The organism is Scytonema hofmannii PCC 7110, from assembly GCF_000346485.2.
Taxonomy (GTDB): Bacteria; Cyanobacteriota; Cyanobacteriia; order Cyanobacteriales; family Nostocaceae; genus Scytonema; species Scytonema hofmannii.
Map to the genome: position 1 here is coordinate 4,484,436 of NZ_KQ976354.1, position 53,951 is coordinate 4,538,386.

69 protein-coding genes, 2 tRNA genes and 2 rRNA genes (2 of these 73 cut by a window edge) are annotated in these 53,951 nt (G+C 42.9%); 48 read left to right on the forward strand and 25 right to left on the reverse strand.

Translation table 11 applies throughout. From position 1 onward, the window contains the following. From WA1_RS18415 to WA1_RS18425, 3 genes are all read left to right on the forward strand, one after another. Positions 1-49 (forward strand): 23S ribosomal RNA (locus WA1_RS18415); it begins 2,819 nt to the left of the window's first position. Positions 50-248: 199 nt separating this feature from the next. Then, positions 249-366, forward strand: a 5S ribosomal RNA gene (rrf, locus tag WA1_RS18420). Positions 367-858: 492 nt separating this feature from the next. Beyond that, the gene (locus tag WA1_RS18425; protein ID WP_026135380.1) at positions 859-1,770 is read left to right on the forward strand and encodes a hypothetical protein; all 912 of its coding nucleotides are present in this window, start codon (positions 859-861) and stop codon (positions 1,768-1,770) included. A gap of 2 nt (positions 1,771-1,772) precedes the next feature. Here the strand turns inward: WA1_RS18425 and nadA are convergent, their stop codons facing one another. Continuing rightward, a complete protein-coding gene (gene nadA / locus WA1_RS18430; RefSeq protein WP_017750067.1) occupies positions 1,773-2,747 on the reverse strand; it encodes a quinolinate synthase NadA in 975 nt (324 codons plus the stop codon). A gap of 152 nt (positions 2,748-2,899) precedes the next feature. Here nadA and WA1_RS18435 point away from each other — a divergent pair, with 152 nt between their 5' ends. The 6 genes from WA1_RS18435 (at position 2,900) to WA1_RS18460 (ending at position 5,930) form a co-directional block, all read left to right on the forward strand. Next, a complete protein-coding gene (locus WA1_RS18435) occupies positions 2,900-3,829 on the forward strand; it encodes a TIGR04168 family protein (protein WP_017750066.1) in 930 nt (309 codons plus the stop codon). A 72-nt stretch (positions 3,830-3,901) separates the two neighbouring features. Beyond that, positions 3,902-3,986 (forward strand) — tRNA-Ser (locus tag WA1_RS18440). A gap of 220 nt (positions 3,987-4,206) precedes the next feature. Then, positions 4,207-4,566, forward strand: coding sequence for a type II toxin-antitoxin system prevent-host-death family antitoxin (locus WA1_RS18445; protein WP_017750065.1), 360 nt, complete (start codon positions 4,207-4,209; stop codon positions 4,564-4,566). After that, positions 4,563-4,880 (forward strand): type II toxin-antitoxin system RelE/ParE family toxin, encoded by a 318-nt coding sequence (locus WA1_RS18450; RefSeq protein ID WP_017750064.1) that lies wholly within the window; start codon positions 4,563-4,565, stop codon positions 4,878-4,880. The genes WA1_RS18445 and WA1_RS18450 overlap by 4 nt, the downstream gene beginning before the upstream one ends. Positions 4,881-5,211: 331 nt before the next feature. Next, complete coding sequence (locus WA1_RS18455; protein WP_017750063.1) at positions 5,212-5,481, forward strand: DUF2783 domain-containing protein; 270 nt, start codon at positions 5,212-5,214, stop codon at positions 5,479-5,481. Further along, the gene (locus tag WA1_RS18460) at positions 5,478-5,930 is read left to right on the forward strand and encodes a type II toxin-antitoxin system VapC family toxin (RefSeq protein ID WP_017750062.1); all 453 of its coding nucleotides are present in this window, start codon (positions 5,478-5,480) and stop codon (positions 5,928-5,930) included. The genes WA1_RS18455 and WA1_RS18460 overlap by 4 nt, the downstream gene beginning before the upstream one ends. A gap of 350 nt (positions 5,931-6,280) precedes the next feature. On the opposite strand, the gene WA1_RS18465 is transcribed toward WA1_RS18460, so the two are convergent. Continuing rightward, on the reverse strand, positions 6,281-6,823 hold the full coding sequence (locus tag WA1_RS18465) for a helix-turn-helix domain-containing protein (RefSeq protein ID WP_017750061.1): 543 nt from the start codon (positions 6,821-6,823) through the stop codon (positions 6,281-6,283). Between the two features lie 977 nt (positions 6,824-7,800). Between WA1_RS18465 and WA1_RS18470 the strand changes: the two genes are divergently transcribed. Beyond that, positions 7,801-9,978, forward strand: coding sequence for a DEAD/DEAH box helicase (locus WA1_RS18470; protein ID WP_017750059.1), 2,178 nt, complete (start codon positions 7,801-7,803; stop codon positions 9,976-9,978). A 161-nt stretch (positions 9,979-10,139) separates the two neighbouring features. Here WA1_RS18470 and WA1_RS18475 read toward each other — a convergent pair whose 3' ends face one another. Both WA1_RS18475 and WA1_RS18480 read right to left on the reverse strand, forming a co-directional pair. Next, a complete protein-coding gene (locus WA1_RS18475) occupies positions 10,140-11,048 on the reverse strand; it encodes a S1 RNA-binding domain-containing protein (RefSeq protein ID WP_017750058.1) in 909 nt (302 codons plus the stop codon). Positions 11,049-11,189: 141 nt separating this feature from the next. Next, entirely contained in the window at positions 11,190-11,933 is a 744-nt protein-coding gene (locus WA1_RS18480) for a dienelactone hydrolase family protein (protein ID WP_017750057.1), read from the reverse strand. A 201-nt stretch (positions 11,934-12,134) separates the two neighbouring features. Between WA1_RS18480 and WA1_RS18485 the strand changes: the two genes are divergently transcribed. The 3 genes from WA1_RS18485 to WA1_RS18495 all read left to right on the forward strand — a co-directional run bounded on the left by WA1_RS18485 (position 12,135) and on the right by WA1_RS18495 (position 14,114). After that, complete coding sequence (locus tag WA1_RS18485) at positions 12,135-13,121, forward strand: GntR family transcriptional regulator (protein ID WP_017750056.1); 987 nt, start codon at positions 12,135-12,137, stop codon at positions 13,119-13,121. Positions 13,122-13,314: 193 nt separating this feature from the next. Beyond that, positions 13,315-13,668, forward strand: a complete 354-nt coding sequence (locus WA1_RS18490; RefSeq protein ID WP_017750055.1) for a hypothetical protein — start codon at positions 13,315-13,317, stop codon at positions 13,666-13,668. A gap of 20 nt (positions 13,669-13,688) precedes the next feature. Continuing rightward, a complete protein-coding gene (locus WA1_RS18495) occupies positions 13,689-14,114 on the forward strand; it encodes a type II toxin-antitoxin system VapC family toxin (RefSeq protein ID WP_017750054.1) in 426 nt (141 codons plus the stop codon). Positions 14,115-14,207: 93 nt separating this feature from the next. Here the strand turns inward: WA1_RS18495 and WA1_RS57030 are convergent, their stop codons facing one another. From WA1_RS57030 to WA1_RS58140, 3 genes are read right to left on the reverse strand one after another with little or no spacing between them, the layout of a single operon-like run. Continuing rightward, positions 14,208-14,351 (reverse strand): hypothetical protein, encoded by a 144-nt coding sequence (locus tag WA1_RS57030; protein WP_158516651.1) that lies wholly within the window; start codon positions 14,349-14,351, stop codon positions 14,208-14,210. Then, the gene (locus tag WA1_RS18500; RefSeq protein WP_017750053.1) at positions 14,329-16,401 is read right to left on the reverse strand and encodes an AAA family ATPase; all 2,073 of its coding nucleotides are present in this window, start codon (positions 16,399-16,401) and stop codon (positions 14,329-14,331) included. The genes WA1_RS57030 and WA1_RS18500 overlap by 23 nt, the downstream gene beginning before the upstream one ends. Beyond that, entirely contained in the window at positions 16,398-16,571 is a 174-nt protein-coding gene (locus WA1_RS58140; protein WP_017750052.1) for a hypothetical protein, read from the reverse strand. Before WA1_RS58140 ends, WA1_RS18500 begins: the two co-directional genes overlap by 4 nt. A gap of 136 nt (positions 16,572-16,707) precedes the next feature. Here WA1_RS58140 and WA1_RS18505 point away from each other — a divergent pair, with 136 nt between their 5' ends. Further along, positions 16,708-17,016, forward strand: a complete 309-nt coding sequence (locus tag WA1_RS18505) for a type II toxin-antitoxin system RelE/ParE family toxin (protein ID WP_026135379.1) — start codon at positions 16,708-16,710, stop codon at positions 17,014-17,016. After that, the gene (locus tag WA1_RS18510) at positions 16,991-17,302 is read left to right on the forward strand and encodes a helix-turn-helix domain-containing transcriptional regulator (protein WP_026135378.1); all 312 of its coding nucleotides are present in this window, start codon (positions 16,991-16,993) and stop codon (positions 17,300-17,302) included. The genes WA1_RS18505 and WA1_RS18510 overlap by 26 nt, the downstream gene beginning before the upstream one ends. 224 nt (positions 17,303-17,526) lie before the next feature. Here the strand turns inward: WA1_RS18510 and WA1_RS18515 are convergent, their stop codons facing one another. The 6 genes from WA1_RS18515 to argF all read right to left on the reverse strand — a co-directional run bounded on the left by WA1_RS18515 (position 17,527) and on the right by argF (position 22,641). Next, positions 17,527-17,994 carry a type II toxin-antitoxin system VapC family toxin gene (locus tag WA1_RS18515; RefSeq protein ID WP_017750049.1) on the reverse strand — a complete coding sequence of 156 codons (468 nt, stop codon included), beginning with the start codon at positions 17,992-17,994 and terminating at the stop codon, positions 17,527-17,529. Beyond that, positions 17,988-18,275, reverse strand: a complete 288-nt coding sequence (locus WA1_RS18520; protein WP_017750048.1) for an antitoxin family protein — start codon at positions 18,273-18,275, stop codon at positions 17,988-17,990. Before WA1_RS18520 ends, WA1_RS18515 begins: the two co-directional genes overlap by 7 nt. A 94-nt stretch (positions 18,276-18,369) precedes the next feature. Continuing rightward, entirely contained in the window at positions 18,370-19,287 is a 918-nt protein-coding gene (locus WA1_RS18525; protein ID WP_017750047.1) for an SMI1/KNR4 family protein, read from the reverse strand. 9 nt (positions 19,288-19,296) lie between these two features. After that, positions 19,297-20,814, reverse strand: coding sequence for a DNA phosphorothioation system restriction enzyme (locus tag WA1_RS18530; protein ID WP_026135377.1), 1,518 nt, complete (start codon positions 20,812-20,814; stop codon positions 19,297-19,299). Positions 20,815-20,906: 92 nt separating this feature from the next. Beyond that, entirely contained in the window at positions 20,907-21,512 is a 606-nt protein-coding gene (gene lexA / locus WA1_RS18535; protein WP_017750045.1) for a transcriptional repressor LexA, read from the reverse strand. A gap of 202 nt (positions 21,513-21,714) precedes the next feature. Further along, a complete protein-coding gene (gene argF, locus WA1_RS18540; RefSeq protein ID WP_017750044.1) occupies positions 21,715-22,641 on the reverse strand; it encodes an ornithine carbamoyltransferase in 927 nt (308 codons plus the stop codon). Positions 22,642-22,827: 186 nt separating this feature from the next. Between argF and WA1_RS18545 the strand changes: the two genes are divergently transcribed. The 5 genes from WA1_RS18545 (at position 22,828) to WA1_RS18565 (ending at position 26,792) form a co-directional block, all read left to right on the forward strand. Continuing rightward, positions 22,828-22,899, forward strand: a tRNA-Thr gene (locus WA1_RS18545). A gap of 175 nt (positions 22,900-23,074) precedes the next feature. After that, positions 23,075-24,154, forward strand: coding sequence for a site-specific integrase (locus tag WA1_RS18550; RefSeq protein ID WP_017750043.1), 1,080 nt, complete (start codon positions 23,075-23,077; stop codon positions 24,152-24,154). 212 nt (positions 24,155-24,366) lie between these two features. Beyond that, positions 24,367-24,519, forward strand: a complete 153-nt coding sequence (locus WA1_RS57035; RefSeq protein WP_158516652.1) for a hypothetical protein — start codon at positions 24,367-24,369, stop codon at positions 24,517-24,519. 10 nt (positions 24,520-24,529) lie between these two features. Beyond that, positions 24,530-25,195, forward strand: coding sequence for an IS607 family transposase (locus tag WA1_RS18560; RefSeq protein ID WP_272819170.1), 666 nt, complete (start codon positions 24,530-24,532; stop codon positions 25,193-25,195). A gap of 61 nt (positions 25,196-25,256) precedes the next feature. Continuing rightward, the gene (locus tag WA1_RS18565) at positions 25,257-26,792 is read left to right on the forward strand and encodes an IS200/IS605 family accessory protein TnpB-related protein (protein ID WP_017750186.1); all 1,536 of its coding nucleotides are present in this window, start codon (positions 25,257-25,259) and stop codon (positions 26,790-26,792) included. Positions 26,793-27,106: 314 nt separating this feature from the next. On the opposite strand, the gene WA1_RS18570 is transcribed toward WA1_RS18565, so the two are convergent. After that, entirely contained in the window at positions 27,107-27,409 is a 303-nt protein-coding gene (locus WA1_RS18570; protein WP_017742077.1) for a hypothetical protein, read from the reverse strand. 152 nt (positions 27,410-27,561) lie between these two features. Here WA1_RS18570 and WA1_RS18575 point away from each other — a divergent pair, with 152 nt between their 5' ends. From WA1_RS18575 to WA1_RS18615, 11 genes are all read left to right on the forward strand, one after another. Next, positions 27,562-27,780: a hypothetical protein gene (locus WA1_RS18575; protein ID WP_017742076.1), complete on the forward strand. Its 219-nt coding sequence runs from the start codon at positions 27,562-27,564 to the stop codon at positions 27,778-27,780. A 121-nt stretch (positions 27,781-27,901) separates the two neighbouring features. Then, the gene (locus tag WA1_RS18580; protein ID WP_148662710.1) at positions 27,902-28,441 is read left to right on the forward strand and encodes a hypothetical protein; all 540 of its coding nucleotides are present in this window, start codon (positions 27,902-27,904) and stop codon (positions 28,439-28,441) included. Continuing rightward, a complete protein-coding gene (locus WA1_RS18585; protein WP_017742074.1) occupies positions 28,435-29,184 on the forward strand; it encodes a helix-turn-helix domain-containing protein in 750 nt (249 codons plus the stop codon). Before WA1_RS18580 ends, WA1_RS18585 begins: the two co-directional genes overlap by 7 nt. 104 nt (positions 29,185-29,288) lie before the next feature. Continuing rightward, positions 29,289-29,597 (forward strand): hypothetical protein, encoded by a 309-nt coding sequence (locus tag WA1_RS18590; protein WP_148662711.1) that lies wholly within the window; start codon positions 29,289-29,291, stop codon positions 29,595-29,597. Between the two features lie 138 nt (positions 29,598-29,735). Continuing rightward, entirely contained in the window at positions 29,736-29,888 is a 153-nt protein-coding gene (locus tag WA1_RS57040) for a hypothetical protein (RefSeq protein WP_017742072.1), read from the forward strand. Further along, the gene (locus WA1_RS18595) at positions 29,885-30,142 is read left to right on the forward strand and encodes a hypothetical protein (RefSeq protein ID WP_017742071.1); all 258 of its coding nucleotides are present in this window, start codon (positions 29,885-29,887) and stop codon (positions 30,140-30,142) included. Before WA1_RS57040 ends, WA1_RS18595 begins: the two co-directional genes overlap by 4 nt. Before the next feature lie 17 nt (positions 30,143-30,159). Next, positions 30,160-30,864, forward strand: a complete 705-nt coding sequence (locus tag WA1_RS18600; RefSeq protein ID WP_017742070.1) for a hypothetical protein — start codon at positions 30,160-30,162, stop codon at positions 30,862-30,864. Beyond that, a complete protein-coding gene (locus tag WA1_RS57045) occupies positions 30,861-31,034 on the forward strand; it encodes a hypothetical protein (protein ID WP_017742069.1) in 174 nt (57 codons plus the stop codon). The genes WA1_RS18600 and WA1_RS57045 overlap by 4 nt, the downstream gene beginning before the upstream one ends. Before the next feature lie 282 nt (positions 31,035-31,316). Beyond that, entirely contained in the window at positions 31,317-32,957 is a 1,641-nt protein-coding gene (locus tag WA1_RS18605) for a hypothetical protein (protein WP_017742068.1), read from the forward strand. Position 32,958: 1 nt separating this feature from the next. After that, positions 32,959-33,693 (forward strand): PDDEXK family nuclease, encoded by a 735-nt coding sequence (locus WA1_RS18610; RefSeq protein ID WP_017742067.1) that lies wholly within the window; start codon positions 32,959-32,961, stop codon positions 33,691-33,693. Between the two features lie 77 nt (positions 33,694-33,770). After that, positions 33,771-34,322 carry a hypothetical protein gene (locus WA1_RS18615; protein WP_017742066.1) on the forward strand — a complete coding sequence of 184 codons (552 nt, stop codon included), beginning with the start codon at positions 33,771-33,773 and terminating at the stop codon, positions 34,320-34,322. 69 nt (positions 34,323-34,391) lie between these two features. Here the strand turns inward: WA1_RS18615 and WA1_RS52885 are convergent, their stop codons facing one another. After that, the gene (locus tag WA1_RS52885; RefSeq protein WP_017742065.1) at positions 34,392-35,612 is read right to left on the reverse strand and encodes a glycoside hydrolase family protein; all 1,221 of its coding nucleotides are present in this window, start codon (positions 35,610-35,612) and stop codon (positions 34,392-34,394) included. Further along, positions 35,612-36,067 carry a hypothetical protein gene (locus WA1_RS18625; RefSeq protein WP_017742064.1) on the reverse strand — a complete coding sequence of 152 codons (456 nt, stop codon included), beginning with the start codon at positions 36,065-36,067 and terminating at the stop codon, positions 35,612-35,614. Before WA1_RS18625 ends, WA1_RS52885 begins: the two co-directional genes overlap by 1 nt. A gap of 274 nt (positions 36,068-36,341) precedes the next feature. On the opposite strand from WA1_RS18625, the gene WA1_RS18630 reads away from it, so the two are divergent. Next, entirely contained in the window at positions 36,342-36,656 is a 315-nt protein-coding gene (locus WA1_RS18630) for a helix-turn-helix domain-containing protein (protein WP_017742063.1), read from the forward strand. Positions 36,657-36,720: 64 nt separating this feature from the next. Here WA1_RS18630 and WA1_RS18635 read toward each other — a convergent pair whose 3' ends face one another. The 5 genes from WA1_RS18635 to WA1_RS18655 all read right to left on the reverse strand — a co-directional run bounded on the left by WA1_RS18635 (position 36,721) and on the right by WA1_RS18655 (position 40,862). Further along, positions 36,721-37,410, reverse strand: coding sequence for an HAD hydrolase-like protein (locus tag WA1_RS18635; RefSeq protein ID WP_017742062.1), 690 nt, complete (start codon positions 37,408-37,410; stop codon positions 36,721-36,723). 228 nt (positions 37,411-37,638) lie between these two features. Then, on the reverse strand, positions 37,639-37,971 hold the full coding sequence (locus WA1_RS18640) for a hypothetical protein (RefSeq protein ID WP_017742061.1): 333 nt from the start codon (positions 37,969-37,971) through the stop codon (positions 37,639-37,641). A gap of 55 nt (positions 37,972-38,026) precedes the next feature. Continuing rightward, a complete protein-coding gene (locus tag WA1_RS18645) occupies positions 38,027-39,145 on the reverse strand; it encodes a hypothetical protein (RefSeq protein WP_017742060.1) in 1,119 nt (372 codons plus the stop codon). A gap of 8 nt (positions 39,146-39,153) precedes the next feature. Next, positions 39,154-39,525: an ASCH domain-containing protein gene (locus WA1_RS18650; RefSeq protein WP_017742059.1), complete on the reverse strand. Its 372-nt coding sequence runs from the start codon at positions 39,523-39,525 to the stop codon at positions 39,154-39,156. A gap of 11 nt (positions 39,526-39,536) precedes the next feature. Then, positions 39,537-40,862, reverse strand: a complete 1,326-nt coding sequence (locus tag WA1_RS18655; RefSeq protein WP_017742058.1) for a hypothetical protein — start codon at positions 40,860-40,862, stop codon at positions 39,537-39,539. Between the two features lie 197 nt (positions 40,863-41,059). Here WA1_RS18655 and WA1_RS18660 point away from each other — a divergent pair, with 197 nt between their 5' ends. Together WA1_RS18660 and WA1_RS18665 are read left to right on the forward strand one after the other, a co-directional pair. Then, positions 41,060-41,320 carry a CopG family ribbon-helix-helix protein gene (locus WA1_RS18660; RefSeq protein WP_017742057.1) on the forward strand — a complete coding sequence of 87 codons (261 nt, stop codon included), beginning with the start codon at positions 41,060-41,062 and terminating at the stop codon, positions 41,318-41,320. Between the two features lie 115 nt (positions 41,321-41,435). Next, positions 41,436-41,753, forward strand: a complete 318-nt coding sequence (locus WA1_RS18665; RefSeq protein WP_158516653.1) for a hypothetical protein — start codon at positions 41,436-41,438, stop codon at positions 41,751-41,753. 30 nt (positions 41,754-41,783) lie between these two features. On the opposite strand, the gene WA1_RS18670 is transcribed toward WA1_RS18665, so the two are convergent. Both WA1_RS18670 and WA1_RS59920 read right to left on the reverse strand, forming a co-directional pair. Then, positions 41,784-42,071 carry a hypothetical protein gene (locus WA1_RS18670; protein WP_148662713.1) on the reverse strand — a complete coding sequence of 96 codons (288 nt, stop codon included), beginning with the start codon at positions 42,069-42,071 and terminating at the stop codon, positions 41,784-41,786. A gap of 88 nt (positions 42,072-42,159) precedes the next feature. Next, on the reverse strand, positions 42,160-42,759 hold the full coding sequence (locus WA1_RS59920; protein ID WP_017742054.1) for a helix-turn-helix transcriptional regulator: 600 nt from the start codon (positions 42,757-42,759) through the stop codon (positions 42,160-42,162). 198 nt (positions 42,760-42,957) lie between these two features. Between WA1_RS59920 and WA1_RS18680 the strand changes: the two genes are divergently transcribed. Beyond that, positions 42,958-43,317 (forward strand): hypothetical protein, encoded by a 360-nt coding sequence (locus WA1_RS18680; RefSeq protein WP_017742053.1) that lies wholly within the window; start codon positions 42,958-42,960, stop codon positions 43,315-43,317. A gap of 396 nt (positions 43,318-43,713) precedes the next feature. Next, entirely contained in the window at positions 43,714-45,039 is a 1,326-nt protein-coding gene (iscB, locus tag WA1_RS18685) for an RNA-guided endonuclease IscB (RefSeq protein WP_017742052.1), read from the forward strand. A gap of 175 nt (positions 45,040-45,214) precedes the next feature. Here iscB and WA1_RS18690 read toward each other — a convergent pair whose 3' ends face one another. Then, positions 45,215-45,619 carry a hypothetical protein gene (locus tag WA1_RS18690; protein WP_017742051.1) on the reverse strand — a complete coding sequence of 135 codons (405 nt, stop codon included), beginning with the start codon at positions 45,617-45,619 and terminating at the stop codon, positions 45,215-45,217. A 131-nt stretch (positions 45,620-45,750) separates the two neighbouring features. Between WA1_RS18690 and WA1_RS18695 the strand changes: the two genes are divergently transcribed. The 6 genes from WA1_RS18695 to WA1_RS18715 all read left to right on the forward strand — a co-directional run bounded on the left by WA1_RS18695 (position 45,751) and on the right by WA1_RS18715 (position 47,987). Continuing rightward, entirely contained in the window at positions 45,751-46,044 is a 294-nt protein-coding gene (locus tag WA1_RS18695) for a hypothetical protein (RefSeq protein ID WP_017742050.1), read from the forward strand. Continuing rightward, entirely contained in the window at positions 46,031-46,477 is a 447-nt protein-coding gene (locus WA1_RS18700) for a hypothetical protein (protein WP_272819171.1), read from the forward strand. Before WA1_RS18695 ends, WA1_RS18700 begins: the two co-directional genes overlap by 14 nt. Before the next feature lie 169 nt (positions 46,478-46,646). After that, positions 46,647-47,009: a hypothetical protein gene (locus tag WA1_RS18705; protein WP_017742048.1), complete on the forward strand. Its 363-nt coding sequence runs from the start codon at positions 46,647-46,649 to the stop codon at positions 47,007-47,009. A gap of 121 nt (positions 47,010-47,130) precedes the next feature. Next, complete coding sequence (locus tag WA1_RS18710) at positions 47,131-47,382, forward strand: hypothetical protein (protein ID WP_017742047.1); 252 nt, start codon at positions 47,131-47,133, stop codon at positions 47,380-47,382. Next, complete coding sequence (locus WA1_RS57050) at positions 47,379-47,543, forward strand: hypothetical protein (RefSeq protein WP_017742046.1); 165 nt, start codon at positions 47,379-47,381, stop codon at positions 47,541-47,543. The genes WA1_RS18710 and WA1_RS57050 overlap by 4 nt, the downstream gene beginning before the upstream one ends. 234 nt (positions 47,544-47,777) lie before the next feature. Then, the gene (locus tag WA1_RS18715) at positions 47,778-47,987 is read left to right on the forward strand and encodes a hypothetical protein (protein WP_017742045.1); all 210 of its coding nucleotides are present in this window, start codon (positions 47,778-47,780) and stop codon (positions 47,985-47,987) included. On the opposite strand, the gene WA1_RS18720 is transcribed toward WA1_RS18715, so the two are convergent. Next, complete coding sequence (locus WA1_RS18720; protein ID WP_158516654.1) at positions 47,971-48,315, reverse strand: helix-turn-helix domain-containing protein; 345 nt, start codon at positions 48,313-48,315, stop codon at positions 47,971-47,973. The two genes, WA1_RS18715 and WA1_RS18720, sit on opposite strands and share 17 nt — an antisense overlap. Before the next feature lie 340 nt (positions 48,316-48,655). Between WA1_RS18720 and WA1_RS18730 the strand changes: the two genes are divergently transcribed. After that, positions 48,656-49,009, forward strand: a complete 354-nt coding sequence (locus WA1_RS18730; protein WP_017742042.1) for a hypothetical protein — start codon at positions 48,656-48,658, stop codon at positions 49,007-49,009. A 949-nt stretch (positions 49,010-49,958) separates the two neighbouring features. Continuing rightward, positions 49,959-50,201 (forward strand): hypothetical protein, encoded by a 243-nt coding sequence (locus WA1_RS61720; RefSeq protein WP_148662714.1) that lies wholly within the window; start codon positions 49,959-49,961, stop codon positions 50,199-50,201. 465 nt (positions 50,202-50,666) lie between these two features. Then, positions 50,667-51,551, forward strand: a complete 885-nt coding sequence (locus WA1_RS61725; protein ID WP_017742041.1) for a DNA cytosine methyltransferase — start codon at positions 50,667-50,669, stop codon at positions 51,549-51,551. Further along, positions 51,484-52,977: a hypothetical protein gene (locus WA1_RS61730; protein WP_201789103.1), complete on the forward strand. Its 1,494-nt coding sequence runs from the start codon at positions 51,484-51,486 to the stop codon at positions 52,975-52,977. Before WA1_RS61725 ends, WA1_RS61730 begins: the two co-directional genes overlap by 68 nt. After that, positions 52,974-53,951 (forward strand): ParB/RepB/Spo0J family partition protein, encoded by a 978-nt coding sequence (locus tag WA1_RS18740; RefSeq protein ID WP_017742039.1) that lies wholly within the window; start codon positions 52,974-52,976, stop codon positions 53,949-53,951. Before WA1_RS61730 ends, WA1_RS18740 begins: the two co-directional genes overlap by 4 nt. Then, positions 53,941-53,951 carry the start of a hypothetical protein gene (locus WA1_RS18745; protein WP_017742038.1) on the forward strand. The gene runs 301 nt beyond the window's last position, so only the first 11 of its 312 coding nucleotides appear in the window; it begins with the start codon at positions 53,941-53,943; the stop codon falls past the right edge of the window. Before WA1_RS18740 ends, WA1_RS18745 begins: the two co-directional genes overlap by 11 nt.

Genomic DNA, 53,951 nt, shown 5'->3' on the forward strand with positions numbered 1-53,951 from the left:
CAGTAATGTATTTAGCCAAGCTGTCCTAACAGACCGAGGTCTTGACCTCTGTTCAGTGACCAGTGACCAGTGACCAGTGACCAGTGAAGAACTGAGTTATGGTTAATGTTCGCTGTCATGGCTTCAATTCGCGTTTCTGTGCAGTCTTCAGGGTTTTGATTGAGCGATCAGTGATGCGAAATCTTCACAGCGATCTGAGTAAACTTTCTTTACTGGTCACTGCTCACTGGTCACTGCTCACTGTCTTACCTGGTGCCTATGGCTCGGGGGACCCACTCTGACCCCATCCCGAACTCAGTTGTGAAACATTGATGCGGCGACGATAGTTGGCGGGTTGCTGCCCGCAAAAATAGCTCGGTGCCAGGTTTATATATCCAACAACAGCCCTCTTCCTTACACTTAGGAAGGGGGCTTTGTTTTTGTTTTTGTAGGATTACTTGCCGGATATCATTAGAGACTTAAGTATTTTAGTAAAAGACACAGCAGTAGTATCACGTACCATATATGAGAACTTCTACATTTTTTCACACTGCTTTATAACAATTCTCGAATGGATGCGATATAGCAAGACATTGCGCCCTTACAATTGGGTGTATTTGACACAACTGAAAATTGCTATATGTAGCGCTATTTACTGTAATATATGTATTATTGATGTAAAACCATAATTCTAATTATTATTAAGTTAATATAAGTCATTCATTAAACTCGGTGTAACTACACCTAGTTTTTAGCAAACATGGCATACTCTGATTTTTACACATAAAATCTAAATCAAGACAAAGCCAAAATTATTTAAATAAGTTTGTTTGTCAATTAATTCAGGGTTAAACAGCTATTACATATCCACAAATGGAAATGGTAGATCGGATAAATGATATCGCTTGGCAGGCTCACCAAGGGAGCGTTGCTGCAATTATTCAAGTGTTAAACGAGAAACTCGCTCATTCGGGCGTCAGAACTAGAGCTATTTTTGACGCTGGTGTCTTGCAATTACTGTGTGAGGCACGTACAGTAGATAACCTTGAACAAAGGACTTTAGTTGAGCAAGTCCAGCAAATTCTTGACTCTATTGCACCACGCAACATTTATCGAGTCAATATCAATAGTCGTATTGCTCGGGAACAGCAATTGCTGTGGTTAGAGGAAATTAGTCGCGACTCTGAGAATCAATTGCTTTGGTCACAGGAAATTAAGTTAGTTCAACCTAATATTTTTGAACAATTAGTAAAAGATTTTAAAGAGCGAAAAAGAGAACAAGGTAAGGCAGTTTTACCAACCTCCCAATCTTCTCGTCTTGTCGTAGTTAATAATAAGAACAAATTCAAAAATTCTCCTGCTAAAAGATTTTTAGGAGGAGCTAGCTGTGCCGTGTTTTTACTGTCGCTTAGTTGGGCTGGTTATACTTTATTTGGCAATAAATCGAAAAATACCTATCAAGCAGAAACCCTGAATTCAATAGTCCCAGCAATAAGGAATCAAAGCAATTTTCCGAGTCAACCAACCAATAGCAGCCCAAGTGCTACTACTTTATCTGAAGATCCCTTTTCAGCAGCAGTGCGGATTGCTAACCAAGCTTCTGCAACTGGTAGAAGTGCTCAAACTTCAGTTCAATGGTTAGATTTGGCGGCTCGATGGCAAAGGGCATCAGAATTAATGAAATCTGTACCGCCAAATCACAGCCGTTATGAGGAAGCTCAAATCCGTACTCAACTATACAAAAAATATAGTGAAGCCGCTGAAAAAGAATCTAAGAAAAAACCTTCTTAGTTTTAAGCGCTCATCTCTAGCATCCGCTGAATGGGTTTCAATGCAGCTACGCGAGTATCCTCTGGTAAGATAATTTCTGGAGTTCGATTTTTCATTGCCCAGTAAAGCTTCTCTAAGGTATTTAACCGCATAAAAGGACATTCGTTACAAGCACAGTTATTTATCGGCGGTGCTGGGATAAAGCGCTTGTGAGGCGCTTGTTTTTGCATTTGATGAATGATACCTGGTTCCGTAGCAACAATAAATTCTTGAGATAAGCTCTCAGCACAATATTTGAGTAATGCTGCTGTCGAACCAATAAAGCTGGCGTGGCGCAGTACGCTTGTTTCACATTCTGGGTGAGCGATCGCTTCTGCTTCTGGGTGGGCAATTTTTAGCTGTACTATTTTCTTTTCAGAAAAAGTTTCATGAACAATACAGCTTCCATCCCACAATACCAAATCTCGTCCAGTTTGTTCCATAACATACCGCCCTAAATTTTTGTCAGGGGCAAATATGATGGGCTGTTCTTTTGGGATTTGCTGGACAATTTTGACGGCATTGGAACTGGTGCAGATAATATCGCTGAGTGCTTTAATGTCAGCAGAGCAGTTGATGTAGGAAACCACCACATGGTCTGGGTGCAAGGCTTTAAAAGCGGCAAACGCCTCTCTTGGACAACTATCAGCCAAAGAACAACCAGCATTCAGATCCGGTAACAGGACTATTTTGTCTGGATTGAGAATCTTTGCCGTTTCTGCCATAAAGTGGACACCAGCAAAGACGATCGCATCCGCCTTTGTATTGGCTGCGGCTTTGGCTAGCTGGAGCGAATCTCCTATAAAGTCTGCAATATCTTGAATATCTGGTTCTTGATAGTAATGTGCCAGGACAATCGCGTTGAGTTCTTTTTTAAGAGTCTCAATGGCTGCAAATAAATCTAGTGGTAGATCGCCCTGTTCCGTTTTTCCACGTTGAGCTAGTGCGGTAGTAAACACAGTTAGGTGGTTAAAATTGCTAATTTTTGTATCGTGGATTCAATTATAGTAGTTTTTACCAAAAATGGTGTGTGGGTAACTCTCCTTCTTTGAAGTTGTGTCAAAACCCCATAAGTTTCCTATGCTAAAAACAGATATGCTTGGAAAGTGGCATGACCAGTCAGAAAACAAACTCAAAAACAATAAAAATTGCTGTAGTAGGAGACGTTCACGACCAATGGGAAGAGGAAGATGGCATTGCACTCAAGCATTTGGGCGTTGACCTAGTGCTGTTTGTTGGTGATTTTGGCAATGAGTCGGTAGACGTGGTGAGAGCGATCGCTTCCCTCAACATTCCCAAAGCAGCAATCATGGGAAACCACGATGCTTGGTACACTGCCACGGAATGGGGACGAAAGAAGTGTCCTTACGATCGCACAAAGGAAAACTGGGTACAGCAACAACTGGATTTATTGGGTGAAAGCCATGTCGGTTACAGTAAATTAGATTTTCCCAACTGGAATTTAACCGTTGTTGGTGGTCGTCCCTTTAGCTGGGGGGGATCTGAGTGGAAATATGCCGATTTCTACCAAGAATGGTTTGGGGTGACCAGTTTTGAAGATTCCACAGCCCGCATTGTCGCGGCGGCAAAGAGTGGGGCTTATGAGAAGATCATTTTTATTGGTCACAACGGACCGATTGGGCTAGGCGAACGTCCAGAAGATCCCTGCGGCAAAGATTGGCATCCCATAGGCGGTGATTTTGGCGACCCCGATTTGGCAGAGGCGATCGCGCAGTCCATGATTGCTGGTAAAACCATTCCCCTCGTCACATTTGGTCATATGCACCACACCCTGCGGCACACCAAAAAAGAACCGAGAAAACGTGTTTTCACCAGTCCAGAGGGCGTTGTTTACTTGAACGCCGCCAGTGTACCTAGAATTGTGGAAACTAATAGTGGTAAGCAACGTAACTTCTCAATTGTTCTGTTAGAAGGTGGTTCCGTCTCCCAAGTCTCCCTAATTTGGGTTGGCAAAGATTTCTCTGTTGCCTCAGAAGAAATTCTTTATAAAAAACCCACCCCAGTAGTGCAAACTGCGTGAGGATGATATATACTTAGTAACTGGTCAGCAAATATTGCTGACCGCTGACAGCAAATAGTTGACAGCTTTATTGGAGAGGTGGCAGAGTGGTCGATTGCGTCCGACTTGAAATCGGATGATGCGAAAGCATCCGGGAGTTCGAATCTCCCCCTCTCCGTTGGAAATTGAGTATCTTAGTTTGTGCTAAGTGAGAACTTTTTCGCATTTGCTCGACATTCTGTTTAGGGCTAGCGCTAGAGTTGTCCAAAAGTTGATTGCTGAAATTTTCCTCCATTCAAACAACTTCAATTGCATAAATTTCCATTAAAAACTGAGATGTAGACCGTTTTGGAGATAGCATTTAATAAAATACTTTATAAAGTGCTTTATTTGATGCTATGGCAATCAAGATTAATCTCGAAAATATTCAAACTCTTACCGACTTCAAGCGAAACGCCAAGGACTATGTAGAGCGGATAAAAGCAACAAAGTCGCCACTTGTGTTAACGGTCAATGGTAAAGCTGAGGTTGTGGTGCATGAGGCACAAGCTTTTCAGGAGATGATAGATCGGCTTGAGCACGTTGAGGAAGAACTTCGAGCATTAAAGCTCGAAGCATTACGGCATGAAATTGAGATTGGAATTAAACAACTTGAGAGCGGTCAGTATACCGAATACGACGAAGAGTCGCTTTCAACTTTTTTTGAAGATACTAAAGCACGAGGACGAAAAAGGTTGGCAAAGAGAGACGCTTCATGAGTTGGTATCGGATTTCTACTCAAGCAATGCAAGACCTTGAGAACATCTGGAATTACGTTGCTGAATACAGTCCACAGGCTGCTGATAATCTTTTTGACAAGCTGCGAGAAAAGTTCCCAAAAGTCGCTAAATTTCCTCAAATGGGACAGCAGCGCTTTAACCTAGCGCCTTCCCTACGGAGTTTTCCCGTAGGAAGTTACCTCATTTTTTACCGTCCTATAGACCAAGGGATTGAGATTGTGCGTATTCTTCGTGGAACGCAGAACATAGAACAAATTTTTGGAGAAGTAGAGGATACAGAACAGGAAAGCTGACAGTAAATTAAATCCTTCACTACCTTTTATTCACATGAAGTCAAAATTTTATTTAACATTCATGTGATAACTCAAATAAAGGTAGCACGGACATAACAACGAATTTAGCAACGGATGGGATAACAGATGTCATGGATGAAATGTTGACGGGACTAATAGAAAAACCGTAGTTTTTCAGTAGTGGATTCGCCAAAGGAAGGAAAAATTGGTTGTGTGCGATAAGCCGCGTACAGCTTGCACCAAAGACGATCGGAACGCTCCCCTCTGTCCCTTCCAACACAAGCTAGTAGTACCGTGCTACAATCTCTAATAAATTTAAGGAGGTCGGTAGATGGCTACCCTTCATAACCTAGATTTACCCGATGACTTGTATGAACAGTTACAAGAGTTAGCTACAGCAAAAGAAAGTTCAATCAACGCCCAACTTATTACTCTCCTACAAAATGGCTTGTCAGTAGCTCAAGAACAGCGAATGGCAGAGCAGAAGCGACAAAATGTCGCACAACTTTTGGAGGAAAGCCGCCGTCGTCGCGAGCAGCTACCAACAGATATCGAATGGCCTGATAGCACAGCCATGATTCGAGAAGACCGCGATAGATGACAAATACCATTAACTACGTAGTAGATACAAGTGTCTTTATTAAGCACTTTATCCCAGATCCACTTTCCCGGAAAGTGGATCTATTGTTGTTATACGTTGACAATCCTCAAAATAAATTCTTCGTACCCGATCTGTTTTACATTGAGTGTACTAACACTCTTTGGAAATATGTACGAGCGGGACGTTACCCTGCTGACAAAGTTGCAACGGATCTAGCTACTCTCAAAGGATTATCCTTAAGTGTCGTTTCAACAGCTGATTTGATGGAAGATGCAGCAAATATTGCAATATCTTATGGAATTTCTGCCTACGATGCTTCTTACGTCGCCCTTTCACAGCAGGTTAATGCTACGTTACTAACTTTAGACCAGCGTTTAGTAAGAGCTTTAGCTGCGACATCTTACAAGGTTTGTTCGTTCAATGACTTTGAGGTTCCGCCACTATTGTGAAGGGGGAGATACTTGATAGATGTAACAGATGGGTGTTCTTATCGACCTGACAAATAAACCATCCGTTATATCCAGTACAGTACCTAATTGGTTATCATATTTGCGTCTTTACATGGGATTTATAAAATTGAACTTTTGATAAAATGAAGTGTGTTTAGCAAGCTTGAGTTGGGAATCATGGCTAAGAACGAAAAACATATGGAACTTTGATACCTGAAGTACATCTAGATAATACAGAAGCGATCGCTGAAATTGTAAATTGTACAAATTTGAAAAAAGAAGGCAACTGATAGTTCGGTGAGATTAATTCCAAGCAAGACTTTTTCAATCCAAAATCCAAACTAGTATCATCAATTGCAATCCATCAAACCGATAACTGATTGAAATTCAGCATCAATTTTCTCAGCTTCCCGGACTTCCATAAGTTGACTTTCCAAGAATTCATTAATTTCTGCCACAACTATACAATGTTGTAACTTAACTCCTAGAGCATCTGCTACCTCTATCACGGTATCAAAACTCGCGTTTTGATAATCTTGTTTTTCATATTCTTTGATGTGCTCTTCCGTTAATTGAGTGAGTGCAGCTAGTTCTTTCTCTGTGATTTTTTTAGCAATTCTCACCTTGATTAAAATCTCTCCAATTTCATCTACATTAAGGTTCACGTTTTGTAAAACCAAGGAGTTTGCTGGATGGTGGTTTTTGAGATTTCTGTACTCTGCTATTTCTGTATGAAGATTTTTGATATGAGCATAGTAAGAATCTATTAACAGTTGCCAACCTTCTGGATCTTTACGCCTTTTTTCTTCATTCTGATACAAACTCATAATAGCTTGATGAAATTTTTCAATCCAAGACTTCGTGATTGTTAGTTGATAATCATTCTTAATCATGATTTCCTCTCCAAGAAATTTGTCGTTGTGATACCTGCTCTATTTTGTTCTCTGTTCATTAATCAGTAGACAAGATAAAGTTTTGAGATATGCAAAATCCACGTCTCTACTTGGTGCAAGTTGTGACGCGATAGCTTCGCTAACGGCTTAAGCCGTATCGCGTTTATTTTGATGCAAGTCAACTCGATAAACCGCAGTTTTTCAGTTGAGTTGCACCTCAATTTTCTCTATAAAGAAGTATGTTTCAGGATATTTTCGCCCTTCCTTAAAACAGCTTTGACATTCTGTCGTCGTGCTACTAGATTTTATGATGTCGAAATTATTTGGAGTAATTTGGGGTAAATCGGACTTAACCACCACCCCAAACTACACCACTTGCTCGATTTGAGCGCTCCCAAAAGGGGTATTGTTTGCCTCGACACTGCTTAAGAGCTTGTTCATGGGTTTTGGTGTTGCACTGTGTGACGCAGCCATGTTCCTGACCCGACGCTTGAGGCGTAGGCTTTCCTCATTAAGTCATGACCCTTAAGCGGACTGAAACCCGGAACGGGTAACCTTGAAACTAGTTCAAAGTTGAGTCATGGTGGAGCCAGTAGTCGAATTACTCCGAATTACTCTGGATGACTCCAGTTCACTTACTCCTCACCAGTATCGAAGAGCAGAAGCCTGCCACGTAGGACATGGGGATGACTGTGAAGGTTTTTCACCAGGTAAATCATAATAACATGCAAAGAGACCTTGAAAAAGGGAGTAGGGGGTGGGGAGTAGGGAGTGGGGAGCGATTAAGAACACGGTAAGTGAACTGCTAACAGGATAAATTTACACAATTTTATTATTTTTTTAGTAAATATACTTAATTTTTTATTAATAAAATATCCGTAACATTCCTATATGAAAAGACAGATGACCTGTGATAGCTTGCTAAATAATCAGGGTGCCACCGTGTCAAAAAAATAACTATCGCAGGCAGGTACTCAATGGCAGTTGCTAACGAAGAACAAATTAGCAAATTTATTACCACCGAACCGCTAAAGGCTAGTACTGAAGCGGGTGAACAAAAAGTTTGGGATTCTATTAAAAATGCTTTTTCCGATAGAAAATGCATAGCTTACTGGCGTTATCCCATTTTCTCGAAGGTAGGGGAGATTCGCAAGGAACCGGACATTCTGATTGCCGATCGCGAGTTTGGTTTATCGGTCATTGAAATATTGTCAGTTACCATTGACCAAATTACTGGTATGAATGATGGAATCTGGCAATTGCAAAACTTTTGGCTCGCAGAAGCAAACCCCTATCAACAAGCCGAACATCAATTACGTGCTTTGATTGCGTATTGCGATCGCGAACCAGCTATTTGGCGCAAAGTTAACGGAAGAGCCATTGTTGCACTTCCCCTCATAACCCAAGAACAATGGCAACAAAGAGGTTTTGACCAAATACCCAACTGTCCTCCTTTGATTTTTCAAGACCAATTAAGTAAAGTGAGTTGCATTGAACGATTTCAACAAATCCCTGCTGTCGTTCCTGGAGAAAACTTAGAAGATAAAGACTGGGAATTGCTACTGTCAGTAGTTAGCGGGACACCAGAACATCGCAAAGAGACGAATCGCACGACATCTGCGCTCGCACACAACAGCCGCGCCAGTGTCATGGAAAATCTACAGCAAAGGTTATACGAAATTGATTTGCAACAAGAGCATATTGGCAAAGAAATCCCCCCAGGTCCTCAACGAATACGCGGTATTGCAGGCTCAGGCAAAACAGTACTGTTGTGTCAAAAAGCAGCGCATATGCACCTCAAGCATCCAGATTGGGATATTGCCATTGTGTTTTTCACTCGCTCTTTACATGACTTGATGATTAAACTATTGGATCGATGGATTCGCCGCTTCAGCAGTGGTGAATTGACTTACGATCCAAAAACCAACCACAAACTGCGGGTACTTCATGCATGGGGAGCAAAAGAACATCCTGGTTTATATGGGACGATTTGCGAGTACCACGGTAAAAAACGCAAGATAGTTGCAGATACAAAGGAAAGACAACCCAATCGAGGTTTAGCAGAACTGTGTAAACGGCTACAGGAAGAAATCACAATTGAACCCATGTTTGATGCCATTTTGATTGACGAAGGTCAGGATTTGGTATCCGAAGCCGATCTGAAGTTCGAGGATAAACAGGCAATTTACTGGTTGGCTTATCAAGCGTTGCGACCTGTAGATGAAGAAAACCCAGAGGAACGCCGCTTAATTTGGGCTTATGATGAAGCGCAAAGTTTAGATAGCATAGCAGTTCCAAAGGCAAAAGAAGTCTTTGGTGAGAAATTGAGCAATATTTTGAGCAAACAACCCCAATACTCTGGCGGTATTAAGCGTTCTGAGGTTATGCGTCGCTGTTACCGGACTCCAGGACCTATTCTCACTGCGGCTCATGCTATTGGTATGGGTTTGCTACGCCCTCAGGGAATGCTTGCAGGTCTTACAAATAGAGATGATTGGAACAAAATTGGTTATGAAGTCAAAGGAGACTTTCGACGAGTTGGCAAGCCAATTACCGTGCATCGACCAATCGAATATTCACCCAACCCTATTCCCGAACTTTGGGGTAAACCTGTTTTAGAATTTCAAACTTACGGTTCTCGTCGAGAAGAATTGCAAGCACTGACAGATAGCATCACGCACAATGTTATGTTTGATGGTCTCAATCCCAGTCGCGATATTTTAGTCGTGGTTTTAGGCTCTAACTCTGAGGCAATGGAGTTAGAAGTTGATGTCGCTGGTTTTTTATTAGACCACAATATTGATATTTATATACCTACAGCTTTAACCTTAAATGATATGACTCCCCAATGGCCTAACAATGACCCAGATAAATTCTGGCATGAGTCCGGGGTAACGGTGTCTCGCACCAACCGTGCTAAGGGACACGAGGCGGATATGGTGTATGTGGTTGGCTTTGATAATGTCGCTCGTAATGAGAGTGATGTGAATTACCGCAACCAGCTATTTGTAGGTTTAACGAGAGCGAGGGGTTGGGCGAGTCTGAGTGGTGTAGGCAATTACCCAATGTATGATGAGATGCGGCAAGTGATTTCTAGTGGCGACACTTTTACATTCACTTACAAGCGTCCGCCAAAGCGTGATATTGGGGAATAGGGAATGGGGAATAGGGAATGGGGAATAGGGAATAGCAAAGAAAAAAACAGGAGTTGAATATCTTAAACAATGCCCAATTCCCCATATCCTATGCTCGTAGTTAATTGTTGTACTAACGTGTACGGGCGCAAGGCCTTGCGCCCCTACTAAAAACTCACTGGTCACTGGTCACTGGACATCTTGTTTCTAGCTCGTTCAGCACGGGCTTCAGCGGATGCCATAACATCTTCCATATTTTCCAAGACTTCGCCTGGGAAATTTTCCAAAACTCTGGTCGAGAGGGCTACTCGACCTTTCCCTTCATCTAAATCTAAGATCGCAGCTTTAATCGGTTGACCGAGTTGAAATACATTTTCTAGATTCTCAATAAATTTCTGGCTCACTTGTTTAATGTGGAGCAAAGCGCTTGTGCCATCTACATCAACAAACACTCCGAAGGGTTTGATCCCTGTGACTTTCCCGGATACTAACTGACCAACTTCTAATGTACTGAAGTTGGCAGAACGTGCTGCTACGCGTTGTGAAAGTATCAGTTTATTGGTGCTACGGTTCACTTCCAAAAAGCCGACAGTTAAGGTTTGCCCTTTGAGTGCCTCTAAATTATCGCGCTCGGTTAGGTGCGATCGCGGAATAAATCCCCGCAAACCCTGAACATCAACGGTAACGCCACCTTTGTTAACATTATTTACCCGTACCTGAACTGTCTTGGAATTTTCCTGCATCTGCACCAGTCGATCCCAAATGTGCCTAATTTCCAGTTGCTTTCGCGATAGGGTGACTTGACCTTCTGCATCTTGATCGCGGATAATTAAGAACTCTTGCTCTTCATTTAATGGCAGTACCTCCGATAAATCAGTAACTGCTCTCAAAGAAGCCTCATCGCGGGGAATATAAGCTGACGATTTGCCACCGATATCGACGTAGGCTCCATCTGGATCGATTTGAAAAACTTTGCCGTGTACCACCTGTCCTTTTTGAAACTGGTAGTCGTGTTTTTCCAGTGCCTTGGCAAAATCGTCCATTGTAAAAGACGAATCGGCTTTTTGAGAAATTTTCGCGTCGGAGTTCATGACTTATAAAGACTCATTGTTAATTGCTAACAGCTTTGTGGAAGTGTAGTTAGTGGTTAGTAGGGGCGCAATGCCTTGCGCCCGTACAGTGGTTAGTGGTTAACTACTAACTACTATCTACTATCTACTATCTACTAACAACTAACGAATTTGTGAAAACAGTTGCTTCACGTGCTCCCAAGCATCAGCTGTAGCTATTGAATTATAGCTGGCACGTTGGTCACAGAAAAATCCGTGCTCAGCTCCATCGTAGCGAAACACGCGATGAGGAACTTTGTATTTTTCTAACTCTGCTTCAATTTGGTTTACCTGTTCTACTGGTATGCTGGCGTCTTCTGTACCAAAGAAGGCGTAGAGAGTGCCTTTAATTTCTGAGGTACGAGTTATGGTAGGGTTGCCATCTCCTGGTGTACGGGTGGGGATACCTGCACCGTAGAAAGAAGCTGTAGCTTTAATATCTGGTAGGGTTGCGGCTAAGTAGGCGACATGACCTCCAAAGCAAAAACCTATACAGCCAAAGCCATTCTTGTTGACTTCATCAACGGTTTTCAGATAGTCAACGGTTGCTTGAATATCGGCTAACAGTTGTGGTGCGTTTGTTTGCTCCCAAGCGTACTTTTTACCTACCTCTATATCTTGTGGTGTGTAGCCCGTCTCAAATCCAGGGGCAACTCTTTGGAACAAGGCTGGTGCAATTGCTACATAACCTTCTTTCGCTATACGTTCTGTAACATCCCGAATGTGCGAATTGACTCCGAATATTTCTTGTAATACTACTACTCCAGGGTAAGAACCTGGCTCCAAAGGCATTGCTTGGTACGCGTCGATTTGTACGTTATCTTGCAAAATTTTAATTTTTGTGGTAACGAGCGATCGCTCTGCCATAATAGTTTTTACCAGTAGTGTGTGAGTATATAGATATAGCTCTAAGCTAGAGCCTAGGGCTATCCCCGATCAATTATCAACCACTAGTAGCAACTGCACCAGAAATTTCTAATAACCCAAGTGAATCTATAAGTAATATATTTAACAATTGGCATTTGCAGCTGGTTTTATGCAGCAACCACCATACAGGAGACTTTGTTGATGCTTCAATTCCGAATCCAACCAGACAGTGAAATACCCGCATCCAACCAGCTGTTTAACCAAATTCGATTTGCGATCGCATCTCGGCAATATCCACCCGGATACAAATTACCGAGTACGCGGGCGTTGGCAATGCAGACGGGGCTACATCGCAATACAATTAGCAAGGTTTACCGCCAGTTAGAAGACGATGGCTTGGTAGAAAGCCTTGCTGGTTCGGGTATATATGTCCGCGCCCAAGGGCATGAGGGAGGTAGTAAGCTACAATCGCCGATTCTCAAACAGAATCCTCAAGCCAGCAAAGTTGTACAGCAAGCGCTTGATGAACTTCTCTCGCAAGGTTGTACGCTGAGTCAGGCACGAGAGTTATTTTTAGCAGAAATTGATTGGCGCTTGCGTTGTAGTGCGCGAGTGTTGGTTGCGGTTCCATCTCGAGACATTGGCGCGGGAGAACTTATGGTCTATGAATTAGAACAAACCCTCAAAATACCAGTACAGTTAGTACCGATGGAAGAATTATCTGCTGTTTTGGATCAAACTTCCTCTGCTACAGTCGTGACAAGTCGGTATTTTATTGGTGATGTGGAAGTTATTGCAGCCCCTAAAGCTGCGCGCGTAATTCCTCTTGATATACATGACTACGCTAAGGAGTACACTTTATTTAAAAACCTCCCAAAAGATAGCTGTCTTGGCATAGTTAGCCTGAGTTCTGGAATTCTGACAGCAATGGAAGTGATTCTTCACGGTTTGAGGGGGGATGAAATACTGATTATGACAGCGCAGCCAAAAGATACTTACAGACTTCACGCAATGGTCAAAAGAGCACAAGTGGTTTTTAGTACAGATCAAGTAAGTTATTCAGCCGCCCAAGCAGCCCTGCAAGCTACTATGGATGATATTATTCGTCCGCCCAGGCTACTTTATGCCGAAAATTATATCGGTTCTAATTCGATTAACTTACTTAAACGAGAGTTAGGTTTGGGTTAGTAGTTTAGGAAGTAGGAGACTTCCAAATAAAAAAATCTTAATATCTTGTGGTGCGGGCATCCTGCCCGCTATTTGGATAGGATGGGCGAGGATGCCCATCCCACAAGAGTTAAAGTAAGCTCAACTCATGCACTAATCTGATATCTAGATTTACAATAGATATAGCCAATAATGAAAAAAATATGTAAATTTTATGACTAGTAATTTGCTGAAAAATATAGCAGATGATTTATCCAAAATTAACTATTCAGTATTAGTTGAAGAAAAAGAAGGCGGATATCAAGCAACAGTTTGGGGTTTACCAGATTGTCAGATATTTGCACAAACGCGGGAAGAAGCGCTAGATAGTCTACATCAACTTTTAAAGACTCGATTAAAAAATGTAGAAATAGTTACTCAAGAAATTGTAGCGCCAAAATCAGAACATCCCTGGATGAAATTTGCGGGTAAGTATAAGGATGACCCACAATTTGATGATATGCTTGCTGATATTGAAGCATATCGACGCGAACTAGATGCAGAAATGGAAGAATCCGAGCGCCAATGAAATGGTGAGGAAGAAGTTCAGTGAGCTTGTGGATACTTGATACCGATACTTTTTCATTCTTTCAAAGAGCGCATCCCTTAGTAAGTCAACGTGTAAATGCGATACCCGCAGAACAATTAGCTACAACAGTTATTACATTTGAAGAACAGATGTACGGAAGATTGAACCGTATTAGAAGAGCTAATTCACAAGATTCATTAGTATTTGCTTATATGCAATTACGTGAAACTTTGGAAGATTTTAAAACGATCAACGTACTGAATTTTAATGAAGAAGCCGCTAATTGCTATGCAGAATTGCTACGTCAGAAGTTTCGTATCAGTACGCAAGATTTACGAATAGGGTCAATTGCAATTTCTAATAACGCTATTTTGGTAACGCGAAATCAGCGAGATTTTTCCCGCATTCCTAGGTTGCAATTTGAAGATTGGACGATGGGGAATTAGTGCGATAACGCTCAGATCCCCGACTTCTTTAAGGATACAGCTGGCGATTAGGGGGTGACACCCCCCAATGACGAGAAATAAGCTATTTCAGCGCTATTTCAGGACGCGATCGCATTCCGAGTATCGTCTCGAAACGCCTATAAAATCGTTGGGGTGAGGGGTCAAACCCATCATTCGCCAGCTGTATCCTTTAAGAAGTCGGGGATCTAAAGTCTTATCCCCTACGATCCACTTCATAAATCTCTGTATACTCAAACTCATTGGGGCTTTGTCTCACTAAAGGATATCGTTCCCCATCCAATTCAATATAATCCTGTTCGCAGTCAGGTTTAGAAGAGTAGTAAGTCAGTACATATTCTCTACCGATTCTGTCTGCCATTTCTTCTTCTACTTCACCTCGCCACTGTGTCTTAGTAACTAATACAATCAACTGATTTGCCAATTTCGGAATTGTCTTGGCAGTTTGTCTGCGAGAAATTACATCTAAACTCCCAAAAGGTGAGTCCATCACAATTGGAAAGGCGCTGCTATCAGGAATCATCAGCATTTTTCTTTTTTCACTCCATTCCCGCACCCTATCGATAATGCTGGAAATAAACGATAAGCTGAGAATCTGATTCTCTCCTGTAGAAGCAGCAACAGGCATTTCTATACCAGCAGTATTCTCCACTAGTGTCAGTTCGTATTTCTCACTGATTTTAGGTATATAAGGTGTAAACGAAATTTCACTAAAAATTTCTTGTACCCGCTTTTCTAGTTGAAATCGAAACTGCTTCTCTTGTCGTTCTCTCACTAAAGTTAACCTATCAATAGCATCTTGAGTAGCTGTAATGCGTCGTTGTGTCAGTACTTGCTTTTCTTCGTTTAATTTTTGCTTAGCTACTTGCTTGACTACCACTTCTAATTCTGTTTTAAAATTCGCAATTTTTTGCTGATTTGCCCCTTGCTCTAGTATTAAATTTCTGATTTTTTCTTCTATTTCATCCAATCGCTTTTGTAAATTGCTAATTTCTTCATTAGTATCTTTTCTCAATCTTTCTTGAATATTGTCTAACTCATTTTCAAGTTGAGATATCGTTTGTCTGAGTTGATTGATTCTTGTTTGCTCTCTATCAACTTCTTCCCAAAAGCTGGTTGCTTTCTTATCAATTTCATCGACTTGTGCCAACATACGAATAGCTGTCTCTTCTACCGCAGAGGAGCCAACTCTAGCCAATAATTTTTCTATATTCTCGTACCCTTGGCTACCCTTTCGGAATTTTGTTCCACAAATACATTGTTGAGAAATCAATAAGTCGTTGACAAATTCTTTGGAAATGCCGGAGGTTAATTCCCCTTTTTGTTTGAAAGTATGGACTATTTCTTTAAATTGTAATGCAGTTCCTGAAAGTAAAACAGTGTAACCTCGTGCGGAAATAATTTTTTTAAGCGTGTCTCTAGAGTCTCTAAGAGTTTGTTGATTGAATGATTTCTGCTTTTCTAATTCTTGACGCTTTTCTTCTAATTCTTTAGCTGCACTCAGTTCTCGAAATCGGACACTGGTCTCTTTTTTGAAAGTTTCTTGATATTCTAGATCTTGTTGAATTTCTAATTGTCTTTGATGAATAACGTCTAGTTCATTTTCTATCTTTTCTTGCTGTTTTAATAACTGTTTTATTTCCAAATCACCAATAGACTTTAACTCGCTTTCTAAACTTTTTTTCGCTTCGCTGAGATGTTTGATAGAACGATTGATAACTTCAACACCTAAAAAAATCTTGGTAGCTTCGGCAATTTCTGGTTTCTTATCAGAACGAACTATCTTTTCAATCCGTTCGCCATCAAAGAAGAAATATTGATGTAAACTGGTGGGTAAAATTTGATTGATGATATCTTCTGGGTTTTGTGTGGGAAAATTCCAGATACCGTCCGCACTGGCAAATTGTAAATATAATTCTGTTTTGCCTGTATCAAAATCCGTTTCATTTTTATAAGCACGAAACTCTCGTTTGACTCGATAGCGTATGCCTTCATGTTCCCATGCTATCTCTACCCAACACTCTATAGGTTGACCTGATTTTGCTTCGGCGATCGCACGCTTATTGACTAATTGTTCGGATGATGCAAAAGCGGCGCTAAATTTCTCATACAGCACCCAAGTAAATGCATTCAGCAAGCTTGTTTTTCCAGAACCATTATTCCCGTGAATGACCGTTGTGTTACGAGGATCTCCAACCGCGAGAACAATTTCCGGTGTCTTACCATAAAAAGAGCGAAAGTTACAAAGCTTAATGGAAAGCAACTTCATCTGACAACTTCCTTCACAATTGCCAAAATGTCATCATTAATATGACTGTTAATTTTCTTATCTAGTCGGCTTTTTTCCAGTTGCCATACACGCTCAATGATTTGTCGTACTTCTGGTGTTGCACTGGTAATTGGTTCTTGAACGTAATCAATATTGAGTTCTTTCGCCATGTTGCTGTCAAAACAAAGTCGTCTGTATATTTTAACTGTTTGTTAGCTCATTACCATCAGTGAAAGTGCGAGCAATTATTCTTTATCAAAATTTTATAAAATAATGGAAGCACAACCAAGAGAGATTAGACGTTAGATCGCGCCAGAAGGTACAGTTCCTTTTGCAGAATGGCTAGATTCGCTACGTGATAAGAAAGCGAAAGCTAAAATCAAGGAACGACTTAAAAGAGTTAGCCTCGGTAATTTAGGAGATTGTAAGTCAGTAGGAGGAGGTGTTTTTGAACTGAGGATTGATTATGGTCCGGGCTATAGAGTGTATTATGGACAAGTAGGGTTAATCATTGTGATTTTGCTATTGGGTAGAGATAAAAGCACTCAAGAGCAGGATATTCGTAAGGCTCAGGAGTATTGGGCAGATTATGAAAAGAATGAAAATGCCGACTAGCGATCGCTATCAGGACTATCTTATTGAATCTCTTAAAGACCCCGAAGAGGCTGTTGCTTATATTGAGGCGATATTAGAAGCAGAAAATCCCGAACCCGAACTACTGCGATCGGCGATTGAAGATGTTATTGATGCGCGGTTGAGAATGAACAATCTCTCAGAACAAGCAAAAGTACACTGGGAAAACCTAAGTAGTATCTTATCCAAAAGCAGTGGTGAGGAAATTTACAGTTTGGTAACGCTTTTGAATTCTCTGGGGTTTAGGTTAGAGGTCACTCGAAAGTAGCACATCAATGTCTAGCCCATATAAATCCACCACATATTATGATACCAACTACTCTTCCGCCTGTTACAGCCAGTAGTTCAGCATCACTTAGTTGCTCGTCCTATCCTGTTGCCTGCAAAACAAAGTCGTTTGTGTCTATTAATTGTTGGTTAAGTCATTTTCATGAGTGAAAGCGCACGTCTTTAAAAACACTAACAAAACTTACTTGTTGCTCCCTTACAACGTTAAGGGTGGTAATTGGGATTATCAGTGATGAGGTTTTCGATTTGGGCAACTGCAAGCAAACGCTCATCAGCAGTGAAAAAAGTGAATGTCATAGTATTTGCTTGAGAGAATTGAGGCAAAATGCACAATGCTGAAGCAAGTTGAACGGCATCATAAGCTCTGAGAGGATGACGACTGACAAGTTCTCCTGCTATTTGAGTCACTGTTGGCAGTAATTCAACCTTTTGATACTGAGTATCAAAGTGGTAACGAAATGCTTGCAAAATTTGGCTAACCTGATTGCTAGAAAGGCTACCCTCGCGTTGGCGACGAGCCAATGCACTCAAAATTTCAACCCACGTAATTCGGGCAATAACCAGCAAATTACTACTCGAGTGAGCCGTTAAGAACTGAATCCAAGCGGTTCTTGTTTCTGAAACATACCGTTTAAGCAAAGCACTACTGTCTAAAAAATATGCTTTTACCACTCACCTCGATCCTCAATGATTGTTTCTGAAAGTGGTTGACCCGCAACATGAATAGACTGTACCATTGCTACCAAATCATCGTCAGAAATCGGTTCTGCATCAGAGGGAGTGGGAGGTGTAAGTAAACCAGACTCATAGAGAGGTCTAAGCAAAGGTAGAAGTTCAGTCATGTTTTGTTCAGGTAACACTTGCAGCCAAACGGTTTGGTGGTCAGAAAAATTTACTGGAGCCAAGGGACGTAACACTCCATTTTCGTAAATTGCCGGAATTGCCTTAGCCATTGAAATTCATTAACTTTTAGTTCTAAAGCTATTCTATACTAAATATTTAAATTCACAAAGTCGCTATATTTGTCAAACTAATAGCGACATATGTTTATTTACTAATACTTTTCCTGAGATCTGACAAAGCGTCTTGAGCTTCTTTCCTAATAAGGAGAGAGCAATCTTGCAAGGCATTAGTTAGTGGTGGCAATGCCCTAAAATCGCATATTTTACCTAAAGCCTTTAGTACCCAAGAATAAACTCCATCTCTACAAAGACCTTTAGCTCTACTTAAATATTGTGAGGCTTCTAGCAATAATTTAACACTTCTTGGATCTTTAAATCTAGTGATCGCCATTGTGGCTTCAGCAACTTGTCCAATTAACTTACTATTGGAAGAGTCTAGTGGCTGTAGAAGCAAAGATTGACAAGTCAAAAGCGCTCTTTCGCCAATGTCAGCATTATATTTACGTAATACGGAAGCAGCTTTGCATTCATCTTCGCAAATGTATCCATCTCTATTTAAGTAATAAGCCCCTGTTTCATAGCACTCTGCTAGCGTCAACATCATGTCAGTTAGACTTGTATAAAAAATCTTTGGCATTGACGCTTCAAGTAAAATAACTACTGGTAATTTTTCTCTTTGATAGTCAATAAGAGGAACACCACAGAAGTTACAGTTATTTTCAATAAATACAAACAAAGGACTTATTTCATACCATTCACTTTCCTGTGTTACAAATTCTTTTCCACTTTCAATATATTCGTTACATCCTTGACTGTATTCAATGGCTCTAGAAAGAGGTAAAAACTGTATGGAAGGAAAGCATAACGCCTTAGTATCTTCTTCTGTTCCATTTCTCCATTGATAAAGGTCATAAATTTCCTTGGGTAATTTAAATCCCAATTCTTCTTCTACTGACTCAATTTCATCAGTTTTTAGCCCTGGTAGAAAGGAAGCAGCATACTCTGGCTGATGCTTATACTGCCAATTCATAATTCTTTCTAAAGCTTCAGTTAAAGTTCCCATCAAATCAGTTCATATATCTAATAAACCGTAGCGCTTTTGTAAATTGAGCAACTTCATCCTGGCTTCACCTGCATTATCAGCTAGGTCGGCAAATTCTACAAATCTCAGTAATTCCTTCCGCAGTAAATTGCGCTCAACTTCTAACGTGTTCCTATCTAGATCTGGTGGTAAAACTATCATGTCAAATATGGTTGCACGTTCTTTACCGGGATGGGGGCGTAAAACCCGTCCGCGTCTTTGAATAAACTGGCGGGGATTGCCAGAACTTGCCAAAATCACAGCAGTTTGAATAGCAGGAATATCGACTCCTTCGTCTAAACAGCGAATGGCGACTAAACCTTGTAATTCACCACTCTCGAATTGACGGCGCAAAACTTCTCTTTCTGCTAATGGTGTTTGGGCGGTATAAGTACTGATTCTGTAACCCAACTCAGTACCTAATATTTTGGCAACGGCTTTTACTTGATGTAAATCAGAACGCTGAGTGACATCAAGTGAACCATCACTACAATAAAAGAGGGTATGGGTGGTGTCTCGGCGATTTTGCATCAGTTCGCGCAAAGCATATAGCTTATTTTCGGCTGCACCTACTAACCTTGCTCTTTGCATTAACAAGGGTTTTAAGTCTTCGTTGTCTTCAAAATTTCCTAGTGCAACATTTTCCCGTTCTCGATACAAAAGTGCTCGTCCAATTTTTTGTGTGAGTTTAGCATATGCGCGGCTTTCTGTTTCTGTTAATTCTACGAGTACGGGGTAATAAAGGTAACGGACTAAAGCACGTTGCGCGATCGCATCTCTTAAAGTAAACTCTGGTTGCAAAACTGGGCCAAAGTATCCAAATATAGATTGAGTTCCATCTTCATCAAAATATCTTTCTGGTGTAGCAGATAAAGCTAGCCGCAGCCCAAAACGCCGGGGTAAACTTTCTTCTAATCGGGGCGCGCCGAGGTTATGTGCTTCATCTCCTATAATCAAAGTTTTTTCAGGAAAGTACTTGAGTTGAGATTGAAAGCCATCGCCAATTAGAGTAGAGTTGCTGGTAATAATTGTCAAAAATGCTTGAGAACCAGAACGGATGTTGTAGAGTTGTGTGGAAAGTTGACTCTGCCAATTGCGTACATTCTCAAAGGCGAGGATGGGTTGCAAATTAAATTTTTCACATTCTCGCGCCCATTGAGTAACAAGATGGCGGTATGGGCATACAACCAACACTGCTTGCAAGTTAATTTGCTTGTAGAGTTCGCAAACAATGGCAAGTGCAGTGATTGTCTTCCCACTACCAGTTGCCATTTTCAAGGTTCCTCTACCTTTGTTAGCAAACCAATTGTCAATCGCTTGTCGCTGATATCCCCGCAATTCGATGGATATAGGCATTTTAGGGCAGCCGGGTAATGATGGCTCCTGCGTTTGATATTTGCTTTTGTTTTCACCTACAAATGGTGACTTGAGGAGATATGTTGCTAAATTGGTCTCCTCTACCGTGTTGGAAGTTGGCAGTTGTGAAATTCGTTTTTTTAACAAGTACATATGGTATTGGGGAGTAGTGAGTGGTGAGTGGGGAGTGGGGAAATAAGGAAAATGTCCCCACTCCCTACTCCCCATTCCCCATTCCCTATTATTTAGTTGTAATTACGCCAGATGGCGACTAGGGAACCTTGCACTTGTACTTGAACGGCGTTTACCTCTATCGGATTGTATTTGGGATTTGCTGCTTTGAGGGTGACGCGATCGCCTTCACGATAGAATCGTTTTAAAGTTGCACCATATCCATCAACTCTGGCGGCAACGATAGTGCCATTTTTGAGATGTTCTGGTTCTGGTACGGGACGCAAAAAGACCAAATCTCCATCAACGATAGAGTCCTCAATCATGCTGTCACCTGTTACCCGCAAAGCATAAGTTTTAGAAGGTAACGTCATACTGGTGAGGTCTATATACTCTTCCGCTTCAGTGACTGGTTCTATCAAACCCCCTGCTGCAATCTCACCCAAAATGGGGACACCTAGCTTTAATGGTCGCAAAATTCTAATTGTTCGCGCCTTACCTTCATTCCATTCAATGTACCCTTTGGTACGTAAATGTTCTAAGCGACTTTGAATGGGTGCAGGGGATTTTAAATTCATTGCCTGCATCATTTGTCGGATAGAAGGTGAATGCTGGTGCAATCGTATATATTCTGCCAGCCATTCGTAAAGTTCTCTTTGAGCTTCTGTTAGACGTTCCATAATTTTATAGACAGGAAAATACAAATGTTCCTAGAACATTAGTACTACAAAAAACCTTTCTATGCACTATTTATTTTGAATATTTTGGATTTTTTATTAAAAAACTTTGGAATTGGGTGAGAAGAGAGGAGTGAAGAGAGAGGAATAAATACTCACATTTTACATTTTACAACCTCTAACTCATAAACTCCTAACTTCTTTTTTATATTTCTTCTGCTCCTAAAAGACTTGCGAGTAAAGCTTTTTGGATGTGCATTCGATTTTCTGCCTGGTTCCAAATTTGCGATCGGGAACCTTCCATGACCTCGTCGGTGATTTCTTCACCGCGATGTGCTGGTAAACAGTGTAAAACAATTGCCCTAGGATCGGCAAGACTTAATAGGCGATCGTTCACTTGGTAAAGTTGAAAAACTGGCAATCGGTCATCAGCTTCTTCTTCTTGTCCCATACTTGCCCAAACATCGGTGTAAATTACATGAGCACCTTTTGTTGCTGCTTCAGGGTCCTGAGTCAGCAATACCTGAGTTTTTCCACCTGCAATTGAGCGTGCTGTTTCTAGAATTGCTGCATTTGGTTCAAATCCATTGGGTGAGGCGACTCTCACATTCATTCCTACCAAAGCACAGCCCAGTAACAAGGAGTTTGCCACATTATTACCATCTCCAACATAGGTTAAGGTTAAACCCGCGCAGGAGCCAAAGCATTCTTGGACTGTCATCAAATCAGCCAATACCTGACAGGGATGTTCCAAATCGGTGAGGGCATTAATGACGGGAATTTTGGCATAGTTGGCAAAAATTTCTAATTCCTGCTGTGCAAAGGTACGAATTGCCAAAATATCTAGATATCTATCTAAAACTCGTGCCGTATCTTGCACGGGTTCTCCACGACTCACTTGAGTGACATTGGGATTTAGATCGATAACCTGTCCACCAAGTTGATACATCGCTACAGTAAAACTGACTCTAGTTCGAGTAGATGCTTTGGAGAACAGCAAACCCAGTACTTTATTGCATCGCAATCTCAACTGTTGCGACTTTAGCTGGCTTGCCATTTGCAAAAGTTCTTGAACTTCCGTGGGAGTGAAGTCTGCCAAACTTAATAAATCTCGTCCTTTCAACCCTGCCATGCTTGTTGATGTGCGATCGAACAATCTTTTATTTTCGTTCTTTTACCCTGTCTTGTCCAAAAAAAATTTGAATAAATATATTTTTGGGTTAGCTGTTGCATAACAAGAATATCTATGCTACAATCCTGAACTAGTGCAATGCCTGAAAGCGATAAACCTTACAGTTATCGTATAAGGTGTAAGAATGCCAGCATAGCACAGTGGTAGTGCATCCGACTTGTAATCGGAAGGTCGTCGGTTCAAATCCGACTGCTGGCTTTGAGAAAAGGCAGATGTTATAAGACAGACGGCAGAAGGGTTTGAGGAGTTTTCTGCTTTCTGCCCTTTGTCATTAATAGCGTGATCTGCACCGTCATTTTAACACTTTGAATATGCTTAAATAAGCATGAATATGCATATACGCGCATTTTATTTAGGACAATTTTAGGACAAAGTGACAGCAGACAAATGGACGCTAGAAGCAGTCAATAATCGGCTGAAGGCGGGGAAAATTGGTGTGAGTGTGAGACAGAGGGGCGATCGTCTATCGCTTCGTGCAACGTTGCCGCCAAAGCCAGGAAGCAAAAGAGTAGTGTGGAGTCAGCAAGACATTTCACTGGGGATTTATGCCAACACGTGGGGATTCCAGAAGGCTGAGGCTGAAGCAAAGTTGTTGGGTGGGCGAATCGCTTCGGTTCGTTTTGATTGGGGCGACTATGTTGAAGTCGAGCAACCCAAGGGTGAAGTTGCGGAGTGGGTTGCTAAATTTGAGGAAGATTATTTTAACAGGAGAGGGCGATCGCGAACCACCGAGACAACTTGGAAATCCGATTACCTTCCAGCGTGGCACCTGCTGAACGGGGAGTTGTCGGCAGAAAACTTGATTAAGGCTATCGGACAAGTTCCAGCAAACAGCCGCAAGCGCAAATTGGTATGCGAGAAACTGACAGCACTGGCAAAATACGCCGGACTCACGATAGATTTGTCACCGTACATTGGGAACTACGGAGTTGGGGAGACATCCCCAAGGCACATCCCATCGGCGGGAGAAATTGAATTGGCGAGGGAGAGGTTGGGCGATCGCGCTGATTGGCAGTGGGCTTATGGCGTGCTGGCAGCTTATGGATTAAGACCGCACGAGTTGTTCTTCTGTGAAATTTCACCCAAGCCGCCGCACTTGCTGAAAGTATTGGAAGGAAAAACGGGAGCAAGGGAACTTTACCCCTATCACCCCCAGTGGGCGGAACAGTGGCGGCTATTTGAAGTGCGAAGACCATCGGTGACAGGCAGAACTTACAAAGACTACGGGAATCGGGTTAGCAAAACTTTTAACCGCCGCGAATTGCCCTTTACCGCCTACTGCTTGCGGCATGCGTTTTGTATAAGGATGTCAACCGAATATCATGTACCCGTTGCTGTGGCTGCTAGTTGGTCGGGGCATGAAGCTGGGGTTTATCTGAAAATTTACAATCGCTGGATTTCGGGTAGCGAGAAGCGTAGGGTGTTTGAGGAAAGCTTGAAACACAAACCTTAATCTATCTGCGGATTTTCCGCACTCTTTTTATTGACAATACACGCAATAAACTTTTTTATGTGTTTTTTAGTCACGGCAAGGATTACAAAAATTATCCTCCATGCACTGTTAAGAATTTTGTCAATAAAATAAAAATATACGCGCCTTGTCACAGACGTGCTGGGGATAACAGAGTGATAAAAAATCTTCATCAGTACCAAATATCCAAGAATATGCTAATCAAGTTTGAGCAAGCGTTGAGTGAGTATCCACAAGAGCGACCGCACGATGTTCACCCAATGCTGTGGCATGCAGAGAGGCGAGCATTGGAAAGTCAAGTAGAAGGCTTGCGAGATAAAATCAAGGAATGGGAGAGACGTAGCTAGTAACGGTTTCATGGAACAAGTCGGAATTAGTGTTAATTTTAAGATATCTAATACTATTTCTGAGTTTATGCCTTATATCAGTCCTAAAGACGCCGCAGAACTAACAGGCTTTCATCCAAAAACTCTAGCTAAGTGGGCAGACGCCGGGAAAATTGACTTTATCAAAGCTGAGAGTGGTTATCGCCGATACGATGTGACCTCCCTCAGAAAGATGATTGGGGAGGACGACCGAGCAGTCATCATATATGGACGAGTCTCAACGCATTCTCAAAAGGATGATTTGCAACGGCAGTTAGATTTTTTACGCTCGCGCTACCCTAAAGGAGAGATGATTTACGAAGTAGGTTCGGGGTTGAACTTTAAGCGGAAAAAGCTTTTATCGATATTAGAAAGAGTGATTAATCGCGAAGTAAAAGAAATAGTAGTAGCTTATTCAGATCGGTTGGTCAGGTTCGGTTTTGACCTTGTAGTTTGGCTTTGTGCTCAATTTGATTGTAAAGTTATTGTGTTGAATCAAGTCGTGCTTTCTCCTCAACAAGAGTTAGTGCAAGATCTGCTAGCAATCATGCATTGTTTTTCTGCAAGGCTTTACGGCTTGCGAAAGTATGAAAAACCGATCAGAAAAACTTTAGAAGTAGAAAAATTAGATGAAGATTCCATGAAGAATGATGTCTAAATCGGAAATGTCGGGGACATTTTTGTATACTAAAACAGTCAAGCGAAGGAGGTGATACAACGTGGGGCGAGTCAAAGGACATATTGAAGTTCAAAAGACAGTGATATTAAGAGCTAAAAGTGAAACTGCTTACAGGGAAGAAATAGTTAAACATATTATTACTACCAAACAATTGTACGCAGATACAACTGAGTTTTATGTTTTGGTATTTCTGGAGAATTTAGAGCTACTCAATTTAAAATCTGATGACTTGTATAGCGTTGTAGAGAAATTAACATTAATTACCAAACAAAGACCCTCCCCGGAAATTCCCTTGCAGATCAACACAGTTCAAGACATGCGTCGTTCTTGCATTAAAACCGCTTTTGGTATAGCAAAGTCTTGGGACTCGAACTATAAAAAATGGGAGTTACGTAGAGATAAGCATGAAGAAAAACAAGCCAAGAAATTAGCCATTTCTGAAGCTAAGGGCCAGAAATACACTCCGAAAAAGTTCACAGATAAACCACCGCTACCACCTCGTAATTATACAAACATTCATCCTACTTTCTATCGTGGGATGTACAAGGAGTTTGACGGTTCATCAATCATATTAAAACTGTGGACAGGCAACAGATGGGTTTTTATGAAGCAGCCTATCAACCTAGAAGGTAGAGAACTTCCTTATGGTTATGAATGGGGAAGTCCCACGCTGGTTTTAAAAGATAGGTTACATCTTCATGTTCCTGTGATTAAACAAGTCAAATCCAACGGGAAACTGGCTCAACAAGCATTGAACCCTGATGGATTAACAACTTGCAACGTAGATCTAAATCTTGATGGTGATATAGCTGTAGCAACAATTCTACACTCCGACGTTACGGGTAGCGTTACCGAGATTGCCACTCTCTTTGTTAAGGGTAATGATACTATCCAACATCGTAGGAAGCGTGAGTTAGGTTTAATTGCAGTAGCTAGTTCCAAGACAAATAAAGGTTTTGGAGTTAAAAAGATTGGTGATAATTCTCAACGCTTTGAGAAAATTAAGAATAGAGATAATTACGAATCTCATCGAATCTCTAAACGTATAGCTGACTTTGCTCATCAGTATGGAGCGACAGTAATTGTATTTGAGTGTTTAACTAATCTTCGACCCGATAGAGCGAAATTTAGCCGTCGTTCTAATCAAAAAAGAGCTTATTGGCTCTCGTCGAAAATTCGGAAACGAACCAAATACAAAGCTTTTCAGTCTTATGGAATTATCACGGCTCAAGTCTCACCAAAAGATACAAGCAGGCATTGTGCATTATGTAATGGCAACGAAGAAGAAGATTCGTTAGTTTCCAGAATAGAAGCTCAATTTAGTACTGATGTCGCCAGACTTTTTCAAATAATCATGAATAAATCATTGGAGAAAGTTGATTACAGTACGGGAGCGCCAAATTATATTTGTTCCGACACCGTTGAACATAGAGGCAATGCCGATCTGAACGCCGCCCGAAATATAGGTCTACGTTTTTTTGCGAGATATTACCAAAAGCCCAGGTTGAAAGTTGAAAAACAGGGTTTACTTGCTACCCAAGCAGCCAGAAAGGCATTTGGCATGGTAGCTGTGTAAGGGTTAGTGGTTCTACCCATGCGTTCTCGACGTGTTTGGATTACCCGTGCATATATAGTAGCAGCAAGCCTGCAAAGCTATTGACGAGGCATACCCATCGGGAGCGAGAAAAGGAGAGAGAAGTACTAAAAATTCCGATAACTTCCATCTCTCAGGATCACACGATTACCCTGACTTTAGTGTTGCTTCTTTTAATCAGGGATAGACCGCCTTTCAGTGGGTGCGTTAGCGGGGTTTTGTCATCCGGCGGTCTTGGCACATTTTTTAGCTATTTGTTTCAGTCTTCACTCAAAAAGGAGTGGTGCAGTACCCAGTTACTCCGGGTTTTTTTCTGCCAGCTTCGCAGCGATTTGCTCTGCCAAGTACGCTTCTAATTCTTTACCAGTCGCCGCCGCTTGCATTTTGATTTCATTGAAATGCTTTTCCTCGTTTCGTATGGTGTAAGTTTCCATCGCCGTTGAAATGCAAGCTGATAGCGATTTTTTGGTTGCCATACTCGCAATCAACATTTTGATGTATAACGTCGCTGGAAGTTCTGAGGTCGTGATTCTTTTTTTTTGAATGGGCTGAATGATGCCAGCGTTTGACAACGCCTCTATAAGTTTGTCAATATCCATAATTAGAACTCGTGATGATGCAGTGGTGAACCTATGCATCAAATGTTATCATCACATCAAGACAAGGTGCGCCCCTAAAGACGTGCTCCACCACGTCTCTAGAGGACTTCCCTAAATCACAGAAAGAGCTGTAACAAGGGCTATTAAAGTCTATGACAAAACTAGATATTGAACCAATCCACCCGCGACAGTTTAAGGAGTTGCACGGGTTAAGTCTTTACCAGCTGCACAGACTGACGCAGTATCCACAAGAAACTATTCGTAATTGGTTGGCTGACCCTGAAAGCGAGAGGTACGTAGAACCCAAGGTGTATGTAAAACGTTATTTTGGATTGTTACATCAATCGCTTCAAGCCAATAGGGTTGCATAAACCATCAATGGTTGCAGAAACACTACCCCAACGAGTTGGGGTTTTTTATTGTAGAAACTGAAATCAAGGCTTCTGGTCAAGCCTTCGGTTCAAGTGATGAATAAAATTAGTGTAGATGATTATGTACGCAACTCGCTTGGAGACCCCGCCAGAAGACTATTTAGTAGTTATTCCGAGCGGGCTTGTGATTGTAGATGCGGGCATCTACGATACGCGACATATAAACAAGCCAATGGGAGTACACGACTTGTGCGATCGCATGAGGATAAGCGATCGCACTTTATGTATCTATCGAGAAATAGCTTGGGAAAATTGCCCCGATTATGCGGCGAGCGTTCAAGAGCGTAATCCATTCTGGATGGACGATGTTTTAGACTACTACGCCAAGGTCGAAAATTTAAGACGCGTATCTGCTAAGTTGCCATCTCCGTATAGCGAACGGCTGTATCAAGCGGGTAAAAGGAAAATCAGGAGAGTGTTTCCTGACCGCCCTGACTTTACGCCACTTGAAGCAAAAATTTTGATTGCGATCGGCAACTTATTTAAAAATCACAGGCGCTTAGGAGTGCGTTTAACCAGGAATAATAAACGATTTGCAGTCGCCAAATACGTGAAGAGTCATCCTAATTTTTGGAGAGAAATCGAGGAAGAACTATGTTAGTCAAAGATCTTATGAACCAGACAGAGATGAGTTTTGATGAGCTGGCACCTATTCTTTTATCTTGTCGAGTTAACGCCGACAATCCGGAAACAGAAGTATCGGAAACCGTAGCTAAGCGCATTCTGTCAACTGTTGCAAAGATTGGCGGACAGCCAAAATTACCTCAACTATCTGGAACAACCGAGTCACAGGGTATTAAGCAACCTGACGGTAAGTTGTCAGAACTTGTTAATCCGTCTGGAGAACCCAATAAATCCGCTATCAAATCTTTTGCTGAGGCGCACCAGATTACCCAAAAACTTGTTACTGCAAGCGTTGACGCTATTCAACAAAAGAACATTCGCTTGACGATTGAAGCTGCTTATCTAAAGCGTCAGAAAGAGATTGAGTTGCTTCAAGCAGAACAGATGGGACGTGCTATTGCTGACTATCAGCACGAGCAATTTAAATCAGATGAGTTGCGCGATCGCGTCCGTGCTTTGCGAGCGTCTAACTACAACGTTGATGACCTCATGCAAACTACTTTTGGCGTTACTTTCTCTCAATTTTCTGAATCTGCCCAGAAGAAAATTGATGCTACGGTTCAGGAGAACCAGGAAGACAATTTAATCATTGACCTTCTTATACAAGGGAAAACCCCCGAAGAAATATGTCAGATATTGGGAAAGCCCCAATCGCAAATTCAAGATTGGCATTTCAGTCAAGTCAGTCTCAGAAAAAATCTTCAGGAACTCTGCTCCTAGTGGAAACTGAAATTTGGCGGATTCTTACTCAAAGTACTTGTGCGGAAAAGGATATTTTTATGTTTGGTCAGGTTTTAAAATTTTGCAAAAAAACAATTCTACAAATGCTTAGCTGGACTGAACAACCAACGCATGATTTAGAACTAGACGCTTTTGAGCGGGACTACGAACGCCGAACCCAAGCTTTAGAAAAATTGCTTCAAGCGTGTGGTCTATCGCAACGACAAGCAAGAAGCATGGCGCTCAAAGTCCTTTTACATGACCCCAACTTCGATATTAACTCTTGCCAATACACCAACATTAAATATGTTCTCAAAGCCCGTGCAAGAGATTTATTTAATATCAATTTTGAACCACAAAATAATAAATGCGAGCCTGTTTTTGTTGACGTACATGGTATGGTATATGTCTGAAAAATTTCGCTGTCGCTCTCCCACGGAAGTGGAAGTCATAATAAAAAAACGTCGCAACGTACTATACAACTCGTCAATACTTCTGAAATCTAACTTTTCGGATTGACGGAAGTCAAACACAAAAATCTTACCGTTATCATGAAGCGAACAAGAATATTAACTCCCAGCGATCGCTTAACCGAAACTGTCACTCAACTACAAGGATTGACTGATAACAAGTTGAAAATTTTACAACCAATTACCAATCCGATTATCATCAATCTTGCAAATCTAGAAGGATTCAGAGAATGAACTTTTACACTGATGCCCAATGCCAGATCGCCTCCGAATTCATTTCACGCTTAGAAGTCACTAAAACTGAAATACTCTGGAATGTGGCTGAACTAGAAAAAGCCAAGTCACTTACCGAAAAGGACATCGAAACGCTAAAGCTAAAAATCGCGTTCCTGGATAGCGCGATCGCATCTGCAAAACTTACAGCAACGGGAAAACTTGTTACAGACACGGATTTTTTTGAATCTGGTTTTGACGAAGACTCATACTAAATTACGAGGACAAAATTATGCCACGCAAGAAACAACAACAACAAGAAAATACTTTTTCTTTCTCCGATTCTTATAAGCCAGAGATCCCAACTTTTGATAATAATGAAAGCAATAATGTTGGGGATGTTTCCCCTGAACCTCAACCAATCAGCGAACAGCCAGTAGTTCAACAAGACTCTGGAGGAGAGCCACAAACAAGAGGTTCTTCTAATGGCATTGGTGGTGTTGTTTATAGTCAGTACATGGATGTACCTCTTGCGTCATTAGCAATAGACGTGAAGGGTGCGATCGCGGCTACTGACAACAAAATGAGTGATGTAGAAAAAGATAAGCAGTTGACGCAAATTTACGCAACTACTAATCATTACGCTGTCAAAGAAGGTGAAGCTAATCTTGCTACTCAGATGATCAAGACAGCGACCGCACAGTTACGGACTTCTGAGTACGCTTACAAGCACTCATCTCAAATCAGCAAAGTTCAAATTGCAAAAACTGACGCTGAATATTATGCTCAGACTGCTCAAAACAATCAGCAGGTCAGAGGATATCAGCTAACCGTACAACAAGCCTCTGTTGCTAAGTGGGGCGTAAAAGCCCAAAAAGCGCAAAATACTATTAATCAGATCGCTAGTCAACAGGGGCAAAGTCAACAAGCTTTACCAGAATACGGACACGTTGACACTGGGTCTGGGAATGTTGAAGGCGTGGAGATTCTTTCGTGATCAAACCTTATCAGTCTTATTGGGCGATCGCTACGCTTACAATCGTCTTGTTAGGGTATGCACTAATCAAAGGGCTGTGGATTCTATATTTGATTGAACCTAAGTTGATGTACACAACGGGTTTGATTATTCTACTAATCGCTTTAATTACTGCATCTGCTCTCAAATAATAAATATCGCACTCTCATTTGACCTAGAATGTCCCCTCAAAAACGGGCAGCCCTCAAGCCCCTTGTTTCAGCGAGGGGTAAGTGCAGGATATCCCAAATAGGGCTGCCCGTTTTTGTACGTGTAAGACTCCTGACCCCAAAAAATGGAGGCAACCTTGGTAGGTCTAGTCGTGCTCTAATACAGATTTACTAAATTGTTTTAAGGCTGCCTCCATTTTTCTCGTGTAGTCCGTAAGAGAAAATTTTTCCATAGCGACTTAAATTTAGATTACTACGTTTCTTATGAATAAAATTTTACTAACAACATCAGTAGGGGTCATCGCTCTTTTTGTAGAGGGTATCGATCCAAAAATTAAAGTAGCAGCTGCCTTGATAACAGGGACAGCTGGGTTAATCACCACGCTGAAAGGTGCTCACAAGTATATGAATGCTAGGGATGAGATTACAGAAGAACGAGAACTAGCCATAGAAGAACAAGAAAGGTTGGCACGAGAAGCTCAAAAAATAGGTATTGATAGAAAACAGGTTGATTTAGATCTGGCAGATTTGGAGAAAATTAGGCAAGATGTTAACGCCGAAATAGAAAAAGTTAAGCGTGAAGCTGAAGAAGAGCGATCGCGTTTACAGAAAATTGTAAAGGCTGAGATTGAAGCTAGGCGCAACGAATTAGAAGCAGATTATTCAAAGCGATTAAAAGAAGTCGATCAACTAGAGATTGATGCACGGGCTACCATTGCAACGCTGACAGCGGAATGGGAAGCAGAAAAAACTATTGGGTATGCAGAATTTCAGCAACAAGTGAAGATTTGGAAGGCTGAAAAGCAACAACAAGAAACAGCTATAGCATCAGAGCGTGAACTACTGAAAAGTGAGATTGATAGTTTAAAGCGTTCGTGGGAGAACCAGAAGGTTTACGAAGAACAAGAGTTGCGATCGCATATTGAGTTAGAGCAACAGAAAGTGCAAGCATGGAAACAAGGAGAAGAAGAAGGATTTAACGAGGCTATGCAGATACAGTTCAACGAACTGCAAGCTAAATGGAATGAGGACAACAAGCAAGTAATTAAAAAGAATGTTGAGCACAATGTAAATAATAAGTTGAAGCCTTTGAGAGATGCGATCGCACGCCTTGAGCACGAGAAAAATGAACTGACTGCGCGTCTAATGTACGCGGATGAGGAATTGAAACGGTTGAAGATTCCTCCCCGTATGCGCGGTATACAGCCTCATGAACTCATTGGACGTAGATTCCAAGAATTTTATAGAGGTCATGGCATAGATGTAGAAATTAAGCTATGCATGATTGAAGCCAACAGCGATGTAAAATTACGTTTTACGATTTGGCATCAGACGCCGATCAAAAACGTTAAAAAACTCTTCCCTGAGTTAATGGTTGACTTTCATTTAGCAGAGACGCCGGAACCAGTCTTAACCCATGACGGGTATGAAATTATTCTTAGACCTATTACTACTCCCTTTATGGGGCAAATACCCAGATCTGGAGTAGACCGAGCATCTATTAATCGCATGGTCGCAGAAGGTAGACTTGAAGCCCCAAGTCTTGAGGAGATTGATAGGAGTTTTCAAGAAGAAGCCGGAACTAGGCGGTTGATGGAAGAAATGCGCCACAAAGAGGAGATGCTAGGCTTTGTTGAACCACAAGAACCATTGCCGCGTCCCGTTCCAAATACCCCGATTACCACACTAGAAGTTAAATATGTAGAGTTTCTTCTCAGATGGCGCTACGAAGCGTCACGCGGTCGCTTGCCTAATCTCAGCAACCAGGACGATATCTTAAGCAAAGTTTATGGCGTGCGTCCTGGTAGAGGGACTGAGACAGAAGTTGAGGGGTTGAGCTTACGAGATCGCCTCAAGACCATTTTCGATATGCTCGGACACGTTTATAGAACAAGGGGGAATTAGAATGCACTCGTCACCAAATAAAAATTACATCTCCCCTGATAAATTTGCAAAGCGTGCTGGTTGGAACAAAAAATGGAACGAGCATACGTTGCAAATGTATGCTAAACGGAAACTTGAAGATCAAGGTTACACGGTCAAAGATGAGGTTTGGATAGGCAACAAAACGGTTGGCGCTGGTCGCATAGATTTGTTGGCTACCAAGATTGACTCTACTGGCAAAGAGCGAATCATAATCATTGAATGCAAAAAATGGCTTACTACCAAAGATATGGGAGAAGCCATGGGACAGATTGAAATGTATAAAACTTACGTCCCTAACCACACTGATCGCGTGGTAATTGGCATGAAACCTAACTGGGGTAATGCTGGGTATGATGCCGAAAGACGAGCATTGATGGCAAAAAACACAACAGGCATTAACACTGTATTCATCAATACTCACATTGACTTTGAGCCAGATGAAGCAGATGACACGCGATCGCCCACAGAAAAACTATTAGACAATATTGCCTATGGTTTCCAACAATCCTTTAAATGGCTTGGCAAATTTGCTTGGAAACAAACCAAAAAGCATTTTAGACCTTGGAGACTTACAAAATTTTTATGGTCTAAAACTGGGGGTCACTCTTACGGTAGTTACTCTTACGGCAGTCGAGGACGCAAATTTCGCATACGCCGATCCGATTTGTGGTTGATGGCGATCGCTGGTATCTTTATTTTGGTCATCTGGTTTTGATAACTAGTTCTTAGGGTGCGGAAAATCCGCAGATAAGATAACTGATAAATTAATTATTGAAGTTTCCGCAAACGTCCGTGAACACATCAGAGATAGATCGCATTCCAGTAGCTAGCCTACAAGAGCACTTTGGTATAAAAAAGACTAAGCTGTACGAGTACCTAAACAAATGTCAAATCCAAACAACCAGAGTATCTGGCAAATCTTATATCACAAGCTCTGACCTCGATCTGCTCGACCAATACCATGCAGCTGTTGGTAAGAGTGAGGAAGAAGAATTTTTGGCTGAAAGGTTTGGCAGTCAAGAAATTGAGCGCAATCTTACTCGTTCTGCAAACGTTCGCGAACTCAACCCAATTGAGGAGGAAACCTCGTTTGCGGAAGTTCGCGAACCAGTTCAGATGATGCAGCTAGCTGATGGCTTGTCCAATCTCAGCCCAGTTAATCGCTGTATAGCTATCAATTATTTGTTGGACTTTTTGGCTAAGGAGGGGGTTACACTCGATCGCCCAGCCCTTTTATCCCTCTTAAACAAACAAACAATGCCACCCTCAAAGGATGGCATTCTGGTGTGGATGGGCTACAAAATTGAGCGAACTAATAGAAACGAATGGCGGGTTTGCAATTAAGCACTTTTCGCCCCACTCTTAAAGGGTTTCGGGCGTTGAGAGCTATAAATTGAGGTTTGTATTAAAACACTAATACGGAGTCAGAAATAGGTCAGCTTCAGCCTCTCTTCGTCTCCTCAGTCCTTGTTCAACATTCGTTCCAGGGTTGCGATACTTGATGAAAGTTTCGCGGATTTTGGACCAATCGCGATTTTGCAAGACTGTGGTAATTGAGGTAAAGTTGGGAGCGCCGTAAAATTTGCTACCCAAATTGTAGCCAAAACTGAGTAGCGCTCCTCGTTGATTGGGGTTGAGTTCACCCCAACAAGGTATTTTCGCCAAATCGGGTAAGTAGTCTCTTTCCACCTGAAGAATCAAAAGCGCGTCTGCTTCTTGCTGTGAAATACTCTCCCCAAGCCTCCACGGACTACCGTCGCGTTTTCTGGTTGAACCCCAGCCAATCGTGATGGGTTCGCGCTTGGTTAAAGGATCGGGGTATGCATTGAGAAAACAACCCTCGAATTTCTTGATTAGTTCCACCCCACAAGGGGGCAAGGTACTGCTGTGGGGTTCAGGCTTTGGGAAGCTAACCGCAGGGCAAGTACCAAGATTCCAATCTACATAAAAGTATTTTGGATCGCTATCCCGCAACCAACCAATCACCTTTTTCATCGCCTCTAGTGTATAAGTGACCGGACAACCCGCACTTCCAGGCTTGCCCTCAAGAGCATTCTCGTCCCAGTGGATAACGATCGCACTCCTATCGGTTTTTTCTGGACTATCATAAGTCAATGGCACGGATACGGGTCCAATGCCGTCGCCATGGCTGGCATTCCAGTTGTCTTTGCCGCCTGCCCAGAATATCTGCTCAATCTTCCATCGCCCCTCTGGAAGCGGTTCAAAGCTACCAGATTTACTGTCAATTCCTTTGCGGAAATTTTGGCATCGAGCCTGACCGCTACGCATGGGCAATTCATCAACTACTTGACCATTTTTGAAATACTGTAGCAAGAGCACAAAGCAGCCGTATTGGTCTTTCTTGTTAGTTTTGGTCAGCAATAAATAATTAGGTTTGTTAGCACTCTCTAATAACGCTTGTGCCGTTTGTACGCCTAGACTTGCGAGGTAGGGAAGATTCCGCTCGCTCTTAAATTTCCCCAAAGCAACCTTTGTGCGATCGTCCACAATTCCAGTTGCAGTTATCCCAAGAATTGATTGAATTTCTTTAATTAATTCCGGGCTAGCTTCGGTGACGTAAAAGGCAGCAACTTTCTCATCAATTAGCTGCTTTAAAGATTTAATCGATTGCATTATTTGTTTTCCTCTGAATAAAAGTTTCTAATTTTGAAATTACTTTGTGCTTGGAGAAACTTTTGCAAGTCTTTAATTTCTCCAGAAAATCTCTCCGATTTGTGTTTTATGGTTTCCTCTAGCCCATTGGTAACGAGCAATGTCATGTCTCTGTTATGTAAATAATCAGAGATGTGCAAGTCTAGTTTTTTATCAAGAAGAAAAACTTTTTCTTCTAAATCTTCAACTCGCTCAATCAACTTTTCATGTCCCTCTTGCTTGGCATGCTCTGACAAATCTTCCCGCAACTCTTTAACAGAATTAATTAAGTCATTGAACTGGGAAATTAATTTGACTGCTACAGCCGCGATCGCAATTGCACTCGCAACTGCACTCAGAACCAGCCCCGTAGACTCAGCTGTGACAACAACTCCATTGGGTGGAGGTTGGGGCTGAACGGCGATGTAGTTATTCATTCTCTTGTCCTTGATTGGGTGACTTTGACCAATAAGCCAGAACGCCAAGCGAAGTGGTTATGCATTGCGAGGTCGTTTCTGGCCTAGTGACGCTCGAATATCCGCAAAAACCAACTATCAAAAAACTCAGAATAGATGGCACTAAGATTTTGTTACTCATAAAACTAGTGCGATTACTTAGAACAAAAACGCAATTTGTTTGTTTAAAATTGTTTTGTTGATTTTTTGTCAACTCAATCTAATGTAATTTATCTAACTATCGGTTGTTTTCAAGATGGCTAAAAAAAAGCCAATTTGGTCTGACAAAAACCAAAATGGCGACGACTTTATAAACAAAAAATATAAGAAGACTCTCAAGCTGATTGTTGAGTCGAGCGATCTTTATGAGCTTTTGGGAGAATCAATCAGAATTGCTCGCGTTGCAAGGGGTCTATCGCAAGAGGATTTAGCGCGGAAATTGGAATGCGATCGCTCTGTCATTCGATTGTTAGAAAAGCAGGGAGGCGATCCAGTGGTTTTGCGGAAGTTGATTAAAATCTTAAACCTGGAGGACAGTTACTTTAATTTTGATGATGGTGAAGACGCGTAATAACACTGTTAGGCGGAAGAATATCTTCCACCTTATTTTAGGGTGCGGAAATTCCGCACCCTCATTAAATCTCGACTCCTTCTAGAAACCAGATCAAGTCTCGATTCAATCCCGTAAATTCCTTAATTCCTTTTGTGAAGCGCGATCGCCACAGATCGGCAGGACAAAAATGAATCAAAGCATTGCTAGCGGCTTCTTTATCTTCTTCGCGATCGCCTACCATCCAAGCCGCTTCCATATTTAGTCCGTCGCAATCGAACTCTTTGAGGGCGAGATTAATCATTCCCGCACCGGGCTTCCTGAAGTTTAACTGCTCGTCTAATTTCCACTCGTAGCCATCGACTGAGGAATCATAGTTAGCATATGGAAGCAGTACCGCTTTTTGAGAATGGTCGTATTTTGTTATTCCGTCCTTGCTGACTTTGTAGCAGAAATACCCCTTGAAATCTGGGCAGAAATATATCGCTTGAAGCTGGGGGAGAAGTTCAAGGGTATAAGCCATTTCCGCGATCGCATCTTCAATCGTTTTGAATGGCTTGCCAGTCTTCTGGTCGATCGCGGCACAGCCACCTTGGTTGCTAATCCCCACTATGTGCCAGTCGCGATCGCGATACCAATTTAACGCAGCTTCTACAGCTTCTACAGCTTCTACACCTTCCATCACCTTAACATCGCGGGGGTTTTGTTTGAAAGTCGCGCCTGATACGGTTTCTGTCAAAGTTCCATCTACGTCGCACAGTAAAAGCTTAGTCATTAAGCACCTCTTCTGCTTCCGCATTTGTTAATCTCTGGCTTGCATTTTACAACCGCCGCATCTGACGGCATAGAGGAAACGAGTAGCAACGCGACTAGGGCAGCTGCCAAGAATAGTTTGATTTGCATAGAATTGGTTTGAGAATTTTATTGTCATGTCCCCTGTCTTGCAGCAGGGGTTATTTTTTTACCCGAAGTTTCACGACGTTGGGGCAATTGGTCGAGCACTTCAAATAGCCACAAATCTGTAATCGGGATTCAAGGAAGCTAGGTCAAAGACAAGCAGGCTCCCCTTTGGTCGCCAGCCTACAGCCACACAATGCTGACCGCTGACCAAATAAACCTCGGACACAAAATGGTCTTTCATCAAAAAATTGGGGGTGGTTGCGTGCCACACATCGGTGACGATTTTGCCCACTTGTTTGGGGTAGAATTTCCGCCCCTCTCCCTCCAAGTAGATTTTGTAAGTTTGATAGGTGTCGAGATTGTTCCAACAGACTTTAAAATTTTTATTGACCGAGAAAACCCCTAAAACTCGTTTTGCTTGTTTTCGGTTGTTCATGATTGTTTGTTGAGGATAGAGTAAAACAAGGCAGAGGATTCCATTTAGAAATGACTTATCGCTTAACTGACGGTGGCACAGAATACCGCTCCAACCACGCCAATGCCGCATCCAGCACGGGCTGACCGGAACCCTTAGCGAAAGCGATCGCGCTTCCAATTGCGGTAAGAGCACCCTGGCGATCGCTCGCAGTCCCAATCGATACCGCAAAATCCGCACACATATCGCAGATGAGTCGTTCCAACTTTTCGGGGGGCATCATGCCCGTGCGATCGCACCCGTAAGCTTGGCACTGAGCGACAATCCAATTGCCTTTGTGTCCAGTCTTCTGGCGAATGGCTTCGATTATTGCCTTGTGGTGGGGATAAAGGTCTTGGGGAGAAGTGGGTTGCGCGTTTGGATTCGCGATCGCGGTGTTGTTGGGGGATTGAGTTTGTTGGGAGAGCGCTTTCATGTAGCTCATCACATCGTCGTACTTGCTAGCTGCGATCGCTTCTGGTTTATCGAAACCGAAGTGCTTGTAGGCAGATTTGATTTGAGCATCAGACAACTTATACTCGTTTTTTCCGACTGCCCACAATCGCTTGCGTTGACCGTCTGTGATGGTTAGTACTGGTGAAGTGTTTGTCATTGAGTGCAACACACTGCCTTCTTCCTTGGCTCGTGGTTGAGGCGCTGATAGAGCTTTTGAGTGCTGCAACTTGAGCTTTTGCAGTTCACCCTGCATCTCGTCATCTAACTGGTGACGATTCTCCCAAAGGTATTTATAAACAAATACTTGGTCGTCAAGATATCTGCCAATTCCCCATTGCTCTCCAGCGTTCCGAACACTTTCTGCAGCCACCCTATCAGCTGCCGAACCACGAGTCATCTCCTTGTTGTTACTACTAAGTAAAGAAATAGGAACGCAAGCGATCGCCTCCTTTCGCACACTCAAAATAGTAATTCCACACCTACAGACACAGTTATTGTCAACATACTGAAGCTCGCTATAGTCGATAGTCCAGTCCGGTGCGACTTCGTCAAGGCGCTCTCTAATTGCTTGGTGGGGAAGATATATCCAGCGATTGGATGTACCGGGAAGGTCTCTAACTTTATGCTGGTTGGCGGGAAGGGGCTTTTTAAATTCGGTAATAATACGCCGTAATTCTTGTCTGATTTCTATGTCTATCATGGCTTTTGCTAGTTGAAAAATTTAAATCTAACAACCCAAACAAAGTCATTAGGAGTCATTTTGATAAACTCAATAAACTCTTGCTTAGAAGCCCACAAACCGCCTTCTGCTAGCACGTCTTCTTCTGGCATATTTGCTAGTTTTTCAAAGACAGGCACCGATGTAAGGCTAACAAAGCCCATTCGATAGGCACCTTTAACGTAGGGCATATTTGACCACGCTTGGTGAGTGCCGTTACCTTTTTGGTAAGCACAAACGATTTGCTGTGCGTGCTTTTCAGACCAATTGCGGCGAGTTACTGTTTTAGCTCCAGTCAGCAGTGGATTAGGTTTGTTAAGCTGCTCTGAGAGTTTATTGGTTAGAGAGAATGAAAAAATCATCACTTATGAAATTAAAATTTTATAACCCAAAACTCTGCCTCGGAATAGGGGGTGAGCGTTTTACTATTACCCTCTAGATCTTTGAGGCGAAGGGTAAACAAAATATTGTAAAACCCGCGCCGCACAACTTCGGCGACTTGCGATCGCAGTCCCACTACTTCCCAAATTTTACCGTCTTGAACAACACCATCCCCTACTTCTAACTGCCGCGCTACTTTTTTGGTACAGAATTCGTTGAGAACTGCGATTTGGTGCTTGCAAGTAACGCCGCGAAAATGGGTGTCACCACACTGGCATCGCTCTTTGGGATTGGGGTTGAAGGGGTCAACCACGTAGTGATTGCCGTTGCTGGGATTGCGGACAATGAACTTATCACCGTGCTTTTCTAGAACCTCAATGGAGGCTGCGCGATGCTCGCGGGTTAAAGTGCTAGGGTGCGGAAATTCCGCAGATAGAGTTTGCTGTGTCTTTGACAAGAAGCTAACGGGTGCGGTTGATGTTACAAAAGAGTAACCGCGCAAGTCTTGGGGTTTTTCAACTTCCTCGACAGATCCTTCTTCGCGTAAGACCCCCGTGACAGCAGTGTCAACGTTTTTATTTAAAGGATAATAGCGGTCTTCACTGGCGTTGACAATGCGGTGAGTACCCGGTGTCGTTCCCCAGCCCTGCCAGTTAAAGTTGGACTGTTGGTTTTTGATTTTGAGAATGCGGTGAGCTTCAGTTTCAAGAATAGTTAAGGCTTGCTGCTTTGTGGAAACTTCAACAACTGAACCGAGATAACTAGCTGCGACACCAACAAAAGACACAGTGAGGGTTGCAATAGGTTCACCAAGGTAAGTCACGGTTTCAGTGCCATCGCCGTTGTCGGTAGTAGCAATGGGGCTGGATTCAACTTGTGCAACGGGTGTTTGAACAATTTCAGGAGCGATTTCAGAAACTTGCTCAGATTGTGCTTGTTCAAATGCTTCAGCCAATCTATCGCAATCCGAAGTGCGGGGGTGGTGCGTGCGGACTACGAGGTGAGAAAGGAGTTTACAACCGCCGCGCCCAGAAGCTTCACCAAAAGATTCAAAATAAGGGCAAGTTGCACAAGTAGAAAGCTGCTGGGTGGTAGACGCAACCCCAGCAGCAGTTGTTGATGTTGTGTTTACCAAATTGTCAGCGACAATTTCAGCAACGGCAACTGGAATAATGCGGTCTTGTTGGAAAGCGAGAATTTCAGTTACGCAATCGTCGTTGGTGGGGTATTTGGGTAAGCCTAGTTGGCTACAAATCGCCCACAACTTCGGGCGTTTTTGTTTGGCAAGGTAATCGCGGGAGTAAACGGGGTGTGTCATAATTAAAAACGAGATTTACATTTGATTTCCCTAGGGGCGATCGCGAGTTTTCCAGGCTGTGCGATCGCCCTTTTGATTTGTATAGCTCTATTGTAGTAACGCGTTACTACTATGTCAATATGGTAATTACAAGTTCTCGAAAATATAGTACAAATAAGAAAATAAGCGTTACTACATTTATGCGTTGAGCTATAGTTATGGCTAGAAAACCGTCTGGAGATAAACTAACTAATCAAATCATCGTTAGAGTAGATGACGAAACGAAAGAAGCTTTCATGAGCAGGGCTACTGCTGAAGGAAAATCGGCATCAGAGATAATCAAAGAATTTATCCAGTCTTACCTAGCTAGGGAGCCGCAACAAGTACCCGATTTAATTCAAATACGCGCAGACGTAGAGCACCTAAAGGAAAAAGTAGCTATTTTAGAAAATGAAGCACAAAAAAAATTATACGCCTGAGAGCTGAAAATGACGCTCTCAGGCGTTGGCGTGACAACATAATCCAGTCTGCTCCAAAACCAAAACAAAACCCGTCAGAAATCTGACGGGTTTAGCGTTTTTTATGGGTTGACTTTTGAATTCGATAGCGTTACTACTTAATATATACGTGTTACTCACTTTAGCATGCTATCGAATGCCTATGAACGCGATCGCATCCCAAGCCAATCCAACCCATCCCCCAGAACCGCAATCACTTCCGGTGGCGGTTTATCCCCCAGAATTTTTGGAATTTTGGGCTAAACACGAAGGAACTTTCCCAGGTTACGCGAACGGCTCACAGATTGAGGACTTGTGCAAGCAAATAGCGCTGGAAGCATGGCTAGCAAACCAAAGACTCGGTATTGAAAATTTTGAAGACTCGGCAAAGTTATCTCGGAAATTTCCGAGATAACCAAACCAGACAACTACCCAAAAGGAGATATTATTCAAGCTGACAACGACCGACAAACTCGCTGTAATAGCGATCCATATTTTCACGGGTAATAACTTGATTGCCCTCACGCTCAAGTATTTCTTTCGATACTCGATCGAGACACTGTTCTTTAGTTTCTGCTGTTGCGGATTCCTTGACCTCATAGTAATTGCCAGTGCTATTGCTTTTGAAGTAAGCCCCAACACAGCCAAGGGCAATCATCCCCGGAATCAATGACATCATTATCCATTCTCTTTTAGTGATGTCCCGGTCTTTACCGTCCGCAAACTGTCTCATAATTACACTCACAAAACGCACATAAGTCCTGAGAAACGAAAACCGATCTGGGCATAGCACACTAGGTAAAGTCCCAGCGAGGAGATACTCAAGATTGTTTAAATAAATCAGCCAAATCCTCAACCGTGCGCTTTGTAATTTTGCAAAGTCGAACGGTTTGTCCGAGCGTCAGGCGTGGAATATTAGATCCATTCTCCCACTCAGCGACTTTTTCCTCGCCAACGCCCACAGCGTCCGCTATTTGTGCTCGTGTCAGATCTAATGACAGTCTTAGCGCCATAAATCTTTCACTTGGCTTTAGTCTTGGGGGTTGCACTTGGCAGACTTCTCGCTGCTGCGTCAACGAGTAAAAAATTTCCATAGACTTGCCTGCCACGGTTTCCGGATTGGTCGGCATCCAGATCGCCGTTTCGCTGTGCCATATTATCTTGCCGCCATAGTAAACGGATGTTTTGGTATTTCGCAATCCACCCTCATCAGTAATTTGCATCGAAAGTTTAACCAATTGACTGTCTGCGACTTGGAAAATTTTGTAAGTGCGATCGCTTACTTGGAAAGAACCAGCGTCCAACCAAAACGGACTCAATCGCACGTACTGACTTCGTTTAACAACTGGCGCAAAATTAGAGAGTTCAAGGGGTAAGTTAAAAAGCGTTAGTTCAGAAGGCTCAACAACATCAACGTACATGGTAAAGCGCGAGATAAATGGCTAATTTATTTTTATTACCATTCCCTCTAGTTACGGCGTAGCAAGATTACTGAAAATTCAATGAAGTTTTGGCGATCGCTACTACCAAAAGCATGACGTTTTTGACCAACGCCACAAGTTCAAAATCCCTCCGCCGATCGCACAGCGGAGGGGACTCACAAACCACAAAGGTGATCTATGACAAGTGATAACAATTTACCAGATCCACAGCCCAAAAGCCACAACACGATTTTCGTGCCGCCCAACTGGAAGCTACCAAAATACCATCTTGGACAGTTAACGCAGTACGGGTGGATAGTGGGGCTTCGTTATTACCCCGAATGCTCGACCAAAGGACAAAGCAACGGGGGTAAAGAGTGGCAGTACGAAATCGTTCGTAACTGGATGGACGAGGATTCGGAAATCATTCCTGAATCACAAATTAGGCTGCATTCACCCCAGAAAACGGCTGAGGAATTACAGGCAGAAATTAACGTTTTGATGCGCCAAGCTGAGAACCTGCGATCGCAGATGAATCTCAAGCAATCAGCCGCTTAACCGCACTCGTAACAATCTCATACACCGCATGAGATTGAGGGTTGAAACAACCAAACACACGATAGACCTCAAGCAACAAAAACCGATCTGGGTATAGCACACTAGGTAAAGTCCCGGTGAGGAGATACTTGAAGTTACAAATATGTAAGCAACCCACTGCTTAAAGCAGTGGGCTTCAGCTAAACCCAGTTTAGTTGAAGCCAAGTTTACCAGACTATCAGCCTTAAACAAGCTGGGTTTACATTAAGTGTTAAAGTACTCACCTTGGGATGCGTAGCTAGTTCCAAGCTCTGAAACCAGGTAATTAAACAGACATAATGGTTTAAAGTCAGTGTTACTTGGATAGTACCGGATGTAAACAAAGTCAAAGCTAACTTTACCCGTAAGGAGGCTCTTATGAGCAAAGTATTTGTTTTAAATTCAGAGAAAAAACCACTAAATCCAATTCATCCCGCACAGGCTAGACAACTTTTGAAAAACGGAAAAGCCGCCGTTTTTAGAAAATTTCCTTTTACCATCATTCTGAAAGTGACTTTCAAAACGGAAGAAGAAAAACCAGTTCAACCTTTGAGATTAAAAATAGACCCTGGTGCTCAAACGACTGGATTAGCTTTAGTTAACGATACAACAGGAGAAGTTGTATTTGCAGCCGAACTACAACACAGAGGTTTTGCTATTAAAAAATCCCTCATTTCAAGAAGACAACTCCGTAGAGGTAGAAGAAATCGCAAAACTCGGTATAGACAACCTCCAAAACACGAATGGTCTAGAAAGGGGAATAAAAAACCTGTTCCCAAACAACGAAGAACTTGGATAGCGCCAAGTTTGATGAGTAGAGTTCATAACATTAACACATGGGTTGAGAGGTTAAAAAAATTAGCTCCTATTTCGGATATCTCTCAAGAGTTGGTTAAGTTTGACACTCAATTAATGAGAAATCCAGATATTCAGGGTAAAGAATATCAACAAGGAACTTTAGCTGGATATGAGACTAGAGAGTATTTACTTGAGAAGTGGAATAGACAATGTGCTTATTGTGGTAAAAAAGATGTTCCTTTACAGATTGAGCATATCTATTGTCGGGCTAAAGGAGGTTCTAACTCAATTACCAATTTAGCTTTGAGTTGTGAGAAATGTAACAAAAAGAAGGGGACTAAAGACATCAAAGATTTTCTCAAAAAAGAACCTACTAAATTGAAGGAAATTCTAGCTCAAGCTAAAAGACCGTTAGCTGATACTGCAGTAGTTAATTCAACAAGATTCAAACTGTTAGAAGTCTTAAAAGCAACCAATCTACCAGTAGAAACAGGTTCAGGAGGGCTAACAAAGTTTAACAGAACTAATCAAGAGTTAGAAAAGACTCATTGGATAGATGCAGCTTGTGTTGGTAAATCAACCCCAGAAAAATTAATCATCAAAGGAGTTAAGCCATTACTAATTACTGCAAACGGTCATGGAACAAGACAGATGTGTGGTACAGATAAACATGGATTTCCAATTCGTCATCGTAGTAGAAAACAAATCCATTTTGGATTTCAAACTGGAGACATCGTTAAAGCAGTTGTCACCAAAGGTAAAAAAGTAGGAGAGCATATTGGACGTGTTCTGTGTCGTGCAACGGGTAGTTTTGATATTACTACTGACACTGGAAGAGTCGCTGGTATTAGTCACAAATATTGTAAACACATTCATAAAAAGGATGGTTACTCGTATGCATTCTGAAAAAGTTAGACTGCACTTAAAAGTGCTTACGGCTTCCTCCCACGCCTGAAGGACAATTGAGTTTTTCCGCCAAGCTTTAAAACTCAATTTCGTGGGCTTCCGCCTTCGATCACTGTGACAATCCCGTGGTTCACGGGATTGAGGATTGAAACCACGGGATTGAGGATTGAAACGCTTACCAACCCCTAGCACCAACGGAGCGACAGTAATACCGCATGGCTTCAGTAAAAGGAGTACCCACTTTCAGCGCAACTTCTTCTCGCTTTTTGTTTTCCGCAACTTTGACGCCGTTTTCGTTGTAACCCCTAGATCCAACGAGCCAAAGCTTTTCGTCAGCACACGAGGGTTGAATTAATAATTGAATCATCAACCCATCTTTAATTTGGTTGACTTTAAGGACTCTACCAAAACCAAGCACCGGTCTATTCATGGCTTGGGTATCCAGCAAGAAAGGTTCTCCGTCCCTGTCATACCCAACGTTTACGTATCTTTGAGATTGAGCGGACGCTGTTGAACCAAAACCAACAACCGCAATTACCACAGCAGACAAAGCAGCAAAGGAGGATTTAAGATTAAACATATTCTGGGGTGATAGAAGATAGACGCCAATTCATTTCTATTGCCCCTTTTAAGTTTTTTGGCGCAGCACAAATACTGAAAACTAAGTGAAGATTCGGCGATCGCGATTGATGGATTGAGCGCGGAGCGACCGTGCTCACTTGCACCCACCGAATCGCTGCACAATTAAAGAAAACCAGCGATCGCAAAACTTATGACCCAAAAGCACAAATTATGCCAAAACCAAGATATGACGAAAAAGAGGACAAATCGCGCCATGCAGTAGCAGACGAAGACTGTTGTGAAGAAATGGCTCAAAAATACGGCTGGCGGCTAGTTGACGTGGAGGAAACGGGCGATCGCACTCTACCAATTGACTGCGTGTTTGATGGAAAAACTGAATTTCCCAAATCTTATTACGACAATGAGGAAGATGATGATGCGTAGATGGATTGTTTTTCGTGCCGAAAAGCGCCAACCGGGTTGGCAAGAACGAAAGTATGCTCACACGGGGTCTTTGACCAAAAACTTGGCTGAGCATTACGACTGTTCGGACAAACCGTTACCCGAACCGGGTTATAGACCCCCAGAATTTATTCGAGTAGAGCAGTTCGTTGACCCTCAATATCCACAAGGCAAAACCCATTATCGCCATAGCGACTGGGAAGTGACAAAAGTGGAAACTTACACCCCCGACGTTCCTATGGGTGAATTTGACATCATAGTCATTTGTCATTGTAAGTACTCACCCATTAATGCACCACTTAAGCCAATGCCAGAACGTCAAGTATCCCTTGACTCGTTTGGTGGTGATGAACAAGCTTACAAGCAGTGGGTGGAGCAAAACCGAGTCACTGCAGAAGTAAAGCAAAGCGCTTAACGATCTATCTTGAGCCAAGTTGAGCGATCGCATCTTGTCAAAAGTTCAGAACGAGGGTGCGGAAATTCCGCACCCTCGTTTTTGCGACAAAACGGAGGAAATAACCCTTTTGCAGAAAACGTTGTAGGTTTACTTTTGAGATACGGTCACTTATACGAACGGAAACCGCATGACTAACCTTGAACTATTCAACCTGTGGTCGCAACTCGCACCTGACGAGTGCAAGGCAAAAACTGACATTGATGGTAAATGGGGTAACAAATTCATCGTTTCCTCCACCGAATACGAACAAAACGGAAAGCATTGGAGGGGTATTAACACCAATCCCACGCCAATTCAATTGGCGCACCTCGTACCAGTTCTCATACAAAATTGCGGCGATCGCGGTTGGGAATTATCACTGCAAAACGAGAAGGGGTTGTGGCTGGTAACGATGACCAAACACGGAGAAGGTCAACTCAGACACACCGGATATCATTCGCTTTGTGCGATCGCAATCCTTGAAGCTTATGTAAATGCCTTAGAACGATGAACAACACGGAACACAAGTTTCTTGTATAAGGGGATGGCATACAGCGATCGCGACCTTAGTACACAATAAACACAAACAAATCAATTTCCCAGCCTCAGCCTGGGAACGATAAGGATGAGTCATGACCAGAAAAGATAGTCAAACAGAAATCCAAAAACGAGTGGAGCTCGTAGCGCAAATCGAAACCCTAAAAAAAGCCATTGGATGGAATATTAACGATGAAATGAATTATGTCAAAAAGTGCTTTAGCAAAGCATCCAGAGCGTTTCTCAATTTGGAAGAACTGCAACAATATCTTAATTATTTGGAGTCCCAATTTGATGGCGAGATGGAACGGCAAAGTCAAAATCAACTTAACTTGTTTGAATTATGAAACCCAACCTCATTGGCGAAACCGATATTGAACTAAGTCGCTTGGGCTGGACTACCGATCGCGGCAGACAGCACTTAATCAAAACCTACGGCAAAAGATCGCGACATTTGTTAACAGAGGAGGAGCTACAAGATTTTTTAAACTTCCTCCGCACTCAATAGCAACTGCATAAGCTCATAACGCGATCGCCTATAACTCTATACCCCTAACACTACCTAACTCCATGTATCTTACAATACGCGCAATTGTAAACTAGAGCGACAGCGCACGGGAAATAGACATCTATCCTTTGATAGAGTGCCAGTATATGTGTATGCTTTGTAACTTTAATTTTAATTTGTGCAAACGATATTAATTTTCGCTTGCCAGAGATTAACTACTACATTACCGTACACATGGACAGTCAACTTGGTGACAAAAAGCACGCGCTGACTAAATGCATCCAAAGTCTTGAGGGGTTTGCACTTGAAGTTGGCTTTTCAGAAAAGGAAATTTTTGAATCCTTTGTAGAATGGCTGTTTGAGAAAGATCGAGAGCGTTTTGATGAGGTGATTAAATCTTTGGAAGCAGCCTCCGAAGACACCGACACTAAATCTCGTCAATAAGCAGCTTAATCAAGCGCACAACTTCCTCTCTGGATAATTGGCGAATGGTCAACAACAAATCTTCCGCCTTCTTCGGCTTGTGGACTTCCTCCGAACCGACGGCGCGAACCTGTGCTAGTAGCTGCTCCAAAGACTGACCCCTAGCAGTTGCAACTGCCTCTAGGTTTTCCAAGTCGGGGATAACCGTGCCGCGTTCCCACGATTGGACTGTAGCGTAACTCACGCCCAAGTCGCTAGCGAACTTCCTTTGACTTCTGTTTCCCCTGGCGTGCTTAATAGCTTCCACCAACCTTGCGCGTGATTCGGCATCCATTATCGCAATTGTCACGACTAACAAATTTAATCATGCCGATCTACTTGTCATTAGTAAATGCAATCATGCTATAGTCATGGCTGACTGTAATTGTCATTCACGGCAATCCTAATATGATGTCTCCAACGAGCACAAAACTAAGCGTTACAAGAAAACAAACTAGGATCTACATAGACGAAAAGCTAATAGAGCGAATGAAAGCTTATGCCCACGAACACGGGTTGTACAAGCACAGGGTTCTTGAGGCGGCAATCTCGCGCTACCTTGATGAAGCCGAAAAACGACCACAAGAATAAAGCGTCCGCCAAGATGAGCGAACGCTTCACAAAACAATATACGCCATCAATTCTACTGCATGGAAAGCGATAGCAGATCTGCCCTCAAGCAACTAGCCCTCTCCATACCGCCGGACATTCTAGCGGAAGCCTTGGTCGAGCAGCTAAATGAAACGAAGCCATCAACCAACCAATCCCGCCAATGGTACAACACCGACCCAGCATGGCGATTGCTGGGACTCAACAGTGCCGACCAACTCAGGCGATTGAGGAGAAGTGGCTTATTGCGCTGCGGTATTGAGTATCGCGTGGTGGAGTCGGAATTTCAATTCCACCTATCCAATTGCGAATCGCGCCTTTCAGAATCTCCCGAAAGGCGAAAATTGACCAACAAAATACCTCGCGTATCGCGAGGCAGGATTAAAAAATTATGAAAATCTTATTCCCAAAAGGCAAATTTCCGTAATTTCACAGTAAAAAGTGCCTCGCTGGTTGAATTATCTTAATTCAACCAGCGAGGCACCTTAACACTTATTGGAGATCGCTACTCGTCTTGGCAAGGACACCCCGTAGCGTCTCCCTTCGATTCCATTGAGTTGGTGCAAAAGTTTTCATCTAAAGTGATACCCATCACTTTTCAAAAGTGACAAGGCTTGTTGCAGCCATTCTCAATGTATGCACGTGAACCGCACGCACCAATCGATTATAAACCAAGACAATGTGAAAAATTGCTAAGATTCAGTGCTCTTGGTGAACGTTGGTGCTAACAACCACTTACCAACAGAATAATATGGTTGCAATTCAAGATTCACCAACAAATACTACCATTCCGGACTTAAATTCCGCTCTTGAAGCCAGCGAGGAAATTTTTGAGGCTGCACTACTCAATTGCCACAACCTAGTAGAACTAGATTGCTCGCTCAAAGCCATCAGTCGCAAACGCGGACTGAGTAAGGATCACAAAGCGATGCGGAAAGCAAGAATTAGCCAAAAAATATCTTGGCTCGAACAAAGACGGCAGTTCCAACCCTTTGCCGAAGAATACAAAGGGTACAAGGGAAGTTTCGCCATGGGTGAAGCTGGTATAATTTTTACCATTTTCTCACCGACAGGGGATGAGTGGGAAACTCAAACTTCGGCGAGCGCCAAAAACGAAGTCTCTCGCCAGTTCCGCATTGAGGCGGAAGCGCACATAAAATCGTTGCAGTCACCGGAAGAACCCAAGGTAGAAGAAGTCAAACCTGCGCCCCCAGTCATTCATTTGACGCCTGAGGGGATGCGAAGCCGTCGTTTCGCTGACTGGAAAGAAGGCGATATCCTTTGGTCTAGCAAAAAGGGTTACGGAGTCTATCTTGGCATTCAAGAGACGGCAACTCCCCAGGCTTGGGTGAATTTCGGTGCGTATCCAGAACCAATGGACTCGCTCGTGATGTGGGCGATCGACGCAGAAGAATGCCCACCTCCACTCGTAGTAGGACAACAAGTACTTATTCTCAACGAGCATTTTGGAACTTTCGGGGAAATTACAAAGGTGTTGGCAACGGAGGAAATCGCTTGCACTCAAATCCCGGAATCGGTCAGAATAACTCTAGAAAAAAACCTTTGGATCTACAGCGAATCGGGTAAATATCACCGCAATTACCTGCTGGCAGTGGGAGATAAAGTGCAAAGCGGGGTCACCGGAAGTACGGGACGAGTCGTGCAAATTCAAGGTGCGATCGCTATCGATTGGAACACCACTGGGACAACGACGACCTACGACGATCCAAAAGACCTTCTCCGAATTGACATCGAGCTAATTCCCGTCACCCGCAGCAAAGTAGACTTACTCAAGCAAAAATTTATTGAAATCGCTCAAAACAAGTACAACTTGTGTGAGGATGACACGGTTAAAATTCTGATTGGCAAGCACAAAGGCAGTGAAGGTTGTATCGACCACATCATGCCCGGTCCAATGTATGAGGATGTTTCGCTAAATCCGCAGTTGTGGGTCAAGCTAAATAATGCTGACTTGCTCCTTAGAGTTGAAGCGCACGAAGTTGAAAAAATTGAAATCGATTCAGACACCGAAACAAGTCAGGACTTAACACAATGCTTACCCACCTCGACCTCTTTGCCGGAATCGGCGGATTCAGTCTTGCCGCACGTGCCTGTGGCATCAAAACAACCCATGCAGTCGAAATCAAGCCATTCCAGCGCTCAGTCTTCGCTCACCATTTCCCAGAGTGCGTGCTCTGGAAAGACATCAGAGTCATCAACCCAATCGAAAAAGGATGGGACATTATCAGCTGCGGATTCCCCTGTCAAGACATCTCAGGAGCCAACCACAAAGGAAAAGGACTCGACGGCGATCGCTCCGGACTATGGAAAGAAGGACACAGAATCATCAAAGATTCTCAACCAAAATTTGCTCTCATCGAAAACGTTGCCAATTTGCGACATCGAGGACTTGGACGGGTCGTCAGCGATCTTGCCGCCATCGGGTATGTGGGAGAATGGCAAACTGTGGGAGCAGCCCACATTGGAGCACCCCACCTCCGAAAGAGAATACTTATTGTTGCCTACCCCAATGAGCTACAACCCAGACTCCAAGGGAAGGAGACCTGGGCAAGCCAAATTAGACAAGAGATTGCGGCTCTTACCAACACCGATAACCTGGGGGCATGGTGGCAGGGAGAGACGCAAGAGCAAAAGCGGGCAGATACTGCGGACGACCCTAGACCCTCACATCAAACCGGAGGAAGTACTCAATCCCGAAGTGCCGTTATGGATGATGGGATTCCCCAGTGGGTATCTGAATATCAACTTGGCGGATGGTGGGCAAACAACCCAGCCCCAACTCTCTGTGGCATCCCAAGAAAAAGTCAATCGAAACGATACGAGCAACTTGAATGCATCGGTAACGCAGTTGTCCCAGGAGTCGCCCTGCTCGGATTTAAGCGAATCCTCTACCTCAACAGGTTGCTTGGGGAATGACGATCGCGAGCCACTAGCTGTAGGAGAGTGGGTTGAATTCAATTCTGTAGTTTGCGAAATCTTGGCATTGGATGGCGATCGCGCTGAAATTTTAATTGGAGTTTTAATTGACACCCCTGCTATTTCTCGCTGGGTTCCCACATCTGAACTAAAGCCACTCGCTAAAATTCAAGACAACTACGGTATTTGGTACGAGATAGAAAAAACTCAAGCAGGCGTACCGATTTGGCACAATCGAACTTTAGAAACGATTGAAGACGCTGACACCTACGTGGTACTCGAAAGACGGCAATCTTCACTGCTCGTAGTTCGCGAAGGAACTCGTCCCAAGCGTTCCGATTCAGAGGGCTGGCAACAAGGTTGCGTAAATCCGCTTGAGATCAAAACAATTGAGAATGCGAGCAACGCGCCAGATGTCATCAACGAGAACGGGAAAGACCACTTACTAATTTCCGCAATCCGCCGCGATGGTGGAACTCAACCGAGAGTGGCAGTCGATCGCGCTATAGCTGAAGAGTACGCTCAAGCTAGAAGAGACGGTGCGGAACTTCCTCCAGTGGTGGTGTTTTACGACGGTCAAAGCTACTGGTTGGGCGATGGATTCCATCGGGTTGAGGCTGAGGAGATTGTGGGCAGCGATCACGTACTAGCAGATATCCGCCAGGGGACTCGCCGCGATGCGATTTTGTATTCAGTCGGAGCAAACGCAACCCACGGACTGCGACGGACCAACGCCGACAAAAAACGGGCAGTACAAACCTTGCTAAAAGATGAAGAGTGGACTAAATGGGGCAACCGAGAAATTGCCAGACGTGCTGGAGTAGACGAAAAAACGGTGCGGAATTTACGCGCAGAGCTATCTGCGGATTTTCCGCAGATGAGCAAGACAGTGCAGAGGGGAGGTACGACTTACACTCAACAAACCACCAACATCGGTAAATCTGCACCCGCCAACTCCGAATCCCCAAAAGCGGAACAAACAATAACTGTCACTACCAGTACTAGCACAACCACAACTGATGACCCAGAACCACCAAAGGCAGAACAGGCAACGCCTACGATCGCTGCCACGAAACCCCAGAAACCTCAACTAGAAGTTTTCCCCAGGACTGCATTCATTTCTGATAACTGCCCTGATGACAAGCTGCGCGGTCAAACTGTGACTTTAATTAGTCGTCCCAATCCCGATCTATACCTTGTCGATACTGGTAGTGACAGAGAAACGATTCGAGCTTGCTACGTGCAAGAACAGCGCGATCTGCCCAAATCGGAAACAAAAACAGAGCAAGCCGTCGATTTCATTATCGCAACCGCAGCAAACCTTTCCAACTCCCAAGTTGACAGGCTGCTAAAAGCTCTGGTGCAAAATCACCCCAATGCTATAGCTGCTCTTCTCAATGAAGGCAATGAGGAGATCGCGCTATGACACCAATAGAACCTTGTGCATTGCGATCAGATGAGGAAACAAGAGCGCTATTCGATCCATATGTAAATGAAGCTCTCCGCCATCAAGTCGAAAAACTAGAACCGCACCCCGAATCCCTGCGGATTGAATTGTCTGAAATCCGCAGGGATGGAGGAACACAACCCCGTGCGGCAATCAATCTTCATCATGTCAGGTTACTCGAACAGCAAATTATTGAGACTGGAGGGGAAATTGAACCAGTGGTCGTGTTCTACGACGGCGCTGACTATTGGCTAGCGGATGGCTTCCACAGATGGCAAGCCCATCACAACCTTGAAAAGTTGGACATTAACTGTGTTGTTCGCCAAGGGACTAGACGCGATGCTGTGTTGTTCAGTTGTGGCGCGAATGCCGAGCACTTATGCGCTTTGGCACGCTCCAGGGATGACAAACGACGTGCGGTACTGATGTTGATTAATGATTCAGAATGGGGTCAGTGGAGTGACAGAGAGATAGCCCGTAGATGCAAGGTTGATAACAAGACAGTCGCTAAACTGAGGAATTCCCCAGACGCAAATAAAGGGGCTTATCTGAGGAATTCCTCAGATACAAAAGTTAACAATGGAAGAAAAGCTCAAAGAAACGGCAAATCCTACATTGTTGACACTTCTAATATTGGTAGGAAAACTGTGGTTGAGAACGAGACAGAAAAGGTAGGAGCGAGCGATGGGATTTCACCTGAATCTGAAGCAGCAAAGACTTCAGATTCGGCAGAAGAAGAACTTAGACCAACAGCGATTGAGCGTAACTTAAACGAGATTTGCTTAGGAGTTATCAGCACCAAGAAAAACTTATCGCCTGCTCAGCGATGGGCTGTTTTTGATTCTATGACCGATGAAATGAATGGTGAAGAATTGGATGAAGCGATCGCGACTCTTAAAGTCAAGTCGCAAACCAGATCGATTGAAACCGTAGGAGAAACAGATGCAACTTAA

Excerpts from the sequence above, each read along its gene's own strand:
- WA1_RS18425 (WP_026135380.1), top strand. The coding sequence starts at position 859 with ATGGTAGATCGGATAAATGATATCGCTTGGCAGGCTCACCAAGGGAGC.
- WA1_RS18435 (WP_017750066.1), top strand. The coding sequence starts at position 2,900 with ATGACCAGTCAGAAAACAAACTCAAAAACAATAAAAATTGCTGTAGTA.
- WA1_RS18445 (WP_017750065.1), top strand. The coding sequence starts at position 4,207 with ATGGCAATCAAGATTAATCTCGAAAATATTCAAACTCTTACCGACTTC.
- WA1_RS18450 (WP_017750064.1), top strand. The coding sequence starts at position 4,563 with ATGAGTTGGTATCGGATTTCTACTCAAGCAATGCAAGACCTTGAGAAC.
- WA1_RS18455 (WP_017750063.1), top strand. The coding sequence starts at position 5,212 with ATGGCTACCCTTCATAACCTAGATTTACCCGATGACTTGTATGAACAG.
- WA1_RS18460 (WP_017750062.1), top strand. The coding sequence starts at position 5,478 with ATGACAAATACCATTAACTACGTAGTAGATACAAGTGTCTTTATTAAG.
- WA1_RS18465 (WP_017750061.1), bottom strand. The coding sequence starts at position 6,823 with ATGATTAAGAATGATTATCAACTAACAATCACGAAGTCTTGGATTGAA.
- WA1_RS18470 (WP_017750059.1), top strand. The coding sequence starts at position 7,801 with ATGGCAGTTGCTAACGAAGAACAAATTAGCAAATTTATTACCACCGAA.
- WA1_RS18475 (WP_017750058.1), bottom strand. The coding sequence starts at position 11,048 with ATGAACTCCGACGCGAAAATTTCTCAAAAAGCCGATTCGTCTTTTACA.
- WA1_RS18480 (WP_017750057.1), bottom strand. The coding sequence starts at position 11,933 with ATGGCAGAGCGATCGCTCGTTACCACAAAAATTAAAATTTTGCAAGAT.
- WA1_RS18485 (WP_017750056.1), top strand. The coding sequence starts at position 12,135 with ATGCTTCAATTCCGAATCCAACCAGACAGTGAAATACCCGCATCCAAC.
- WA1_RS18490 (WP_017750055.1), top strand. The coding sequence starts at position 13,315 with ATGACTAGTAATTTGCTGAAAAATATAGCAGATGATTTATCCAAAATT.
- WA1_RS57030 (WP_158516651.1), bottom strand. The coding sequence starts at position 14,351 with ATGAAGTGGATCGTAGGGGATAAGACTTTAGATCCCCGACTTCTTAAA.
- WA1_RS18500 (WP_017750053.1), bottom strand. The coding sequence starts at position 16,401 with ATGAAGTTGCTTTCCATTAAGCTTTGTAACTTTCGCTCTTTTTATGGT.
- WA1_RS58140 (WP_017750052.1), bottom strand. The coding sequence starts at position 16,571 with ATGGCGAAAGAACTCAATATTGATTACGTTCAAGAACCAATTACCAGT.
- WA1_RS18510 (WP_026135378.1), top strand. The coding sequence starts at position 16,991 with ATGAAAAGAATGAAAATGCCGACTAGCGATCGCTATCAGGACTATCTT.
- WA1_RS18520 (WP_017750048.1), bottom strand. The coding sequence starts at position 18,275 with ATGGCTAAGGCAATTCCGGCAATTTACGAAAATGGAGTGTTACGTCCC.
- WA1_RS18525 (WP_017750047.1), bottom strand. The coding sequence starts at position 19,287 with ATGGGAACTTTAACTGAAGCTTTAGAAAGAATTATGAATTGGCAGTAT.
- WA1_RS18530 (WP_026135377.1), bottom strand. The coding sequence starts at position 20,814 with ATGTACTTGTTAAAAAAACGAATTTCACAACTGCCAACTTCCAACACG.
- lexA (WP_017750045.1), bottom strand. The coding sequence starts at position 21,512 with ATGGAACGTCTAACAGAAGCTCAAAGAGAACTTTACGAATGGCTGGCA.
- argF (WP_017750044.1), bottom strand. The coding sequence starts at position 22,641 with ATGGCAGGGTTGAAAGGACGAGATTTATTAAGTTTGGCAGACTTCACT.
- WA1_RS57035 (WP_158516652.1), top strand. The coding sequence starts at position 24,367 with ATGCTAATCAAGTTTGAGCAAGCGTTGAGTGAGTATCCACAAGAGCGA.
- WA1_RS18560 (WP_272819170.1), top strand. The coding sequence starts at position 24,530 with ATGGAACAAGTCGGAATTAGTGTTAATTTTAAGATATCTAATACTATT.
- WA1_RS18570 (WP_017742077.1), bottom strand. The coding sequence starts at position 27,409 with ATGGATATTGACAAACTTATAGAGGCGTTGTCAAACGCTGGCATCATT.
- WA1_RS18575 (WP_017742076.1), top strand. The coding sequence starts at position 27,562 with ATGACAAAACTAGATATTGAACCAATCCACCCGCGACAGTTTAAGGAG.
- WA1_RS18580 (WP_148662710.1), top strand. The coding sequence starts at position 27,902 with ATGTACGCAACTCGCTTGGAGACCCCGCCAGAAGACTATTTAGTAGTT.
- WA1_RS18585 (WP_017742074.1), top strand. The coding sequence starts at position 28,435 with ATGTTAGTCAAAGATCTTATGAACCAGACAGAGATGAGTTTTGATGAG.
- WA1_RS18590 (WP_148662711.1), top strand. The coding sequence starts at position 29,289 with ATGCTTAGCTGGACTGAACAACCAACGCATGATTTAGAACTAGACGCT.
- WA1_RS57040 (WP_017742072.1), top strand. The coding sequence starts at position 29,736 with ATGAAGCGAACAAGAATATTAACTCCCAGCGATCGCTTAACCGAAACT.
- WA1_RS18595 (WP_017742071.1), top strand. The coding sequence starts at position 29,885 with ATGAACTTTTACACTGATGCCCAATGCCAGATCGCCTCCGAATTCATT.
- WA1_RS18600 (WP_017742070.1), top strand. The coding sequence starts at position 30,160 with ATGCCACGCAAGAAACAACAACAACAAGAAAATACTTTTTCTTTCTCC.
- WA1_RS18605 (WP_017742068.1), top strand. The coding sequence starts at position 31,317 with ATGAATAAAATTTTACTAACAACATCAGTAGGGGTCATCGCTCTTTTT.
- WA1_RS18610 (WP_017742067.1), top strand. The coding sequence starts at position 32,959 with ATGCACTCGTCACCAAATAAAAATTACATCTCCCCTGATAAATTTGCA.
- WA1_RS52885 (WP_017742065.1), bottom strand. The coding sequence starts at position 35,612 with ATGCAATCGATTAAATCTTTAAAGCAGCTAATTGATGAGAAAGTTGCT.
- WA1_RS18625 (WP_017742064.1), bottom strand. The coding sequence starts at position 36,067 with ATGAATAACTACATCGCCGTTCAGCCCCAACCTCCACCCAATGGAGTT.
- WA1_RS18630 (WP_017742063.1), top strand. The coding sequence starts at position 36,342 with ATGGCTAAAAAAAAGCCAATTTGGTCTGACAAAAACCAAAATGGCGAC.
- WA1_RS18635 (WP_017742062.1), bottom strand. The coding sequence starts at position 37,410 with ATGACTAAGCTTTTACTGTGCGACGTAGATGGAACTTTGACAGAAACC.
- WA1_RS18640 (WP_017742061.1), bottom strand. The coding sequence starts at position 37,971 with ATGAACAACCGAAAACAAGCAAAACGAGTTTTAGGGGTTTTCTCGGTC.
- WA1_RS18645 (WP_017742060.1), bottom strand. The coding sequence starts at position 39,145 with ATGATAGACATAGAAATCAGACAAGAATTACGGCGTATTATTACCGAA.
- WA1_RS18650 (WP_017742059.1), bottom strand. The coding sequence starts at position 39,525 with ATGATTTTTTCATTCTCTCTAACCAATAAACTCTCAGAGCAGCTTAAC.
- WA1_RS18655 (WP_017742058.1), bottom strand. The coding sequence starts at position 40,862 with ATGACACACCCCGTTTACTCCCGCGATTACCTTGCCAAACAAAAACGC.
- WA1_RS18660 (WP_017742057.1), top strand. The coding sequence starts at position 41,060 with ATGGCTAGAAAACCGTCTGGAGATAAACTAACTAATCAAATCATCGTT.
- WA1_RS18670 (WP_148662713.1), bottom strand. The coding sequence starts at position 42,071 with ATGAGACAGTTTGCGGACGGTAAAGACCGGGACATCACTAAAAGAGAA.
- WA1_RS59920 (WP_017742054.1), bottom strand. The coding sequence starts at position 42,759 with ATGTACGTTGATGTTGTTGAGCCTTCTGAACTAACGCTTTTTAACTTA.
- WA1_RS18680 (WP_017742053.1), top strand. The coding sequence starts at position 42,958 with ATGACAAGTGATAACAATTTACCAGATCCACAGCCCAAAAGCCACAAC.
- iscB (WP_017742052.1), top strand. The coding sequence starts at position 43,714 with ATGAGCAAAGTATTTGTTTTAAATTCAGAGAAAAAACCACTAAATCCA.
- WA1_RS18690 (WP_017742051.1), bottom strand. The coding sequence starts at position 45,619 with ATGTTTAATCTTAAATCCTCCTTTGCTGCTTTGTCTGCTGTGGTAATT.
- WA1_RS18700 (WP_272819171.1), top strand. The coding sequence starts at position 46,031 with ATGATGATGCGTAGATGGATTGTTTTTCGTGCCGAAAAGCGCCAACCG.
- WA1_RS18705 (WP_017742048.1), top strand. The coding sequence starts at position 46,647 with ATGACTAACCTTGAACTATTCAACCTGTGGTCGCAACTCGCACCTGAC.
- WA1_RS18710 (WP_017742047.1), top strand. The coding sequence starts at position 47,131 with ATGACCAGAAAAGATAGTCAAACAGAAATCCAAAAACGAGTGGAGCTC.
- WA1_RS57050 (WP_017742046.1), top strand. The coding sequence starts at position 47,379 with ATGAAACCCAACCTCATTGGCGAAACCGATATTGAACTAAGTCGCTTG.
- WA1_RS18715 (WP_017742045.1), top strand. The coding sequence starts at position 47,778 with ATGGACAGTCAACTTGGTGACAAAAAGCACGCGCTGACTAAATGCATC.
- WA1_RS18730 (WP_017742042.1), top strand. The coding sequence starts at position 48,656 with ATGGAAAGCGATAGCAGATCTGCCCTCAAGCAACTAGCCCTCTCCATA.
- WA1_RS61725 (WP_017742041.1), top strand. The coding sequence starts at position 50,667 with ATGCTTACCCACCTCGACCTCTTTGCCGGAATCGGCGGATTCAGTCTT.
- WA1_RS18740 (WP_017742039.1), top strand. The coding sequence starts at position 52,974 with ATGACACCAATAGAACCTTGTGCATTGCGATCAGATGAGGAAACAAGA.